Below are 57,671 nucleotides of genomic sequence, written 5' to 3'. Positions count from 1 at the left end.
GGCCGCTGGATGGAGATGTCGGACAGCTTCATCCGCCGTGGCCCTCGGCCGCGACCGGCACCGGTGCATCCGCCGGCTTGGCACCGCTGGCCGGGGCCGCATCCTTGGCCGCGACCTTCAAACCCGGGCGCAGCTTGCCGGTGCCATCGACCACGATACGCTGGCCGGCTTCCAGGCCCTGCTTGATCTCAACCACGCCGGCGCGGCGCGCACCGGTCACCACGTCCACGCGCTCGACGCTGTCGTCGCTCTTGATGCGGTACACGAACGTGTCGCGGCCCACCTGCACCACGGCGATTTCCGGCACCACCAGCGCCGGGCGCTCGGGGCGGAACAGGCGCACGTCCAGCAGCATGCCCGGGCGCAGCGCATGGTCGCTGTTGGCGAAATCGCCGCGCACGGTCACCGCACGGGTCGCCGGGTCGATGCGTGCGTCGATGGTACTGACCACGCCCTCGAAGGTGCGGCCCGGCCACGCCACGCTGGTGGCGCTGACCTTGTCACCGACGCCCAGTGCGGCCAGTTCCACTTCCGGCACCTGGAAATCGATGTGCATGTGCTCGATGTCGTCGAGCGTGGCAATGACCGTGGTCGGGGTCACCAGCGAGCCGGGGCTGACCTGGCGGATGCCGAGCACGCCGGCGAACGGTGCGCGCACACGCCGATCACCGATGTCGGCCTGCATCTGCATCACGCGCGCCTCGGCGGCATCACGGATCGACTTCTGCGTATCCAGCGTGGCGCTGGACACCAGCCGCTGGGAGGCCAGCTCGCGCTGGCGCTTGTACAACTGGTCGGCCTCGTGGAAGGTGGCCTGCGCCTGCACCAGCGCCGCTTCCTGGGCCTGCCCGCGCAGCGTCACGATCGGTGCGCCGGCGGCGATGTGCTGGCCGCTTTCGAAATGCACCTTCTCGACGATTTCGCTGACCTTGGCGGTGACGCTGATCGACTCGCGCGCCTTGGCCGTGCCCAGCGCCTGCAGGGTGTCGTTCCACTGCATGGGCTGCACCACCTGCGCCGTGACCGGCACTGCTTCGCCCTGCCGACGCGCGGCGGCCTCCTGTTTGCCTGCGCACCCGGCCAACACGGCCAGGCTGAGGCCAAGGGCCAGGGTCGAAGCGATACGAGCCAACATGAATGGTCCTGATTGATCCACGGCCGCCGAGTGTAGGCAAGGCCCCGCAAAAGCGGTATGTGCCAAGCGTTTACCATCGTGGAACCGAAGCCGTGATAGCGCCTTGAACCCGTTCCGTGCAAGGCTGCCCTTGGCGGTGTCGGCGTGTGTCGGGGTGTATCCAGCCGTGCACCACGGGCGTTGCCATCGTAGAGTCGAAGCTGCCCGACAGAGGGCGTCGGGCGGGGACGGATCCTGGCGGGGATCCGGCCCCGGTTTTTTTTCACCCGGCGGATCAGTACCGGTAGTTCACCTTCATCCACAGGCTGCGCCCGGGCTCGTTGATGCGCACCGGGTCGGCCGGGAAGCCGAAGTCGGCACTGCCGGCCAGGTTCAGGTGCTCGCTGTAGGCGCGGTCGAACAGGTTGTCGACGCCCGCGCTGAGCTGCAGCTGCGAACTGAAACGGTACGCGGCGTTGAGCGCGAACGTGGCGAAACCTGCACTCGGCCCGAGGTCCTGTGCGACCACGTTGCCCTGGCCCTCGGCCACGCGGTGCTGGTGGGTCACCGCACGCAGCAGTGCCCCGGCACTCCAGCTCTGGCCTTCCCAGTTCGCGCTCAGGCGTGCTTCCAGTGGTGGCATCTGCGGCAGCGGACGCTGCTGGTCGCGGTTCTCGCCCCAGGCATAGGCCAGCGTGCCGCCCAGCTTCCACTGCCCGGCCAGGCTCACTTCCAGGCCCGCCTCGGCACCGGCGATGCGCGCGTCGACATTGCGGGCCTGGCTCATGCCCATCATGCCGCTGCCGTGGTACGTGAACAGGATGTAGTCCTGGATCTGCCCGGCGTACGCCGAAACCCACGTCTGCACGCGCGGTCCCTTGTACTGCAGGCCGACGTCGAGCTGGGTGGTGCGTTCGGGCTGCACGCCGGTGAACGCGTTCACTGCGCCGGCCGGGCCATGGTTGGGCGAGAACAGCTCCCAGTAGTCGGGCATGCGTTCACTGTGGCCGAGCCCGGCGTACCAGGTCAGGCCGTCGGCCAGGTCCTGCTCGTAACGCAGGAAACCACTGCCGAGCCATTCCTTGCGGCGCTGGCCCGCAGTCGGATTGGGCCTGTTCCCCATCATTCCGCGGATCGATTGCCGCTCATCGCGGACGCTGGCGCGGTCGATGCGCAGGCCACTGATCCACCGCTGATCGGTGCCGGCGCCGAGGGTCAACTCGGTGAACACGCCGTAGCGGCGGAACTTGGCATCGGTCTCCCAGGCGGCCTGGCGGTAGGTGTTGCGGCCCATGCCCATGCGGCCACGATGGCGACTGTCTTCGCCGTCCACACCCGCCACCAGTTGCACGTCCTGCCAGTGCCACTCGGAACTGACCCGGCCGCCCTGGGTACGGCGGTCCACGTTCGACGCCATCGGCATCGGCATCGGCATCATGCTGTTGGGATTCGGCGTGCGCAGCGTGTAGTTGTCCATCACGTGGTCGGCTTCGTTGTAGTACACGTTGGCCTGCAACGTGTCCCACGCACCGGGCAGATTTCGTTTTTCGAAGCGCGCGGCATAGCTGGTGCGTTCGAACGCGGCACCGTCCATGCCGCGCCCGGCGTAACGCGCGATGGCATCGCCGGCACCGGCGGAAATCTCCAGCAGCGTGTCGGCATCCGGCGTCCAGCCGATGGCCACGTCACCGTTCCACTTGCGCCACTTCGACGGCACCACGTCACCGTGGCCGTCCTTGTAGTCATCGGCTTCGGAGCGGTTGCCGCTGGCACGCACGTAGCCGGTCGGGTTGCCCAGGGTCAGGTCCAGCACCTGGTCATTGCGGTTGCGCGAACCGACCAGCGCACTGGCATCGGCACGCAGGCCGGGTTCATCGAAGCGCGGCGTGTCGCGCTCGAAGCGCACGGTACCGGCCGAGGCACCTGCGCCCCAGCGCACGCTCTGCGGGCCCTTGATGATGGTCAACCGGTCGAAGCTTTCCGGCGCGATGTAGGACAGCGGATTGTCCATGCGCGACGGGCAGGCACCGATCAGGTTGCCGTCGTTGCTGAGGATGTTCAGGCGCGAACCGAACATGCCGCGCAGCACCGGGTCGCCGTTGGTGCCGCCATTGCGGATGGCAGAGAAGCCGGGAACGGTTTTCAGGTAATCGGCACCATCACTGGCCGGCACCGGCTGCCGCGGCAGGCGCGGATCGGTCACCCAGTGCAGCGGCGAGGACGGTGCGGCGGCGGTGACCACCATCGTGTCGAGGGTGCGCGCCTCTTCGGCGGGCGCAGCGTAGGCCAGTGACGTGGCCACGGCCAGGCCAAGGGCAACCGGCAGGCGCGCGCAGGCGCCCGCGGGGCGGGAAGTCATTTTCATCGGAACAGCTCCAAGGTACGCACGCGCGCACGGCGCCCGGTCAGGCGTCGTGCGGCAGATCCACGGGGATATCAGCGGACGATGGAGACGCGCGGTGGCCCACGTGCGGCGTGTGCGGGCCAGTGCGGTGCGGGCAGCACCTGTTGCGACCACGGGAACACCAGGCGCGGCCGCCACAGCAACGGCAACAGCAGTACCAGCACCGCCAGCCAGGGCAGCAGGCGCATGGCCAGTACACAGTATTCGCAGGCCTCGCCATGCATGGCGTGGGGATCGGCCGGGCGGTCAGGCGCTGCCGGCGCGGCGCCGTGCTGATCGTGCCCGGCCATGGCCATGTCGTGCATGTCATGGCCCATGGTGGCGTGGTCCATGCCCGCCATTGCAGTGTGGTCCATCGGCGGCGCCTGCAGCGCGCGGCTGACCAGCGGCGCAAGCACCATCAGCAGCGTCGCCAGGATGGCGAGCTGGAGCAGAAGACGCTGCGGGCGGGACAGGCGGGTCACCCCGCTAGTGTAGAGGCGGGTCCAGGGTTGCCCGTGCGACGAACCGTCGCAGGAGGGGGTTTATCGGCAGGGCTGCGCCCTGCACCCGCTGCGAGCTGGAGCAACAGCAAGAGCCGAAGCAACATCAAAAGCTGGCTTCCTGTGAGTTAGGCGGGGTGGGTCCGGTTGCGGGGGGCGCTGCAAGTACGTCCATGTAAGCTCGGTCGCCGCATCCATGCGGCTCACGCCCCCGCAACCGGACCCACCCCGCCATCGACAGATTCTCGCGATCTGCTGTAGATCCACGCCATGCGTGGATGAATCTCCATCGGAATCGAATATTTCGAACTGGAATCGAAAAGCATCCACGCATGGCGTGGATCTACCGTGTCGACCAAGGTCGACACCTACCAACAGCCGCCGGAATCTGTCAGAGGTGGGGCGGTGTCGGAGTGCGGGGTGTCAGCCGCATGGATGCGGCTGCCAAGCTTACAGGGACGTACTTGCAGCGTCCCCGCACTCCGACACCGCCCCGCCAACCCACGGAATGCCGCTTCTGCTGTTGCTGTTGCTGTTGCTGTTGCCTTTGTCCGCAGCAGGTGCAGGGCTGCAAGCCCTGCTCGACCAACCCCTCACACCGTGATGGTCTGGGTCAGTGACTCCCAGGTCGGTGGCACCGGCCACGCGGCGGCCTGGTTGCCATCCAGCACCCTGCGCAGATCGCGCGGATCAATCTGCGGTGCCAGCACGTGCACCAGCTCCAGCGCGTAATCGCGCAGCACCCGGTCGCGCGGCAACACCGCCCAGGCAATGCACTCGCTGATCGGGTCCGGCGCCGGCCACGAGCGCAGGTCTTCGTCGTTGGAACTGACCGCCATCTCGGCCAGCAGGCCCACGCCCAGCCCGGTACGCACATAGGTCTTGATCAGGTCCGCATCGAGCGCGGTCAGCGCCAGGTCCGGCGCCAGGCCGTTTGCAGCGAAGGCGCGCTGCAACGAGGAATTCGGGCGGGTCGAGGATTCGTAGCTGATCAGCGGCTGCCGGGCCAACGCGGCCAGGTCCGGTGCGCGGCCGGCGCGGTCCAGCGGGTGCCCCTTGGGTACCACCACCAGGCGTCGCCAGCGGAACAGCGGCACCGCGATGCCATCGGTGGGCTCACTGCCGGCGGTGCTGATGATCGCGATATCCGCGTCACCCTGGTTCAAGCGGTCCAGCGCGTCGGTTTCACCGGCCTGCTGCAGGTGCACGCTCACCTGGGGATAGGCCTGCTTGATCGCTGCCACCGCCGGCGGCAGCACGAAGCGCGCCTGGGTGTGGGTGGTGGTCAGGATCAGCTGGCCCTGGCTCTCGCGGCGCTGGTTGGCCGCGTAGGTGCGGATGTTGTTGGCCTCGGCCAGCACCGCGCGGGCACGAGCGATCACCTCGGTGCCGGCCGGGGTGACCGACTCCAGGCTGCGGCCCTTGCGCACGAACAACAGGAAGCCGAGCTCGTCTTCCAGCTGCTTGAGCTGCTTGGACAGGCCGGGCTGGGTGGCGTGCACGCGCGAGGCGGCCAGCGTGATGTTCAGCTCGGCGTCGGCGATGGCGACCAGGTAGCGCAGCTGGGTCAGCGTCATGGGAGGCGGGCGGCGTGGGGCGGAGGTCCACTCTAGGGTCAATTGCCGTCACCAGCTTATAACCAAAGGTTGTTTAAGAAAGGTATCTGGTCATTTCCGGGCGTCATATGCCGGCGCTACGGTCAGCCGGCAGCCGCTGGCCTGAACAGCCAGCCCTCCCCTTCTGCCCGCCGGCGTCCGGCGCGGCCCTGTTTCCGGAGCGCTTCCATGGCCCTGTACGACTCCATCCTCGATACCGTCGGCAACACCCCCATCGTCAAGCTGCAGCGCCTGGCGCCGCCGCAGGTCAGCGTCTACGCCAAGGTCGAGTCGTTCAACCCGGGCGGCTCGGTCAAGGACCGCCTGGCGCTGGCGATCATCCTCGACGCCGAAGCACGTGGCCTGCTCAAGCCGGGCGACACCATCGTCGAAGCCACTTCTGGCAACACCGGCGTGGCGCTGGCGATGGTCGCCGCCGCGCGCGGCTACAAGTTCGTGGCGACCATGGTCGAGACCTTCTCGGTGGAGCGCCGCAAGCTGATGCGCGCCTATGGCGCCAAGGTGATCCTGACCCCGGCCGCCGAACGCGGCAGCGGCATGGTGCGCAAGGCGCGCGAACTGGCCGAGCAGCACGGCTGGTTCCTGGCCAGCCAGTTCGCCAACCCGGCCAATCCGGCGTATCACCGCAACACCACCGCCGCCGAAATCCTGCGCGACTTCGCCGGCAAGCGGCTGGACTACTTCGTCAGCGGCTGGGGCACGGGCGGCACGCTCACCGGCGTGGGCGAAGTGCTGAAGGTCGCGCGTCCGCAGACCCGCATCATCGCCACCGAGCCAGCCGGCGCCGCACTGCTGAAGGGCGATGACTGGAAGCCGCACAAGATCCAGGGCTGGACCCCGGACTTCGTGCCCGACGTGCTCAACCGTGATGTGGTGGATGAACTGGTGACGGTGGAAGATGACCGCGCGATCGCCACCGCGCGCCGACTGGCTGCGGAAGAAGGCATCTTCGTCGGCATCTCCGCCGGCGCTACCGTGGCCAGCGCACTGGATGTGGCCGCACGTGCCGAACCGGGTTCAGTGATCCTGGCGATGCTGCCGGACACCGGTGAACGCTACTTCTCCACGCCGCTGTTTGCCGACGTGAACGAGGGTTCCGACGACGACTGGTTGGCCGGCCTGCCGTAACACCCCGGGGTCGGATCCCTTTTCCGCAGGGAAAGGGCTCCGACCCCCTTCTGCTTCAGCCTGCATGAAGGCGTCGCCCGCCATCGTGCGTGAAGGCCGTCGGATCGCAGCGCGTGAGACGGTCATGACGCAGTATCGATGCCCTGTCCCCTACCGTGGGAACAGCCGGCGCAGATGCTGCGCGGATCACCTCACAGGCAGGAGACGGACGCATGAAGATCGAAGTTTGGCAGGGCGACATCACGACCCTGGCGGTGGATGCGATCGTCAACGCGGCCAATGAAACGCTGCTCGGTGGTGGCGGTGTCGACGGCGCGATCCATCGTGCGGCCGGGCCCGCGTTGCTGGCCGAATGCGCGCAGCTGCCGGAACTGCGCCCGGGCGTACGTTGCCCGACCGGAGAAGTGCGCGCCACCAGTGCTTACGCTTTGCCTGCACGCTACGTACTGCACACGGTGGGCCCGGTCTGGCACGACGGCCAGCGCGATGAACCGGCGTTGCTCGCCAACTGCTACTGGAAGTCGCTGCAGCTGGCCGAATCGCTGGGCGTGCAGTCGATCGCATTCCCAGCCATCAGCTGCGGCGTATACGGCTATCCGCTGTACCAGGCCGCGCAGATCGCAGTGACCGAAACACTGGCCTGGCAGCGCAGCCACGCGCAACCGATGCGCATCGTGCTGGTGGCGTTCAATACCGCTACGGCCAAGGCCTACCAGCAGGCGTTGAGTGCCGCCGGGCAAAGCGCCGACAGCGAACCGCGCGGGTCGATGCTGCCGCCCCTGGGTGACGCGGGTTTTGCCGCCGCGCATTGAATCGCGATGCAGCGCGAAAAGGAAAAGGCCGGGCATTGCCCGGCCTTCTCAGTTACACCATTGATGTCATCCACGCATGGCGTGGATCACGCTCAACGACTGGCAGCTTCCACCGCAGCGGCGTCATCGGCCACGGCGGCTGCAGCGTCGGCAGCGGCACGTGCAGCCGATGCCGCAGCACCCTCGGCGCTGGCCCCTTCCACCTGCACGCGCACCTCGACCATGCCTGCGCCATTGTTCAGGCTGGACACGTCGACGGTGTAATGACCGGCCGGCAGAGTCTCCTCCAGGCGCGAGTTGGTACCGTTGCCACCGTCGTCGTCGGTCAGCTCGACATCGCCACCGACCACGCGCAGCACGGTATCGACCTGGCTGGAAATCGCGTCCAGGCGCACGTCGGCCGGCCGGTCCAGGGTCAGCAGGAAGCGGCGACGGCCTTCGTTGTCCAGCATGGTGTACACGCTGCCCGACTTCGGCAGGGCGGTGCCATCGCGCTCGACCAGATTCCCCGGCAGTTCGATGCGGGTGGCAGACAGGGTGAACATGCCATTGACACCGCTGCCGAGGCCGCGCGCGGTCAGGGTGTACTTGCCCGGCTTCAGCGACAGGGTCAGCCGCGAGTTGGTGCTGTCGTTGCCATCGTCGTTTTCGGCTTCAACGCCCTGGCCCGACAGCTTCAGCACCGGATCGAAGACATCCGACACCAGGCGGATTTCGTACAGGCCGGCCTTGTCCACCTGCAGGGTGTAGTCCTGCGAATCACTGGCCAGCATGTCCACGATTTCGCCACTGCCCGCCAACGGCTTGCCGTCGTAAGGTTTCAGCTTCTCGGCTCGCAGGCGATACGGACCAAAGGCGGTCGGGCCATCGGCATTGACCGCCACCTGGTAGGTGCCGCCGCCATTGGCACGGAACGCCAGCGAGACGTCGCCTTCGCGTTCGTAACCGGTGTTGCTGGTGGAAACAAGACTGCCGTTGTTGAACACGGCGATCGAGCCGCTGAGGGCACCAGTAAGTTTCAGGCCGACCAGATCCTTGTCTTCCAGCTTGATCTGGTAGAGCTGGTGATGGCTGCCATCATTGAAGTTGATGCCGCTGCGCGAGGTGATCTCGCCGGACACCGGCTTGTCGAAATCGAGCGACGCGGCCTTGCCTGCCTCTGCGCCGCCGCCGATGCGGTTGCACCCGCCGGCGACCAGGACCGTGGCTACGGCCAGTGTGATTGCTGCCAAACGCATGTTGTTTCTCCTTGGCCTTCCATGTGGTTCCCGCGTACCGGCCGGGCACGCGGGGGCGGAAAAGATACCCGCAAAAGCAAACGCCGGCGTGATGCCGGCGCTGCCTTGTTCATCCAGCGATGGGACGGATCAACCGTTCCACTTGCCCAGCGCAGCCAGGCCGTTGTCCTTGGCACGCTCGTACACGGTCTTCTGGGCGGCTGCGTAGTTGCCCTTCATGTCCTTGGCCCACAGCTTCAGCGCGGCCTGCTGCATGGCGCGACCGTAGGAGAAGCTCAGCGGCCACGGCAGGTTGCCCAGCTGGTTCATCGCGTTCAGGTGCTCGGTGGACTGCTCGTCGCTCTGGCCACCGGACAGGAACACCACGCCCGGCAGGATGGCCGGCACGGTGCTCTTCAGGCACATCACGGTCGACTCGGCCACTTCCTCGACGTCGGCCTGCTCATCGCAGTTCTTGCCGGAGATGACCATGGACGCCTTCAGGATGGTGCCTTCCAGCAGCACGTTCTGCTGGTACAGCGCGTCGAACAGCGAACGCAGGGTGGCTTCGGTGACTTCGTAGCAGGTCTCGATGTCGTGGTCGCCGTCCATGATCACTTCCGGCTCGACCATCGGCACCAGGCCGCATTCCTGGCACAGGGCGGCATAACGGGCCAGCGCATGGGCGTTGGACTCGATGCAGGTGCCCGACGGAATGCTCTCGCCGATGTTGATGACCGCACGCCACTTGGCGAAGCGCGCACCCAGCTTGTAGTACTCCTGCAGGCGCTCGCGCAGGCCGTCCAGGCCTTCGGTGACCAGCTCGCCCGGGCAGCCGGCCAGCGGGTGCGCACCCTTGTCCACCTTGATGCCCGGAATCATGCCGTGGTCGGCCATGTACTTGGCGAACGGCACGCCGTCCCTGGTCGACTGGCGGATGGTTTCGTCGTACAGGATGGCGCCGGAAATGTGCTCGTTGAGCTTCGGCGTGGTCAGCAGCAGCTCGCGGTAGGCACGACGGTTCTCCTCGGTGTTCTCGATACCGACGCCGGCGAAACGCTTGGCGATGGTAGCGGTGGATTCGTCGATCGCGATGATGCCCTTGCCCGGGGCGACCATGGCCTGGGCGGTTTCGGCCAGCTGTTCGATGCTCATGTATTTCCTGTGGCGGGTGCGGGAAAAACGTAAGTATAGCCCCGCCGCCCGTTGCCCCGGTGTCGAGGCCAGGATGGAAACGATTCCAATGTCCACGCAGGACAAGGGATGTCCTGCGGCATGGGGTCAGAGCCCCTTTGGGGATCTGACCCCGGGTCGGATGCGCGCAGCGGCTCCGACCCGAGGCCGACTGGGTTTACAGATCGCCCAGCCCAATGGCGCGGCCGTCTTCACCCACTTCCAGCAGGCGCAGGGTATTGGTGGCACCGTGGGTTTCCATGTGCTCGCCGCTGGTGAACACGACGCGGTCACCGGCCTGCAGCAGTTCGGCTTCCACCAGCAGGCGGATGCTGCCGCGCGCGGCTTCGCGCGGGGTCAGGCCGCGGCTGTCGAAGTTGATCGGGAACACATCGCGCATCAGCGCCATCTGCCGGCGCGCGCCGTCATGGCGGGTCACCGCGAACACCGGCGCCTTGGCGCGGAAACGCGACAGGTAACGCGCGGTGCCACCGGACTCGGTCATTGCCACGATCGCGCGCACGCCCACGTGCTGGGACAAGAACATGGTGGCCATGGCAATGGCCTGGTCGGCACGCTCGAGGTTGCGCGGCGAAGCGTTGAAGTCGGTCTCGGTCTGGAACTGGCGCTCGGCCCCCAGGCAGATGCGCGCCATTGCTTCGACCGCCTTGACCGGCCAGGCACCTGCAGCGGTCTCGGCCGACAGCATCACCGCATCGGTGCCGTCGATGACCGAGTTGGCCACGTCCAGCACTTCGGCACGGGTCGGAATCGGGCTTTCCACCATCGACTGCAGCATCTGCGTGGCGGTGATCACCACCTTGTTCTGTGCCAGCGAGGCCTTGATGATCTTCTTCTGCAGGCCCGGCAGTTCGGCATCGCCGATCTCCACGCCAAGGTCGCCACGGGCGACCATCACCACGTCGCTGGCCTCGACGATTTCTTCCAGGTTCTCGATGGCCTCGGTGCGCTCGATCTTCGACACCAGCGCAGCATCACAGCCATGCGAGCGGGCGATGTCACGCGCATCGTTCATGTCCTGTGCGTTGCGGCAGAACGACACGGCGATGAAGTCGACACCGATCTTGGCGACGATGCCGATCAGCTCCTTGTCGCGCTCGGTCAGCGCGCCCAGCGAGAGGCCGCCGCCCTGCTTGTTCAGGCCCTTGCGGTCGGACAGCACACCGTCGTTCAGTACGGTATTGATGATGCGTTCGCCCTGCACCTCCACCACCTGCAGCTGCATCAGGCCGTCGTCGAGCAGCAGGACGTCGCCCGGACCCACGTCCTGCGGCAGGCCGAGGTAGCTCACACCCACCTGGGTGGCATCACCCGGGCCGGCGCTGGTGCTGGCGATCAGGTCGAAGCGGTTGCCCGCCTTCAGCTGCACCTTGCCTTCTGCGAAGCGCTCGATGCGGATCTTCGGGCCCGGCAGGTCGGCCAGGATGCCCACTTCCACGCCGACGCGGGCGGCGACGGCACGCACTTCGGCGGCACGCTTGGCCTGGCCGGACGGGTCACCATGGCTGAAGTTGAGGCGCACCACGTTGACGCCGGCGCGGAACAGATCCTCCAGCACGCCCGGCGGATCAGTGGCCGGACCGAGGGTGGCAAGGATCTTGGTGCGACGCTGACGCTCGAACATGGTGAATGGGCCTCTCCCGATAAAGAACGGAAATTAGCACATCCTTCACGCCGCATGTATACGGTTACAGCCTTGTGCTGCCTGACTTCGCGGGTCATGGATCGGACATCACCCGGACATACGCTGGCGCAGGGCGTTCTGTAGAGCCGGGCCCATGCCCGGCTGCGCCGTTGGCCGCAATCAGCCGAGCGTGGGGCCAGCTCTCCAGGCGGGGCGGCTAGGCCAACAGCGTCGTCAGCTGTGCCGGCTCGCGAGCCAGCTGGCCCGCACCGGCTTCGGTCAGTTCGGCCTCACCGCCAAAGCCCCACAGCACCCCCACGCTGCGCAGGCCGTGGTGGCGTGCGCCCTCGATGTCCATGCGGCGGTCGCCGATCATCCAGCACTGTGCGGGCTGCAGTTGCAGGCGGCGCAGTGCCTCCCCGACCAGCTCGGGCTTGTGGCTGCGCGAGCCGTCCAGGGTCGAACCGACGATCTCCTCGAACAGCCCGCCAAACGGCAGGTGCGCAAGGATGCGGCGCGCATGCGGCTCGTTCTTGGCGGTGACCACCGCCAGGCGGTGGCCTCGGCCATGCAGCGTGCGCAGGGTGTCTTCCACCTGCGGGTACACCGTGTGTTCCCGCCAGCCTTCGGCGTCGAAACGCTCGCGGTAATAGCCCACCGCCTGCTCCACCCGCGCTGGTTCAACGAACAGTGGCGTGAAGGTGGTACGCAGCGAAGGACCGATCCAGCCCAGCAGCGTCTCCTGCGGCGGCACCGGATGGTCCATCTTCTGCAGCGCATAGGCGATGCAGGCGGTGATGCCCACCTGCGAGTCGATCAGCGTGCCGTCCAGGTCGAAGAACAGGACATCCTTGCCGTGCCCGGCACTCATGCGCCGCGCGCGTCGAGTGCGGCCACCGCCGGCAGGGTCTTGCCCTCCAGGAACTCCAGGAACGCGCCGCCGCCGGTGGAGATGTAGCTGACCTGCTGGGCGATATCGAACTTGTCGACCGCCGCCAGGGTGTCGCCGCCACCGGCGATGGAGAACGCCCTGGAGCTGGCGATGGCGCGGGCCAGTGCTTCGGTGCCCTTGCTGAAGGCCTCGAACTCGAACACACCGACCGGGCCGTTCCAGACCACGGTACCGGCCTTGTCGATCAGCTGCGCGTACTGCGCCGCGGTCTGCGGGCCGATGTCCAGGATCAGATCATCTTCGGCAACGGCGTCGACTGCCTTCACCTCGGCGACCGCGTCGGGCATGAACTGCTTGGCGGTCACCACGTCCACCGGCAGCGGGATGTCGGCGCCGCGCGCCTTGGCATCGGCCACGATCTTCTTCGCGGTGTCCAGCAGGTCCGGCTCGTACAGCGACTTGCCGACGTTGTAGCCGGCGGCAGCGATGAAGGTGTTGGCGATGCCACCACCGACGATCAGCTGGTCGACCTTGCCGACCAGGTTGGCCAGCAGTTCCAGCTTGGTGCTGACCTTGCTGCCGGCGACGATGGCCAGCAGCGGCTTGGCCGGTGCATCCAGCGCCTGCGCCAGCGCGTCCAGTTCGGCCATCAGCAGCGGGCCACCGGCAGCAACCGGGGCGAAGCGGATGACACCGTGTGTGGAGGCCTGCGCACGGTGCGCGGTGCCGAAGGCGTCCATCACGAACACATCGCACAGGGCGGCGTACTTCTTCGACAGGGCTTCATCGTCCTTGCCCTCGCCGACGTTCATGCGGCAGTTTTCCAGCAGCACCAGCTGGCCCGGCTGGACCTCTACACCGTCGACCCAGTCGCGCACCAGCGGAACCTCGCGACCGAGCAGCTCGGACAGGCGCTGGGCCACCGGCGCCAGCGAATCGGCTTCGCTCCACACACCTTCCTTCGGGCGCCCCAGGTGCGAGGTGACCATCACCGCCGCGCCCTGCTCCAGCGCGCGCTTGAGCGTCGGCAGCGAAGCGGTGATGCGCTGTTCGGAAGTGATGCGGCCATTCTCGATCGGCACGTTCAGATCCTGGCGGATCAGCACGCGCTTGCCGGAGAGGTCGAGGTCGGTCATGCGGACGATGGACATGGGCAACTCTTTGGCTCGGGGACGGGATGCCGGAATGCGGCAGGCGGCCATTGTATCGGGTGCGGGTGGTGGGAGGGTCGATGCCTGCGGCTGGCAGAGGCGCACAGCAACAGCAACAGCAGCGGCCAAAGCCAAAGCGCTGGCGCCTTGTGATGCTGTGGGTGGGCCGGGGCGGTGCGGGCTGGCAGGGGACGCCGTGAATCCGTCCGTGGAGGCTTGGCAGCCGCATCCATGCGGCTGACACCCCTGCCAACCCGCACCGCCCCGGCCTCGACAGGTTCATGTGACGGAGCGGATGGCAAAGGCAAGAGCGGTTTCTGATGTCGGATGGAGAAAGAAGGGGTCAGATCCGTTTTCCTGCGGAAAACGGATCTGACCCCGAGGGCCCCGCTGTTCTGTAGAGCCGAGCCCATGCTCGGCTGGAGATTTCGCGGAGAGCAGCCGAGCGTGGGCTCGGCTCTACAAGAAGCGCCCAGCGAAGCTGCTTTGCTCTTGCTCTTCTTCTTTCTCTTCCGTGGGTGGAAGCAACCGGAAACTGTCAGAGGCCGGGCGGGGTGGGTTCGCGGGGGTGTCAGCCGCATGGATGCGGCTGCCAAGCCTACAAGGACGTACTTGCGGCGTCCCCCGCGAACCCGCCCCGCCCGGCCAAGCGCTGCTTTTGCTTTGCACGCCCCCCCACCCACGAGGGGCTGCGCCGTTCGCCGCAACCTACGCCGAAGGCGCAGGCTTCTGCCGAAGCAGGCTGACCGCCAGGCCGCCAACAACCAACACACCCAGCCCCAGCAACGCCCACAGCAACCACGCCTTCCAATCGTGCTGCGGCTTCAGCGCCGCGTCACCGGCCAGCGGCTCCGGGCTGCCCTCCAGGCGCGCCAGCGTCGGCTGCCACGACGGATCATTGCGCTGCCGCAGTTCCTCGATCAACACACCAATCGGCGCTTCCATGCGGCGCGCGGTCGCGCTGCCCACTGCCAGTGCATACGGTGCTGCCCCCTGGCTCAGGAACACCAGTACTTCCGGCTGGTAGCCCAAGCGCAGGGTCGGTGCGGTCGCAGTTTCCGCCGGGTTCGCCATCAGCTTCCAGTAGCGGTCACGATGCACGCCCCCCAGCGGCTGGGCCGCTGATTGCTGGCGCTGGCCCTGCGCGCCCTGCTGCAGTTGGTACGCAATCCATGGCGCACTGCGGCGCTGCCATTCCGCACTCTCGTCATCGCGGCTGAACAACGTCCACTGCACCAGGCTGTTGTCGGTGCTGGTCACGTCCGCGCGCGCTACCGGGAAACGGCCGTCGAGTTCGAAGGTGTATTCACCCTTGCCCTTCGAGGTCGGTTCCAGCGACAGCCACTCCCACGGCAGCGTGGCCGGCGCCGGCGGCAGCTCGGCCAGCACGCTGCGCAGCGTCGGCAGGCGCGCATCGCCCTGCGCCAGCACGCGCAGATAGCGCGCCTCGCCGTCCACCTGCAGGCGGCGCTGCAGCAGGCGCTTGCCAGCACGCTGCAGGTCGACCAGCGGGATGTCACGCCCGATCGGACGCCAATGCTGCAGGTCGTCGCTGGCATCCAGCTGCACCTGCGCCTGCAACGGCTGTCCGCTGTCAGCCCAGTCCAGCACCAGTGCCGCCAACGGTTGCTGGCCGAGCACGCTGGCATCGATCAGCCAACCACCCTGCCCGTTCGCTGCCGCACCGCCGCTCACGCGTGCTTCGACGCGACGGACACGGCCATCGGTATCGCGCTCGGTCAGCAACTGCAGATCGTTGCGCTGTGCTTCGGCCAGCGGCGGCAGCGCGAACCACGGCAGCTCACGCTGCACCGGCGGCTGTGCCAGCGGCTGGTCCGGCGCCAGCAATGCCGATGGCAACGATTGGCCGGCGGCGTTGAACACCTGCAGGTCACCCAGGTCTGCGGCACCTGCACGGCGATAGATCGCCGGCTCCAGAACCACCCTGTACGCACCGGACTGTGCGCTGGACAGCGTCAACGGCCACTGCTCGGCGTACTGCGTGCGGTAGTCGGCGGCCTGCACCGCGACGGCGGCCAGCATGCCGAACATCGCCGGCAGCAGCGCCCTGCTCCACTTCCTCATTGTTTTTCCTCCACGGACGGCGCCGCGCTGGGCGGTGCCGGTGCCAGATAACCCACGACCGTGCACAGCAGGCCGTAGGCGATGAACGATGCGATGCCCAGCAGGTTGCCCAGGTGCTGGCGATCGACGATGACCAGCTTGGCCAGCACCACGCCCATCAGCACGGCACCGACCATCCACAACACGCGCTGGCCACGGCGCGATCCCCACACCCAGGCAATCACGCCGAGCACGCTCCACAGCACGGTCAGGCTGGTCTGCGCCAGGCTGGAACGCATCATCGACGCACTCCACGACAGGCCGCCCCACTGATGCACGCCATGCAGCACCACGCTGGTCAGCGCGACGAACGTTGCCAGTGACAGCAGCGGCATGCGGATTCCCAACAGGGTCTTCGGCGCCTGATCGCTGTACAGCCAGCGTGCAAGCAGCAACAGGCTCAGCCACTGTCCGAGCTCGGCCGGATTCAATACCGGCAGCCAGAGCAGCGGCGCAGCATCGCCCGGCAGCAGCTGTCCGAACAGCCAGCCGATCGACAACAGGCCGAACAGCACGCACTGCAGCGGCTGGCGCACGCGATCGAACGCTGCACCCAGCGGCCAGCGCAGCGCATTCCAGCGCCACAGCGACAGCGCCGCCATCAGCAGCCACGGCACCGTCACCAGCAACGTGGTCCAGCCCTGTGCCAGCCCGGCCTCGCCACCGCCCCACAGGGCCAGCAGCGAAAGCAGAGACGGCCACAACAGCCACCACAGGAACTGCGCGATGCGCGCCACGCTGTCGCCCCCCTGGCGCAGGCAGAGCAGCGTGCGCACGCCCATCACCGCGAACACCGCCCAGGCCAGCGCACCGTAGCCGGCGAACGGCTGATGGTGCGCGTCGCTCTGCATCAGCGCCAGCGGGAAGCCCAGCGCCAGCATGGCCAGCGCGGTCACGCCCAGTGCGCGTGCCGGCTGACGGCGCTGCATTTCGGCGGCCAGCCAGGCAGTGACGGCGGCCAGCACCAGCAACGCGTCCACTTCGGTGCGGTACGGGAAGAAGCGGGTGATCTCATGCGCCATGCCGCCCAGCCACCACAGCAGGCCCCACAGGTAGTAGACCAGGGCGATCTCGTGGCGTGACCTGCGCTGGTAGCTCCAGGCCGACGCGAAGCCGGCCAGGGCCAGCAGCAGCGCCCCGATGGCAGTCGGATTGATCAGGAAGCGCAGGTCCTCATGCCAGTGATCGCCACCGGCCACGAAGGCGAACGCAGCGCCCATCTGCAGCAGCGCGCCGGACACCTGCGGCAGCCAGCGCTTCTGGCGCAGGCCCAACCAGGCCAGTCCGGCGCCTTCCAGCGCGAACACCGCGCCGGTGGCCCGCGCCGACAAGGCCAGCGGCACCGCCAGCGTGGCAAAGCCCACCGCCAGCACCGCGTGCGACTGCGCCAGCACGGTGTACGACGCGCGCCTGATCAACGCCCACGCCAGCGCCGCGTAGATCGCGGCCAGGCCAAGTGCGCACAGCGCCAGCGTCATCGGCTGCTGGTACAGCATCCCCGCCTGCAACGAGAACGCGACCAACGGCGTACCGAACACCAGGCTGCCATCGACCAGGTCACGCTGCCCGGCGGGCTGCCGGCGTGCGTAGAGCAACGGGATCAGCAGGTAGAAGGCGAAGAACAGCAGCAGGAACGGCTCGGTGCTGCTGAACTTGTCAGGCGCGTACTGCAGCACGCCCCAGAACGTGCCGATACCGAAGGTGAAGGCGAAGCCCAGCAGGTTCAGCGCGCGCCACGGTCGGAACCAGGCAATGGCGAAGATGCCAGCGTTGAGCACGGCGTAGTAGCTGAACAACCCCACGTGGTTGCCGCTGCCGGTGGACAGCCACAGCGGTGCCATGAAGCCGGCGAGGATGCCCAGCACCGCCAGCGTGCGCGAGTTCTGCACCACCGCCAGCACGCACAGCGCGGCCACCAGTGCAATGGAGCTGACGAAGGCGAAGCCCGGCGGAATCAGCTCGAAACGCTTGAAGGCCGCGAAGATGGTCAACAGCAGCACGCCGATGGCACCGCCCTGCAAGGCCAGCGCAAACAGGCGCCGGCGCTCGCGCTGGTGCCAGCCGAACGCCAGCAGGCCCAGTGCACCGACGGTGACACCGGCCAGGCGCAGCTCGATCGGCAGCACCAGCCAGCCCTGGTCGCTGACGTACTTCAGCAGCGCAGCGACACCGGCCAGCAGCACCAGCATGCCGATCTTCACCGGCACGTTGCCCTCGGTGAACCAGCGCTTGACCGCGCCAATGCCGCGCTCGATGAAGTTCGGCAGCGCCGGTCCGGAAGGCAATGGTGGCTGCATCGGCGCGGGTGGCACCGGCGGTGGTGCGATCGGGCGCGGCGCCTCCGTTGCCGCAGGCACCGCTTCGCGCACCGGCGTTGGCTGAGGCGGAGGCGGTGCAGCAGCCGCCACCGGCCGCAGGAACGGTGGATCGGCACTGGCCACAGGGGGGGCCGCAGGCCGTTCAGGCGCGTGCATGGCGGCAGCCGGCGCGGCAGCCATGGCGCTTTCCAGCGCGGCGACGCGGCGGCGCAGGCCGGCAATCATCACCAGCGCCACCACCAGCAGCAGCGGGATGGCCAGCAGGACCAGTACGACCGGGGCAATCAGTGCTTCCATTGCGTGCTTCCATAGCGTTCCCGCGCCCCAGCGGCAGCGGTCGACCGGCCCATGCTACGACAGGGCCGGCCCCATAAACGACGAACCCCGGCCAGGCCGGGGTCCGTGTGCGATCTTCGCCGGTCTTACTTGGCGGCGATGACCTTGGCCATTTCCAGGCACTTGTTCGAGTAGCCCCACTCGTTGTCGTACCAGGTGACCAGCTTGACGAAGGTGCCGTCCAGGGCGATGCCAGCGTCGGCGTCGAACACCGAAGTGCAGGTTTCGCCGCGGAAATCGGTGGCCACCACCTTGTCTTCGGTGTAGCCCAGGATGCCCTTCAGCGGGCCTTCGCTCTGTGCCTTCACTTCCGCGCAGATCTCGGCGTAGGTGGCTTCCTTTTCCAGTTCGACGGTCAGGTCGACCACCGACACGTCCGAGGTCGGGACGCGGAAGCTCATGCCGGTCAGCTTCTTGTTCAGTTCCGGGATGACCACGCCGACGGCCTTGGCCGCACCGGTGGACGACGGGATGATGTTCTCCAGGATGCCACGGCCACCGCGCCAGTCCTTGTTGGACGGGCCATCGACGGTCTTCTGGGTGGCGGTTGCCGCATGCACGGTGGTCATCAGGCCGCGCTTGATGCCCCACTTGTCATTGATGACCTTGGCCAGCGGGGCCAGGCAGTTGGTGGTGCACGAGGCGTTGGAAATGATCGCCTGGCCGGCGTAGGTCTTGTCGTTCACGCCGTAGACGAACATCGGCGTGTCGTCCTTCGACGGCGCCGACATGATGACCTTCTTGGCGCCGGCATCGATGTGCTTCTGCGCGGTTTCCTTGGTCAGGAACAGGCCGGTGGCTTCCAGCACCACGTCGGCACCGACTTCATCCCACTTCAGGTTGGCCGGGTCGCGTTCCTGGGTCAGGCGGATCTTCTTGCCGTTGACCAGCAGGTCGTTGCCCTGCACTGCCACGTCGGCCTTGAAGCGGCCGTGCACGGAGTCGTACTTGAGCATGTACGCCAGGTAGTCCGGCTCCAGCAGATCGTTGATGGCCACGATTTCGATGTCGTCGCCGAAGTTCAGCACCGCCGAGCGCAGGACGTTACGCCCGATGCGACCGAAACCGTTGATACCAACCTTGATTGCCATTTCTCAAGCTCCTGCGGCCGCTACGGGTGCGGCGGGATGGATAGGGCCCACAAGTCTAGCAAACCGGGGCTGGCCACCGTGGGCCAGCGCCCGGGCCAGAGGGCCGGCGGACAGGATTTGATCCGGATCAAAGCGTTAGCACGGCGTGAGGCCGAGACTGTCGCCATCCACCCAGCAACGAGATCCCCCCCATGCGCAAGACCTCCCCCCTGATCCTGGCCGGCCTGGCCGCCGCCCTGTCCCTCGCCGCCGCCCCGGCCATGGCCCAGTCCAAGGGCGACTGGACCGTCTCGGCCGGCGTCCACCAGGTGGCGCCGAAGTCGAACAACGGCTGGCTGGCCGGCCACACGCTGAAGGTCGACGTCGACAACGACGTCAAGCCGACCATCACCGGCGAGTACTTCATTGCCGACAACCTGGGCATCGAAGTGCTGGCCGCGCTGCCGTTCAAGCACGACATCAACATCAATGGCCTCGGCCGCGTCGGCAGCACCAAGCAGTTGCCGCCGGTGGTGACCCTGCAGTACCACTTCAACAGCAAGGGCAAGGTCTCGCCGTTCGTCGGCGCGGGCGTGAACTACACGACCTTCTTCAGCGAAGACACCACCGGTGCGCTGGCCGGCAGCAAGCTGAAGCTGCAGGATTCGTGGGGTCTGGCCGCGCATGCGGGCATCGACTTCGCGATCGGCGAGAAGGGCGCCCTGCGTGTGGACATGCGCTGGATCGACATCGACAGCAAGGTGAAGTTGAACGGCGAGAAGATCGGCACGGTCAACATCGATCCGCTGGTCTACGGCGCTTCGTACGTCTTCAAGTTCTAAGCGGTGTATTGGGCGCGGGGGCTTCGCTCCCGCTCCCCCGCCATACGCAAGACCCTCGCAGCATGTTGCCCCGGTGATTGCCGGGGCTTTTTTGTGCCTGGGACTGAAGCGGTTCCGGAGCCGGGGCGAGGCGGGGAGCAGAGCCGGGACACGCCGCCCCTCCCGCTGCGCTCCCGCTTCGGAACAGGAACGCGCCGCTCTTCAATCCACCTACCCCGCTAGAATGTGCACATGAAAGCCCTGCATTCCCTGTTCCTCGCCGCCGCCCTGGCGCCGGCCCTGCTGTCCGCTTCCGCCCCCGCCCATGCCTGGGGCGCACAAGGCCACCGCCTTGTCGCCGAAGTCGCCGACGCCCGTCTCAACCCCACTGCCCGCGCAGAAGTGGACCGCCTGCTGGCCACCGAACCGGACGCCACGCTGGCCAGCATCGCGCCCTGGGCCGACCAGCTGCGTGCCAAGGATCCGGGCCTGGGCCGTCGCTCGGCCGGCTGGCACTACGTCAACATCGCCGAAGACAATTGCCATTACGAAGCACCGAAGCACTGCAGGAACGGCAACTGCATCGTCGAAGCCCTGAAGGCGCAGAGCACCATCCTCGGCGACCGCAGCCTGACCGATGGCGAGCGCCTGCAGGCGCTGAAGTTCGTCGTGCACCTGGTCGGCGACATCCATCAGCCGATGCACGCCGGTTACGCGCACGACAAGGGCGGCAACGATTTCCAGCTGCAGTTCGGCAACCGCGGTACCAACCTGCACTCGCTGTGGGACAGCGGCATGCTCAACACCCGCAAGCTGGACGACGCGGGCTACCTGCCGCTGCTGCAGAGCCAGCGCGCGCCGAAGCTGGCGCGCCAGTCCAACCCGCAGCGCGACCCGCAGACGTGGGCCGAGGCCAGCTGCCGCATTTCCATGCAAGCTGGCGTTTATCCGGCCACGCGTAAAATCGGTGACGAATACACCGAGCGCTACCGGCCGCTGGCCGAAGCGCAGCTGCGGCTGGCCGGTGAAAACCTGGCGCAGTTGCTGAACCGCGTGCTCGGCGCGCGCTGAGGAGGGTTCCAATGTCGGTCCAGGTGCAGTCGTTCTTCCACCGTGACAGCAATACCTTCAGCTACCTGGTCAGCGACCCGGCCAGTAGCGAGGCAGCGCTGATCGACCCGGTCCTGGACTACGACCCGGATACCGACGCCAGCAGTGAAGCGCCGCTGCATGCCGCGTTGCAGGCCATCGAGCAACACGGCCTGCAGCTGCGCTGGCTGCTGGAAACCCATGCCCACGCTGACCATGTGTCGGCCGGGCGCCGCCTGAAGCAGCGCTTCCCGCAGGCCACGCTGGCCATCGGCGAAGGCATCCGCGCGGTACAGGCAACGTTTGCACCACGCTATGGCCTGCAGCTTCCTGCCGCAGATGAAATCTTCGATCACCTGTTCAGCGACGGCGAAACCTTCGCTCTGGGCGAACTGCGCTGCCAGGTGATCGCCGTGCCCGGCCATACCAGCGACAGCATCGCCTACCTGATCGACGATGCGCTGTTCACCGGCGACTCGCTGTTCATGCCCGATGGCGGCACCGCCCGCTGTGACTTCCCCGGTGGTGATGCCGCGCAGCTGTACCGCTCGATCCAGCGCCTGCTGGCCCTGCCCGATGCAACGCGCGTGTTCGTCTGCCACGACTACGGCCCGGGTGGACGCAGTTTCGCCAACGAAACCACCATCGGCGAACAGCGCGCGCACAACATCCACGTGCATGACGGCGTGGCCGAGGCGGAGTTCGTCAGCGTGCGACAGGCCCGCGATGCCACGCTGGAAGAACCGAAACTGATGCAGCCCGCAGTGAAGGCCAACATCCAGGGCGGGGCCTGATCGACGCCGCTGTATTGGCCGGGCATGGCCCGGCGCCACCCGGCATCACGCGCGATCATTTTCCCTGCGTGCGGACCGTCTGCCGGCCCTTCACGACCTCGAAGGTGAAGGCGTACTGCAGGGTGACGGCCACCGGTTCGACCCGCTCGGCACTGCGGCAGTCGCCGCGATCAGCCGGCACTTTGCCTGCCGCGAAGTCGCAGACTGCGGCGGACGAGTACTTCCACATGGCAACCGCCTCCTGCGCTGCCTGCAGCAAGGGCGCATTCTCCGGTGCCTCACCCGCACTGCATTCGCTGCGGTCGGTCAGCGGGATGCTGCGCTCAACGCTACCCTGCGCATCCACCACCACCTGCAGGCAGACCGTAGTCGGCGGCAGCGAGGTGCGTGGATCACGCTCGCCCACTACCGGGTCCGGTGCCGTATGCAGTTGTGGCATGCGGTAGCCTTCGCTGGCGGCCAGCGCGTAGGGCTGGATCTGGCCGGTCCCTCCCCCCGCATCGGGTCGCAGGCGCTGGTGACCCACATTCTCGCTGCGGGTATCGGCGGTGGTCAGGCGATCCTGGGTTGCACATCCCGCCAGCAGCACCGCCATCATCAGCAGCGGCGCTCGCTTCACTTCGTGTCCTCGGTGTCATCCATGGCGTAGGTAATCGGGACGCGCACGGCACCGGCCACCGGCTTGCCGTTCTTCACTGCGGGCCGATAGGTCCAGCTGCGCGCCGCAGCAATCGAGACAGCATCGAACACCCCCGGATTGGTGGCGCTGAGCACCTGGACGTCGGTGGGATGGCCTTGGGCATCCACTTCCACGCGCAGGTTCACCACGCCCACCTGGCGCTGCTCGACCGCAGATTTCGGATAGGACGGCGGCGGCATCTTGTCGACCTGGATCTCCCGATCCATGACGGACCCTGCCGGGCCTCCCGCGCCTCCGCCCTGGCTGGCCCACGCCACCGCTCCCATTCCCAGGCACAACCCGACCACCAGTACCTGTCCCGACACCCACGGCAATGCCTTCCGCTTGGACTGCTTCAACATGGCGATGCGCTCCTTCAACACGGGTTGACTGCGCCAATGGCAGACCGCGGGCGCAACCGGTTGGACCAGCTGCGCCTTCAGCAGCGTGCTGGCGTAGAGGCCGCGCAGCGCAGGCTGCGGGCCGATGGTGCGGGCATCGCAGGCCAGTTCCTGGTCGCGCAGGAAGCGGCGTGCGGCCCAAGGCAGCAACGGGTGGAACCAGAACACCGCGCGCACCAGCAGCAGCGCGCCGTTGGCCCAGTGGTCGCCATTGCGACGGTGGCTGCGCTCGTGCTGCAGGATCAGGCCCTGTTCCTGCGCGCTGAACTGCTGATCGAATTCCGGGCCAACCACGATGCGCGGCCGCCACAGGCCAACCAGGGCTGGCAGACCTGGGTCGCCGCTCGCCTGCCAGCTACCATCGGTGCGCGGCGTCAGTGGACCCATGCGCCGTTCGAAACGGCGCTGCGCACGCAGGTCGCGCAGCAGGCAGAGGCCCATGCCCACGGCCCAGAATGCCAGCAACAACCCGGCCCATGGCAAGGACTGGCCGGCCGCGCCATCAATGGCACCGGGCAGCACTTTCAGCGGCAGCGTGGGTACCTGCTGCAACAACGCAACCTGCGGCAACGGCAGCATCAGTGCCAGCAGCAGCATCGGCAGCAGCCACCAGCTGCGGTATGCCAGACCAGCGCCCCCCAATCGCACCAGCAGCGGCCGCATCACCGCCAGCAGGACCGCGCCCACCGCCAACCACAGGCTGGCCTGCCACACTCCGTTGAGCAGCTCAGTCATGGTCCAGCTCCTGGATCAGTTTCTTCAGTTCGGCGATGTCCTGCGCACTCAACTGGCCGCGTTCGCTGAAGTGCGCGACCAACGGCGCAACGCGCCCTTCAAAGACACGGCCGATGAAGTCCTGGCTCTGCGCCTCCACCCACGCCTGGCGCTGCAGCAGCGGCCGGTACAGGTAGCGCCGGCCATCACGCTCGGCAGCAATCGCGCCCTTGGTCAGCAGACGATTGAGCAGGGTCTTGATGGTCGGTTCGGCCCAGTCGCGGTGGGCCAGTGCGGCGACCACTTCATCGGCGCTACGCGGTGCCTGCTGCCACAGCACCTCCATCACAACGGCTTCGGCTTCGCTGATCGGGGTCATGGTTTACATCCGTAATCGAGGCAACGATTACGCGCGTAATCGAATCGTCTGTCAAGCCCCTCGACTCCAGGTTCATCCCGGCTGCGCCAGCATCGATGCCTCCCGCTCCAGGCCCCGGATGAAAGCGCTGCCCAAGAAGGATTTCCCGGTCGAGCAGGCCCGCCGCTTCCTCGAACCTGGCCCGATCGTGCTGGTCAGTACCGCCTGGCGTGGCCAGCGCAACCTGATGACGCTGGGCTGGCACATGGTGATGGGTTTCTCGCCGTCATTGGTCGCCACCTACCTGTGGGACGCGAACCACAGCCACGCGCTGGCCCGTGGCAGCGGCGAGTGCGTGATCAATGTGCCGGGGGTGGAACTGCTCGACACCGTGGTGGACATCGGCAACTGCAGCGGCCGCGAGGTCGACAAGTTCGCCCGTTTCGAGCTCGATGCGCTGCCCGCGCGCGAGGTCGGCGCGCCGCTGGTCGGCCAATGTCATTCGTGCTTCGAATGCCGACTCTACGACGACAGCCAGGTGCAATCGAGCAACCTGTTCATCTGGGAGATCGTGCGCGCCCACGTCGCGCCCCGGCCGAAACTGCCGCGCACGGTGCATTACCGGGGCGATGGCCAGTTCATGGTGTCCGGCGCCGAAGTCTCGCGTCGACGGCGGTTCAAGCCCGACATGCTGTAATGCCAGCACTCCCCCACACGCAGGACCGCCGCGCATGACCGAACACCTCACCGACCTGGACGCCGCCGTCGACTGGTTGTTTGCGCGCGTGGACGGGCCGCTGCGGATCGGGGCACCGCTGGCACTGGGCAAGCCGCATCGGCTGCTCAATGCCCTTTATGCACGCGTCGAGCACGATCCATCGCGACCGCTGCAGCTGTATACCGCGCTGTCGCTGAACCCGCCGAAGGCGCGCGGCAACGGCCTGGAAGCGCGCTTCATGGCGCCGTTCGCGCAGCGCCATTTCGGCGACGATTTCCCGCGCCTGGCCTATGCCGATGCGATCGCGCGCGATGCGCTGCCGGCACATGTGCAGGTGGAAGAGTTCTACATGCAGTCCGGCGCCCTGCTCGGTTCGCGGCAGGCGCAATCCAGCTATACCAGCCTGAACTACACCCACGCCGCCGATGCGGTCGCGCAGCGCGCGCCGCAGGTGATCGTGCAGAAGGTGGCGATGCGACCGAACGATCGCCGGCTTTCGCTGTCGTGCAACAACGACATCACCCAGGACACGCTGGATGCGATGACCGCGCGCGGGCTGCCGCGCCCGTTGCTGATCGCCGAGATCGATCCGCAGCTGCCTTACATGGGCGGCTCGGCCACGGTCGATGTGTCGTTCTTCGATCTGGTGATCACCCCGCCGCCGCCGTACCCGGCGCTGTTCGGGCTGCCGCGGCAGCCGGTGGGCGATGCCGACTACGCCATCGGCCTGTACGCCAGCACGCTGGTGCGTGATGGCGGCACCCTGCAGATCGGCATCGGCACGCTGGCCGACGCGCTCAGCCATGCGCTGGTGCTGCGCCACACCGACAACGCGCGCTACCGCCGCGTGCTGCATGCGTTGGATCCACAGCTGGCCAGCCACCCGCTGGTGCAGGAGATCGGCGGACTGGATCCGTTCGAGGTGGGCCTGTACGGCTGCAGCGAGATGCTCAACGAAGGCTTCCGCCGGCTTGTGCAGACCGGGGTGATCAAGCGCAAGGTGCACGACGACCTGGCGCTGATGCAGCGCATCGAGAACGGCAGCACGCTGTCCATCGACCACGCCACCCTGGCGGCCGAGGGCGAGTACCTGCACGGCGCGTTCTACCTGGGCTCGCCGGAGTTCTACGAGTGGCTGCGCACGCTGCCGGAAGACGAATGTCGTGCGATCGGCATGCGCCGCATCAGCGAAATCAACCAGCTGTATGGCGGCAACGAGACGCTGGAGCGCCTGCAACGCCGCCATGCGCGCTTCTTCAACTCCTGCATGATGGCCACTGCACTGGGCGCGGCCGTGTCGGATGCGCTGGACGACGGACGTGTGGTGTCCGGCGTGGGTGGCCAGTACAACTTCGTGGCGATGGCACATGCCCTGCCGGAAGCGCGCAGCGTCTTGATGTTCCGCGCGGCGCGCGATGACAAGGGCCAGCGCGAATCCAACGTGCGCTGGAACTACGGGCACACCACCATCCCGCGCCACCTGCGCGACATCTACCTCAACGAATACGGCATCGCCGATCTGCGCGGCCTGACCGACGAGGACTGCGTGCATGCGATGACGGCGATCACCGAAGCCCCGTTCCAGAGCGGCCTGCTGCAGCAGGCACAGGCCTCGCACAAGCTGTTGGCGGCGTCCCAGCCCGACCCGGAGCGCCAGCAGCGCAACACGCCACAGGCGCTGGCGGCGGCGCTGGCACCGTTCCGTGCCGACGGCAGCCTGCCGGACTATCCGCTGGGCAGCGACTTCAACGAGATCGAGCAGGTGCTGGTGAAGGCGCTGGGTTGGCTGAAGGCCAACACGCAGACCCGCGGCGACAAGCTGCGCACGGTCTGGGCGGCTCTGCGGCAACCGGCCGGCGACGGCGATGCGGTGTACCTGCAGCGCATGGGTCTACAGGCCCCGAAGGACTTCGCCGAGCGCCTGGACGCGCGACTGCTGCGGCTGGCGCTGGCGCGTACCGCCTGAGAAAAGGGGACGGAGGGGATTAAGTCGCATGTGCACAAACGACTTAATCCCCTCCGTCCCCTTTTTCCTGCGGCAAAGAAAAGGCCGGCGTGCGCCGGCCTTTCCTCATTACGCCGCGAAGCTGTTTACAGCGACTTGGCCGCTTCCACCACGTGGGCAGTGGTGATGCCGAAGTGCTTGTACAGCTGGTCGGCCGGGGCCGAGGCACCGAAGGTGTCGATACCGATCACGGCACCGTCCAGGCCGACGAACTGGCGCCAGAAACCGGTGACGCCGGCTTCCACCGCCACGCGCTTGCGCACGGCGTTCGGCAGCACCGATTCACGGTAGGCCGCATCCTGGCGCAGGAACACGTCGGTGGACGGCATCGAGACCACGCGGGTCTTGAGGCCGGCCGCGTCCAGCTGGGCCTTGGCTTCGGTGGCCAGCGAGACTTCCGAACCGGTGGCGATCAGGATCACGTCCGGGGTACCAGCAGCATCGGCCAGCACGTAGCCACCGCGCTCGATCTGGGCGATCTGCTCGGCGTTGCGCGGCTGGTGCGGCAGGTTCTGGCGGCTGAACACCAGGCAGCTCGGGCCGTCCTGGCGGGTGATCGCAGCCTTCCAGCTCACCGCCGACTCGACCGCATCGCACGGACGCCACACGTCGTTGTTCGGGATGTAGCGCAGCGAGGCCAGGTGCTCCACCGGCTGGTGGGTCGGACCATCTTCGCCCAGGCCGATCGAGTCGTGGGTGTAGACGTGGATGGCGTGGGCCGGGATCAGCGCGCTCATGCGCACGCCGTTGCGGGCGTAGTCGCTGAACACCAGGAAGGTGGCGTCGAACGGAATGAAGCCACCGTGCAGGGCCAGGCCGTTGGCAATGGCGGTCATGCCGAACTCGCGCACGCCGTAGTACACGTAGTTGGCGTTGGCGTCGTCGCTGGCGACCGACTTGCTGCCCTTCCACAGGGTCAGGTTGGAGTGCGCCAGGTCGGCCGAGCCGCCGACGATTTCCGGCAGCAGCGGGGCGTAGGCTTCGATGGCCAGCTGCGACGCCTTGCGCGAGGCGATCGTCGGGCCTTCGGCGGCCACCTGGGCGATGTAGGCATCGGCCTTGGCAACGAAGTCGGCCGGCAGTTCGCCATGCGAGCGGCGGGTCAGTTCGGCCGCTTCAGCCGGGTACTGGCTGGCGTACTTGTCGAACAGCTGTTCCCATTCGGCCTGGCGCAGCGTGCCGGCGCCGTTGGCGCGCCAGCCGTCGTAGATCGCCTGCGGGATCTCGAACGGACCGTATTCCCAGCCCAGCTGCTTGCGGGTGGCTTCCAGTTCGTCCTTGCCCAGCGGTGCGCCGTGGCTGGATTCCTTGCCCGCCTTGTTCGGCGAACCAAAGCCAATGGTGGTGCGGCAGCAGATCAGGGTCGGCTTGTCGCTCTGCGACAGCGCGGCCTCGATGCCGGCCTTGATGCTCTCCGGGTCATGGCCATCGACATCGCGCACCACGTTCCAGCCATAAGCCTCGAAACGCTCCGGGGTGTTGTCGGTGAACCAGCCTTCGACGTTGCCGTCGATGGAGATGTGGTTGTTGTCCCAGAAGCAGACCAGCTTGTGCAGGCCCCAGGTACCGGCCAGCGAAGCGGCTTCATGCGACACACCTTCCATCAGGCAGCCATCGCCCATGAACACCCAGGTGCGGTGGTCGACCACTTCCAGCTCCGGGCGGTTGAAGCGCTGTGCCAGCAGCTTCTCGGCCAGGGCGAAGCCCACGGCATTGGCGAAACCCTGGCCCAGCGGGCCGGTGGTGGTTTCCACGCCCGGGGTCTCGTGGCGTTCCGGGTGACCGGCGGTGTGGCTACCCAGCTGGCGGAACAGCTTCAGCTGCTCGATCGGCAGGTCGTAACCGCTCAGGTGCAGCAGCGCGTACTGCAGCATCGAACCGTGGCCGTTGGACAGCACGAAACGGTCGCGGTTGAACCAGTGCGGGTTGCTCGGGTTATGGCGGAGGTAGTCGTTCCAGAGGACTTCGGCGATGTCGGCCATGCCCATGGGCATGCCGGGATGGCCGGACTTTGCGGTTTCAACCGCATCGGCGGCAAGGAAGCGGATGGCGTTGGCCAACTGGCGACGGGTAGGCTGCGTCATGGTTCTGTCGGAATCGGGAGGCGGCCGCGGACGTGCGGGCGGCCTATTGTCCCATAGTCGCCGGGCGGGGGGTCGGTTCAGCTTGCCCGGTCGTGCCGGCCGCTGGCCGGCAACGTCGTCATCTCCCCCGGATTCCGCATGTGAAGCGGGGTCGGAGCCCTTTCCTTGCGGAAAGGAATCCGACCCCGATCAGGTCGCCAGCAGTGGCGTTGGACTCAGTCCTGCTGCGGGCCCAGCGCCGGGCCGTCGTGCGATTCGCCCTTGGCCACCAGGGTGGTCAGGGCCAGGTCGCCGGTCACGTTCAGCGCCGTACGGCACATGTCCAGGAAGTGGTTCACGCCCAGGATCAGGCCAATGCCCAGCGGGTTCACGCCCACCATCGCACAGATCATCGCCACCACCGGCAGCGAGCCCGACGGCACGCCGGCGGTGCCGATGCCACCGAGGATGCAGACCGCCATCACCATGATCTGCTGGCCGATGCTCAGGTCCACGCCGAAGAACTGGGCCAGGAAGATCACCGTCACGCCCTCGAACAGCGCGGTGCCGTTCTGGTTGGCGGTGGCGCCCACGGTCAGCACGAAGCGCGACACGCGCTGCGGCAGGCCCATCTGGTCGGCCACGCGCAGCGCGGTCGGCAGGGTGGCGTTGCTGGAGGCGGTGGAGAACGCCATCACCGTCGCTTCCTGGGTATCGCGGAAGAACGACAGCGGCGAACGGCCGGACAGCCAAACGGCGGTACCGTAGGTCACGATCATGTGCAGGCCGAGTGCCAGCACCACCACGCCCACGTAGGCACCGAGGCGGATGATCAGCTCGAAGCCGAACAGCGCGGCCAGGTTGAACATGAAGCAGGCCACCGCATACGGGGCCAGGCGGATGACCAGGTTGATCAGGGTCATCGAGATTTCGAACACGCCCTCGATTGCGCGGCGCAGCGGGGCCACCTTCTCGTTGTCGGTCAGCACCATGCCGATGCCGAACATCAGCGCGAAGAACATCAGCGACAGGATCGCACCGTTGTCGGACGCGGCCTGCAGCACGTTGCTCGGCACGATCGACAGCAGCATGTCCATGCCCTTCGGCGTGCCATGGATGCCAGCAACGATTTCCTTGCTGCGCTCGGCGTTCTCCGAGAGCATCATCGCGGCGACCTGCGGATCGACGCCGGCACCCGGCTTGAGCAGGTTGACCAGCACCAGGCCGATGCCCACGGCAATGCCGGACAGCAGCACGGTATACGCCAGGGTCTTCCAGCCGATGCGGCCAAGGGCGCGGATGTCGCCCATCTCCGACACGCCCATGATCAGCGCCGAGAAGATCAGCGGCACGATCAGCATGAAGATCAGGTTGAGGAACAGGCCCGACGCCGGGGTGGTGATGTAGTCCATTACCCACTTGGCACCGGCCTGCAGACCATCGACGCTGCCGCCCAGGGCGTGCACGATCAGTCCCAGGATCAGGCCGATCGCAAAGCCGATGCCCATCTTCCAATGCAGGGGCAACTTCTTCTTGTCGGCAGCAGCTGCTGTCATGCGCGGGTTTCCTCGAAAAATGAATGCACTCTAACAAAGCGCGCAAGCGGCGCCGGTTCAGGTTCGCCGCGTTGGATACAGCGGCGCCAGGCCAGTGTCAGCGGCGCCGGTAGCCGCCGACCAGTGCGGTCCGTCACGGAAGACCTCGCGCAGACGCGCGCGCAGCGATGCCAGGTCGCCCTGCCCGCCCCAGCGTGCCTGCTGCAGGTCCTGCAGCACCTGGCGCTGGCCAGGGTCATCCAACCGCGCGATGACCTGCTCGATGCGCTCAACCCCGGCCATCGCGCACAGCTGCGCTTCCACCTGATCGAAGCCTTCGCCATCCAGCGTGCGGCGCAGTTCGGTCAGGCCGGCACGTCCGCGCGTCACAGTCGGCACAGAGGGCTTGCCGGCTGCAGGCGTCGCCGCACGCGGTCGGCGGCCTCGCTGCCAGCCCCACAACAGGGTCAGCAGCCACAGCAGCGCCAGTCCGATGGCCGCGCCCATCCACGGCCACGGGCGTTCGGCCAGGCCGCTGGCGCGCGGATCGGACGCGGCGATGCGGCTGTCCTGGCCATCGCCACCCGGCAGCGCAGCATCGGTGTCGATCGGCGGCAGCGGCGCAGGTGAAGCACTGCCACCGCCACTGCCGGCTGCGACAGCCAGTGTCAGGTCCGGCAGCTTCGCTTCCTGCGCCTTGCCTGCGCGCACATCCCACCACGGCAGGCGCGGCCCCGGCACCACCAGCGAGCCTGGCTGGCGCGGCACGATCGAATAGCGGCGGGTGATCTTCAGCCGCGGCGTGCTGCCATTGAACGATTCTTCGTACTGCGCAGGTTCGGCGAATACCTGCGCATGGGTGCCCAGATCCGGCACCGGCAGGTCGGTGAACTGTGCACGGGTTGCCCCTTCGGCAATCGCCTCGACCACCACAGTGGCGGCCTCACCGGTACGGGCGCTGGTCGGCGCACTGGTGTAGCGCAGCTGGAGGCTCTGCAGCGGAAGCCATGGCTGCGGCGCCTGTGCCGGTTGCGTCTGTACCTGCAGCGTGCGATCGGCGCCGGTGGCATTCATGCGGCCGTCGCCGCCGCCGAAGAAGTCGTCGAAGAAGCCACCGGCACTGCGCCCACTGAAACGCGCACCGGCCAGCCGAAGTGCACCGCTGCGCTCGGGGATCAGCAGGAAGCGGCGCTCGACCACGTTGTAGCGGCGGCCGTTGACCTGCCGCACATCGGTGCGGTCATCGCCTACCCGCTGCAGCGACGCACCTGCCGGTGTATCCAGCACCAGTTCGCCAGAGGCCAGCTGAGAGGCGAAGAACAGCCTCACCACCACGCCTACGCTCTGCTGCACATACGGCGTTTCGTCATCGACAACGGTTTCGATGAATGCCGCCGCATTGCTGTCGGGGCCGGCCACGGCAGCGGCATCCACCTGCAGGGTCAGCGGCGCGGTACGGACGCTGCCCACCTGCAGGCCCGGCACCACCAGTGCACCACTACGCCGTGGCGTCAGCGCTACGCCATACAGGTTGCGCTGCTGCATGCTGCCGTTGCTCCACTCCACCTGGCGGCTGCTGGTCTGCCCGCTGAGGTCGAAGTCGGTACGCAACGGTGTGAAGTCAGGGGCACCCTGGTCGCTCTCGACATTGAGCGTGACCGTGTCGCCCATCGCGATGCGGTCGCGGTCCAGCCACGCGCGCGGCTGCGCCCAGGCCAGCAGCGGCAGCCACAGCAGCAGCGCCGCCAGTACCTGTCGGGGCCAGTGCCCGTGCATGTTGATCGCCCGCGTCATCGCCCTTCCCTCTTCCTGCGTTCATTTTCCAGCTGGAACTTGGCCCGCAGCAATGCGCCCGGATCATCCGGCACGCGCCGCATCCACGCCTCCACCGCCTGTTGCTCCTCGCGTTGGCGCGGAGTAGTGCCGTCACTGCCTGGCACGGGTTTGCCATCCTGTCCGCCCTTGCCCTCACGTGCCTGCTGCATCGCCTGCTGCATGCGCTGGCGCTGCTGCTCATCAGCCTGGGCCTGCGCCTTGGCATCCTCCACCTGTGGTGGCGCCTGCTGTCCATCTCGGCCACGCTCGCCGGGCTGAGGCGCCGACTGCGCGTCGTCGTCACCCGCCTTGGGCTGCCCCTGCTGGCCCTGCTGAGATGGTGGCTGACCCTGTCCTGGATCCTTCTGGCCCTGCTGCGGTTGCTGGCCCTGCGGGTTCCGCTGGCCCTGTGAATTGTTCTGCTGCTTCTGCTGCCCGTTCTGCTGCGGTTTCTGCTGGTCCTGGCCCTGCCCCCCCGACTGCTTGCGCTTGCGTGCGGCATCAACCACGGCACGGTTGGCGACCGCATCGGCCATGCCGGGATGCAGCGCCAGCGCGCGGTCGTAGGCGGCGATGGCTTCGTCGTAGCTGCCCTGGCGCGCCAGCGTGTTGGCCAGGTTGTACCAGCCCGCATCACTGTCGATGCCCTCGAACTGCTTGCGCGCAGTGGCGAAGTCGCCCGCGCGATAGGCCTGCACGCCGTCGGCCAGGCGCTGGTGCTGCAACTGGTCGGCGCGCTTCCACAGCGTGCCCTGCGATGGCGGCGAAGCGGGCGCTGGAGCTGCCTGCGCCTGCACATCCCCCATCCATGGCAGCAGGCCCACCGCCAGTACTGCGGCCAGCAGCGCGCGGCGTCTGAAGGCGAGCAGCGCCAGCAGCATCACCGGTGGCAGCAGCCAGAATCCTTCATCGCGCCATTGCCTGCCCTCGCCGGGCCGCTGCGCCGCAGTACCTTCGCGTGCATCAAGCACACCCAGTGCGCGCAGGTCACTGCCATCGGCGGTGATGCGCGCATAGCGACCGCCACCTGCCGTGGCCACCGCACGCAGGCGACCTTCGTCCAGCGCAGCCTGACGGATCTGTCCGCTGTCGTCACGATACGCCGCACCCGCCGGTGTACCGAGCCCCAGCACCGACACCTGCAGGCCGAGACCACGTGCCTGCGCGGCCGCCAATGCAGCTTCACCATCGGCTTGATCGGTGACCAGCAGGATCTGTCCCTGCGGTGCAGCGATCTGCCGCATCAGCCGCGTGGCCCAGTCGATGCCACGGTCGGCACGCTGGCCATCACGCGGCATCACATCCGGCGACAAGGCATCCAGATACAGCGCGACGTTGCTGCCGTCATCGGTCAGCGGCGCGACGGTGTAGGCATCTTCGGCGTACACCACCAGCCCCACCTGCCCACCCTTGCGTGCGCGCAGGAGCTCGCCGACCTTGGCCCTTGCCTGCAGCAGGCGCGACGGTGGCAGGTCGGTGGCAGTGATGCGGCTGGACAGATCCAGCACGATCAGCAGCGGTGCGCTGGGCTGGAACATCGGCTGTGCCTGCTGCCGCCAGCTCGGCCCCGCCATCGCCAGTGCTGCCAGCGTCCAACCCAGCAGCACTGCCAATGGCAGCCGCACGCGACGGCGAGCACCGGCGGCCAGCAGATGCGGCAACAGGTGCGCATCCACCGCCTGCCGCCACGCATCGCTGCGCCGCTGCCGGTACAGCGCCACGGCGAGAATCACCGGCAAGGCCAGCAAGGCCCACAGCCATTCCGGGCGCAGGAAGTGCAGTGCATTCCAGTCGGGAAGATGGGATGCCAACGCGATCATCGACGGCGCTCCGGCCACACCCATGCCAATGCCCCCAGCAGCAAGGCCAGGCCCAATGGCCACGCATAGCGCTCCTCGCGCGGGCGCAGGCTCGGCCCCTTCGCAGCGATCGGCTCCAGACGATCCAGTTCGGCGTAGATGCCGGCCAGCTGCGCGGTATCGCGTGCACGGAAGAACTGGCCACCGGTCAGGCTGGCAATCTTCTTCAACGTGGCCTCGTCGACCGGGTCCTGGTCAGCGGAAATCGGAATACCGAGGAAGCGCATGCTGCCATCGCCACCGAACGCGACGGTGTGGATGCGCACCCCTTCAGCTTGCGCGACTTCGGCCGCACGCAGCGGTTCCAGCACGCCGGCATTGCTGACGCCGTCGGTCAGCAGGATCAGTACACGTTGCCCTTCCGGCTGGCTGCGCAGGCGCTTCACCGCCAGGCCGATGGCATCACCGATGGCCGTCTCGCGCCCGGCCAGGCCGACCACGCTGTCGCGCAGCTGGTCGCGCACGCTGGCCAGGTCCGCAGTGAGTGGCGTGAGCGTATAAGCGCGGTCCCCGAAGATCAGCAGGCCGATGCGATCGCCGGCACGACGATCCAGGAAATCGGCCAGCACGGCCTTGGCTGCGGTGAGGCGATCCACCGCCTGCCCCCCCAGCACCATGTCGCCCTCGCCCATGCTGCCGGACACGTCCATGGCCAGCATCATCTGCCTGCCCTGCTGCGGTGGCGTGATCGCTTCGCCCAGCTGTTGCGGGCGAGCCAGTGCGACGCACAGCGCGCACCAGCCCAGCCACAACAGCAGCGTACGCAGCCACGAAACATCAACGCGGCCGCCACCGGCCAGCGCTTCCAGTTCCGTCGCCGCATAGGGCACGCGCAGCGCAGCGCCGGGATCGGCACGACGCTTCCACCAGCGCATCAGCAGTGGCAGCGGCAACGCCAGCAGGGCCAGCGGCCACGCCAGCTGCAGGTCAGGCCACGGCCAGTAACTCGCCAGCAGGTTCATCGGCGGCGCTCCAGCAGCATCGCCAGGTAGCGCTCGCGCGCCCAGCTACGCACGGCCGCCACTTCGCTGGCGTCCACGCGGGGACGATAGGCACCTTCGGCCAGCAGGCTGCGACGCGCATCCGGCAACGTGCCCTTCGGATCCACGCGCTGCCACCAGGCATCGTCACGCAGGGATTCACTGCCGGGCTGTGCCTGTCGCGCGGCGCGACGCAGCAGGCCGGCGATCGCCGCCAGTTCCGCGGTGGCATCGGCGGTGGTGGCCAGCTCCTGGTCGAACGCCTGCAACCAGCGTTGGCGACGACGGCGGCGCTGCCACCACAGCAGGGCCAGCGCCAGGATCACCAGCAACACCGCGCCACCGACCATCAGATAGCCGGGGGCCGGCGGCCACCACGACGGTGCCGGCGGCAACTGCACATCGCGCAGCGGAAGGTTGGCGCTCATGCCGGCACCTCGGTTACCGGTGGTGCCAACCAGGCGTCGCTGGGCGCATCGGTGGACAACACCTGCACGTCAACGCGGCGTGCGCCGAGCTGGCGGCGCAGCGCCTGCAGTGGTTCGACGAAGTGCGCCTGCCAGTGCGCCTGCACCTCGCTGCGACGCAGGTCGAGGCCAATGCGCTGCTGCGCGGTCTGGAACTGCAGGGCCGCCGAGGGCGGTTGCAGCTCGAGGGGATCGACCAGCAGCACCAGGCTGAGGTCATGGTGCTGGGCCAGCGCGCTCCAGCGCACGACGGGAATCCGCGCGGCCTGCTGCGGATCGGCCAGCACCAGCATGCGCGCCCCGGGGCGCAGCACGCGGGCGGCATGGTCCAGCGCGCGTTCCAGGCCGAGATCGTCGGCGGGTGGCTGTGTGTACCAGCGGGTGAGTGCGTCGAGCACACGCAGTACACCACGCGGCCCACCCGCAGGTGCAATCGGCGCTTCGCGGTCACTGCCGCGCAGGGCACCCACGCGGTCACCGCGACGCTGCGCCGACCACGCGGCGACGGCGCCCGCGCGTGCCGCCTGCACCGACTTGAATCGCACGCGGGTGCCGAAATACAGCGCCGGCGACGTATCGGCCACGATCAGGCTGACCCGCTCGCGTTCGGCCTGGAAAAGCTTGGTATGGGCACGGCCGGTCCGCGCGGTCACGCGCCAGTCGATATGCCGTGCATCATCACCGGCCACGTACTCGCGTGACTCGGCGTACTCCATGCCACGCCCACGCAGCGGCGACGGCGCCTGCCCGGCGTTGCCGGCACGGCCACGGCGTGGCGGCGGCGGCCGCTGTGCCAGCCGGCGCAGGGCTACCAGTTCGGACAGGTGCGGGCGCAGTCCGTCGCCATCACTGACGGTGGATGCGGCTTCCAGGGATGGATCGGTCATGCGCGGGCTCAGGGTGCCGGCACCCGGGCCAGCAGCTCCTGCACCAGGCGTTCGCCATCCCAGCCTTCGGCGGTGGCTTCGTAGCTGGGCAGCACGCGATGGCGCAGCACGTCGGCGGCAACCGCACGCACATCGTCGGGGGTGACGAAGTCACGGCCGGCCAACCAGGCGCGTGCACGGGCGCAGCGTTCCAACGCAATGGAACCACGCGGGCTTGCGCCCCAGGCGATGCGGCGCCCGAGGCCGGCGTCATAGCGCGACGGATCACGCGAGGCCAGCACAAGTTCGACCAGGTAGCGCTCCAGCGCCGGCGCCATGTGCAGGTCCAGCACTTCGCGGCGGGCATCGAACACATCCTGCATCGGCAGCTTCTCCGGTGCGGGTGCCGCCTCGCCCAGGGCGCCACGGGCACGCTCGCGGGCGAGCCGCAGGATCTCCGATTCGGCGGCCTGGTCCGGATAGCCGATGCGTACGTGCATCAGGAAACGGTCCAGCTGCGCTTCCGGCAGCGGGAAGGTACCTTCCTGCTCGATCGGGTTCTGCGTGGCCATCACCAGGAACAGCGGCGGCAACGCATAGGTGTGGCGGCCAACCGTGACCTGGCGCTCGCCCATGGCCTCCAGCAGCGCCGACTGCACCTTGGCCGGCGCACGGTTGATCTCGTCGGCCAGCAGGATCGGGTGGAAGATCGGGCCAGGTACGAATTCGAAGCGCCCTTCCTGCGGGCGCCAGATCTCGGTGCCGGTCAGGTCGGCCGGCAGCAGGTCGGGGGTGAACTGCACGCGGGCGAAATCCGCCTCCAGGCGCGAGGCCAGTGCGCGGATGGCCGTGGTCTTGGCCAGTCCCGGGGCGCCCTCCACCAGCAGGTGCCCGTCGGCCAGCAATGCGATCAACAGGCGTTCGACCAAAGCCGCCTGGCCGACGATTTCGGCCGACAGCGCGTCGCGCAACTGGTTGAAGGCGCCATGCAGGCGGGAGGCGGCCGGCGCGGGCGGCGGCGAGACGGTTTCGGGCATCGGCGGTGGCAGGTTCATGGGGGCCTTTGACCGGCGCGGGACGGCACGGGTTCCCCACATCATCGCAGGGTGCCCTGCGATTGGCATCAAGAACGGCTGAACGGGCCTCTCCTCCACGCATGGCGTGGATCTACCGGATCATCCGCGGATTACGTCCGGCATGAACGAAGAAGGGCCGCACATGGCGGCCCTTCTTCGTGTCGCGGGTGCGCTGGCTCAGTTCTGCCTGGCTACGCGCAGCACCTTCGGGGTGACGAACACCAGCAGCTCGGCCTTGTCCTTGCTGCGGCCACGCTTCTTGAACAGGTTGCCCAGGAACGGTACATCGCCCAGGAACGGAACCTTGCTGATGCTGTTGCGGTCGGTGAACTCGTACACACCACCGATGACCACGGTCTGCCCGTCCTCGACCAGCACTGCGGTGTTCACTTCGCGGCGGTTGATCGACGGCACGGTGCCATAGCCTTCCAGCTGGATCAGCCGGTCCACTTCATCCTTCTTCACCTGCATGTTGAGGAACACGCGGTTGTCGTTGGTGATAGTCGGGGTGACCTTCAGTTCCAGCACCACTTCCTTGAACTGCACGTTCGGCGTAGCGACACCGCCCGCACCGGCGCTGATGGTCACATAGCCGATTTCCTTACCCTGCTTGATCAGGGCCTCGCGCTGGTTGGTGGTGACCACGCGCGGGTTGGAGATCACTTCACCACGCGACTCCTCCTGCATGGCCGACAGCTCGACGTCCAGCAGGTAGCCGGCATTGAGGATCGACAGCGCAAGCGAGCCTGCCGGGTTGGTGGACGCCGCCGGCATGGCCCAGTTCAGGCCACGGGTGATTGCCGAGCCGACCGGCACCGGCGCCGGGCCCGTACTGCCACCGGCCAGCCAGTCGCGGTAGGCCTTGGCGTTGGTCGCATTGGCTTCGACCTGCGACTTGCGGGTTGCCTCGTTGGCTTCCAGATTGCCGCTGAAGTAGGCGTTGTCGCGGCTGCCACTGATGCCGAACCGCGCGCCCAGCTCACGCGCGAACGTATCGGTGGCGATCACGATGCGGCTTTCGATCAGCACCTGGTCGACCGGGCGGTCGATCACGTTGATCAGCTCACGCATGCGCGCGATCTTCTTCGGAATGTCGCTGATCATCAGCGTGTTGGTGCGCTCGTCGGCAACGATGCGGCCACGGCCGGACAGGAAGCCACTCTCCTCCTGCGACGACCCACCACCACCGCCACCTGCGCCACCACCGCCACCACCGCCGATGCCCTTGGCTTCGGTCAGGGCTTTGAAGATCTGGGTGGCGCTGTGGTAGTTGATCTGGACGTAATCGGTCACCAGGTCTTCGCGGTTCTCGATGGCGATGCGCGCGTCTTCCTTCTCCTGCTCGAACTTGGCCAGCTCGGCCTGCGGGCCGACCCAGATCACGCTGCCATCGCGTCGCTTGTCCAGGCCCTTGGCACGCAGCACGATGTCCAGTGCCTGGTCCCACGGCACGTTGACCAGGCGCAGGGTCACATTGCCCTGCACCGAGTCGGAGGCCACCACGTTGAGGTTGGACTCTTCGGCGATCAACTGCAGCACGGTGCGCACTGGCACGTCCTGGAAATTGAAGGTCACCGGCTTGCCGGTGAAGCCACGCTGGCCGACGGCCTTTGCGGCCTGGGTGACGCTGCCGGCGGTCACTGCACCGACGGCGGCCGGAGCCTGCCGCGCGCTGATCTCCACCACGTATTCGTTGCCGCTCTGGTAGGCCAGTGACTCCACCGCACCGCCGGTGCTCAGCACCAGCTGGGTGCCGGCGCCGGACGGCTTGGCGTCGATGCGCTGCACCGGCGTGGCGAAGTCGACGACGTTCAACGGCTTCTGCAGGTTGGCCGGCAGGCGGGCATTGCCCACGTCGACCACCACGCTGTTGCCCTGCGTGCGCAGGTCCGGGATCGCGCCCTGGCCGTCAAACTGCACGATCAGGCGGCCCGCGCCATCATCGCCGCGCTTGAAATCGATCTTGGCCACCGACAGGCCGGCCGGTGCCGCGGCCGGTGCGACGGTGGTGCCCACCGGCTTCTCCGCCGGTGCGGCGGCCAGCGCCGGAGCGCAGGCCAGCATCAGCGCGACTCCCAACGCGCTGACACGGTTCAAGGTAGAGCGCCGGTTGGGACGCAGCCCCTTGGCTTGGTGAAAGGTCATCGTGCTATCCCCAGTAAACGATCATTGATCTTCAAGCGAGAGCGTTGCCGGCCGTTCCAGCCAGCCACCCGCGCCATCCGGCACCAGTTCGATCAGCTCCACACGGTCTTCGAAGACCGCAGTGACCCGCCCGTCGCTCTGCCCCAGGTAACCGCCCGGGCGCACCCGGTAGGTCACCTTGTCCGGTCCCATCACCAGTGCGACGGTGCCGCCGCCGGTGCCGATGGTACCGACCATGTCCAGTGCGTCCAGCGGGAAGCCCTCCAGAGGCTCCTTGCGCCGGTTCGGATCCGGCCGCAATCCGCCATTCCCCTGCGGATTGGTCCAGGCATCGGTGAACGGATCACGCAGGCCCTGCGCGGAGTATTCGAAGGTCTCGAACTGCTGCATCACAGGCAACGGTTCCAGCGGCTGCGCCGGCCGGGCACGTTCGCCTTCCACCCACTTCTCGAGATTCGGCGCATCGCCCGGCGTGCTGGTCACGCCACGGCCGCAGGCGGCCAGCAGCAACACGGCAGCGGCCATCCCGCAGCGTGCAAAGAAGGAACGGATCACTTGCTGCCCTCCTTGCCGGCTTCAGCCTTCTGCTGTTCCTGCACCTCGGTTTCGTCGAGATACCGGTAGGTCTTGACCGTGCCGGACAATTCCAGCGCACCGGCACGCGAACCACCGCCAGCCTTGTCCGCCGGCTTCAGGTTGATGTCGTGCATGGTCAGGATCACCACGCGCGGCAGCGAGGCCACGCCACTGACGAACGCACCGAACTGGTGGTAGCTGCCCACCATCTTCAGCTTGATCGGCTTCTCGGCGTAGAACTCCTTGACCTGCTCCTGTTCCGGTTCGAACAGCTGGCTGGTCAGGCCGCTGGACAGCGCGGTCTGCGAAATGTCGATGATCAGGTCCGGCATTTCGGTCTTGCTGGGCAGCTGCCGCAGCATCTGCTGCAGGACCTGCTCCATCTGCGCCAGCTGCTGCTTCAGCGGCCCCAGGTTCACCGCGCGTTCCTGCTGCTTGGAGAACTCGGTACGCAGATCGCTTTCCTTCGATTCCAGGCTGGCCAGTTCATCGCGCTTGCCGCTGATCAGCAGCATCCATGCAACGAACATGATGACCAGGGCCAGCAACGTACAGAAAACGATCTTGGCCTTCTGCGGCCAGTTGCCGATGTCGTTGAAATCCAGGTTCTTCAGATCGATTTTCTGGCTCATGCGCGACCCCCCTGCAGCGGGGCGTAAGAGGCCTGCGGCGGCTGCGCCAGGCGGCTGCCCTCAGGCCTGGCGGCCGGTGCCGGTGCGGCGGGCTGGTTCGGCTTGGCCGGTGCAGGTGCAGGCGCCGGCGCAGTAGCCGGAGCGCTGGCGGGCGCTGCTGCCGGGGCCGCCGCCGGTTGGGCCGGGGCCGGTGCTGTTGCAGCAGCCGGGGCCGCGGCATCGGGGCCGGCGGCAAGCGGCGCCACGGCAGGCGTCGCAGCCGGCGTGGTCGCCACGCTGCCATCGGCGTTCAAACCGGGGGTGCCGGTCTCTTCACTCTGCGCAGGCAGCTTCACCGTGACCTTGAACATGTACGGCAGTGCCTTGATGTCCGATACCGGGCCGGCTGCACTCTTGTCTCCGGCGCTGGCCTGGATGATCGACAGCTCCGGGTTGGTCATCCAGCCGGAGGTTTCCAGGTTGCGCATGTAAGCCGACACGCGGGCATTGGACTGGGTGCGTCCCTCGAGGGTGAGCATGTCCCCCTCCTGCTGCAGGGCGGTCAGCACCACGCCGTCGGGAATCGTGCGCACCAACGCGTCGAACAGGTGGACCATCTGCGAGCGCTTGGCCTGCAGTTCCTCGATCACCTTCTTGCGGGCCAGCAGGCGGTCCTTCTGCGCATCGAGGCGATCGATCTCCTTGTTCTGTTCCTTGACCTTCTCGATCTCGGCTTCCAGATAGGCATTGCGGTCCATCTGGCCGCTCACCTGCCGGTCGTAATAGAACCAGATCAGCAGCGACAGCAGCAGGCCACCGATTGCGGCCATGCCCAGCATTGCGTAGAACTCGCGCTGGCGTTGCTTGCGCCGCTCGGCGCGCCAGGGCAATAGATTGATGCGTGCCATCAGTCGAAGCTCCTCAGCGCCAGACCGGTGGCGATCATCAGCGCGGGGGCATCCTGGGCCAGCGCATGTGCGTTCACCTTCGGGCCCAGGGTCATCTGTGCCAGCGGGTTGGCGACCACGGTCGGCACGCCCAGCTGTTCCTCGACCATTTCCGGCAGCCCGCCCAGCACGGCGCAGCCGCCGGCCAGCACGATGTGATCAACGCGGTTGAACTCACTGCCTGCATAGAAGAACTGCAGCAGGCGGCTGATCTGCTGGACCGTGGCTTCCTTGAACGGCTCCAGCACTTCCATCTCGTAGCTTTCCGGCAGCCCGCCCTGACGCTTGGCCAGGCCGGCCTCCTCGTAGCTCAGGCCGTAACGGCGCATGATCTCGTCGGTCAGCTGCTTGCCACCGAACACCTGTTCGCGGCTGTACAGGCTGCGGCCGCCGCGCAGGACGTTGAGGGTGGTCATGGTGGCGCCGATATCGACCAGCGCGACCACGCCGTCGATGGACACCGGCAGCTCGCTGGCGACCAGTGCGTAGGCGTTCTCGACCGCGAAGGCCTCCACGTCCATCACCTTGGCCTGCAGGCCACCCAGTTCCAGGGCCGACTGGCGCAGTTCCACGTTCTCCGAACGCGACGCGGCCAGCAGCACCTGGACCATCTCCGGGTTGTTCGGGATCGCCCCGATCACCTCGAAGTCCAGGTTCACTTCCTCGATCGGGTACGGAATGTAGTTGACCGCTTCCAGCTCGATCTGGGCTTCCATGTCGTTCTCGTCGAGCTCGGCCGGCATCGGGATCACCTTGGTGATCACCGCCGACCCGGCGACGGCGGCAGCGGCCAGCTTGGCCTTGCTGCCTGAACGGTTCATCGCACGGCGGATGGCCTCACCCACGGCCTCCACTTCCACGATGTTCTTCTCTACCACCGCATTCGGCGGAAGAGGTTCCACAGCGTAATGTTCCACACGGAAACGATTGCCGCTGCGGGACAGCTGCAAAAGCTTTACCGCAGTCGAACTGATGTCGACGCCTACAAGCGGCGACTGACTTTTTGGGATGAGCCCCACGGTTTCTCCCCTGCCGACGGGCACTTGGACGCAAGACCTGCGCCCGAGCATTAATAACGTATTCTTAGCAAATGGCAACGGCCCTGCTGTGAAGTTCCTCACGGATTCACGATGCAGCCCCTGACTGTTCCCCTTGCGCTCCCCGGTGCCGACCCCAGCCGCCACCTTGCGTAATCTATACTCTGCGACCACGAAATTCGCAATCGGAATCTGAACCCGATGACTCGACTCCGCCGCTGGCTGCGCTGGATCTTCCTGATTGTCCTGGTCCTGGCGCTGATCGGCGCGGCCGCCGTGGGCGGTCTGTACTACGCTGTGTCCTCCAAGCTTCCCGACGTGCAGACCCTGCGCGACGTGGAAATGCAGGAGCCGATGTACGTCTATGCTGCCGACGGCAAGCTGATGGCGGTGTTCGGCGAGACCCGGCGCACCCCGATCACCATGAAGGACGTGCCCGAGCGCCTGAAGCAGGCCTTCCTGGCCACCGAGGACGCCCGCTTCTACGAGCATGGCGGCGTGGACTACATGGGCATCGGCCGTGCGGTGTGGCTGCTGGCCACCACCAACGACAAGCGCGTGCCGGGTGGTTCCACCATCACCCAGCAGGTGGCCCGCCAGTTCTTCCTCAGCTCCGAGTACAGCTACACCCGCAAGCTGGCCGAGATCCTGCTGGCGCGGAAGATCGAGTCCGAGCTGAGCAAGGATGAGATCTTCGAGCTGTACCTGAACAAGAGCTTCTTCGGCAACCGCGCCTACGGCGTGGCCGCCGCGGCCGAGTTCTACTACGGCAAGAAGCTGAACGAGCTGGACCTGGACGAGATGGCCTCGCTGGCCGGCATCCCCAAGTTCCCGTCCTCGGGCAACCCGATCTCCAACCCGGAGCGCGCCCGCCAGCGCCGTGACAACTATGTGCTGCAGCGCATGGCCGACCTGAAGTTCGTCAGCCAGGCCGAGGCCGACGCGGCCAAGGCCGTGCCGATGCATGCCACCGCGCATGAGCCGCCGGTGCAGGTCGATGCCCCGTACGTGGCGGAGCTGGTACGCCAGGAAATGATCGCCCGCTTCGGCGGTGATGTGGTCAACAAGGGTTACCACGTCACCACCACCATCGACTCCACCCTGCAGACCGCCGCCAACCAGTCGGTGCGCGACGGCCTGCTGCTGTACGACCACCGCCACGGCTGGCACGGCGTGGAGAAGCAGGTGCAGGTGGGTGCCGGCGAAGACGCCGCTGCCCTGGCCGAGCACCTGCGCGGCATGTACGGCCAGGCCGGCCTGCTGCCGGCCATCGTCGCCAGCACCGGCGCCGATGGCAGCGCCACCGTGGTGCTGGCCAACCGCAGCGAGATCGTGCTGCCGGCCGGTGCCGCCAAGTGGACCAACAAGACCCCGGGCAAGCTGGTGCAGCGCGGTGACATCGTGCGCGTGCGCGCTGGTGCCAAGGAAGGTGAGTGGCTGCTGGACCAGATCCCGCGCGGCCAGTCCGCGCTGGTCTCGCTGGATGCCCACAGCGGCGCGCTGAAGGCGCTGGTTGGCGGTTTCAGCTTCTCCGGCAACAAGTTCAACCGTGCCACCCAGGCCCGCCGCCAGCCGGGTTCGAGCTTCAAGCCCTTCATCTACGCCGCGGCCTTCGACAAGGGCTACAACCCGGCCTCGATCGTGCTCGACGCCCCGGTCGTGTTCCGCGACCGCCGCGGCAAGACCTGGGCCCCGCAGAACGACGGCGGCGGTTTCCGCGGCCCGATGCGCCTGCGCGAAGCGCTGGTGCAGTCGCGCAACCTGGTCTCGGTGCGCCTGCTCGATGGCATGGGCGTGGACTACGCGCGCAAGTACATCAGCGAATTTGGTTTCGCCGAATCGGAACTGCCGCCGAACCTGTCGATGTCGCTGGGTACCGCCTCGCTCACCCCGCTGTCGGTGGCCCGTGGCTACGCGGTGTTCGCCAACGGCGGCTCGCGCGTGGATACCTGGCTGATCGACCAGGTGAACGACCGCGACGGCAACCTGGTGTTCAAGGAAAACCCGGCGATGGCCTGCCGCGACTGCGCCGGCAGCAGCGACCAGCCGGTCAGCCAGGTGGTGGACGGCTTCAACTTCGGCGCCCCGGCCCCGAAGGTGGACCCGGCTGCTGCGGCCAAGGCCGAAGCCAAGGCCGAGACCCCGGCCGCGCCGGTCAACCCCGATGCCCGCACCGCTCCGCGTGCGATCGACGCCCGCACCGCCTACCAGCTGGTATCGATGATGCGCGACGTCGTCCAGCGCGGTACCGGCGTGCAGGCCAAGGTGCTCGGACGCGAGGACGTGGGCGGCAAGACCGGCTCCACCAACGACCACCGCGACGCCTGGTTCTCCGGCTTCGGTGGCCCGTACGTGACCACCGTGTGGGTGGGCCGCGACGACTTCCGCTCGCTGGGTTACCGCGAATACGGTGGCAAGGCCGCCCTGCCGATCTGGATCGACTACATGCGCACCGCGCTGAAGGACACCCCGGTCGCGCAGAACGAACCGCCCAGCGGCATGGTCCAGGCCACGCTCAACGGCGCGACCGAATGGGTGAAGGTGGAAGACATGGACCGCCTGACCGACTACGACCTGAACCTCAATACGCCACAGGCCGACGCCGCCGCGTTCGATATCTTCTGAGGAACGGTCCGGTGGGTGCCAACCGTGGGTTGGCACCGATGCGGCCCTGGTAGAGGCCAACCTTGGTTGGCGCCTCGTGCCGACCAAGGTCGGCACCTACCAAAGCGTCGGTGGGTGCCAACCGTTGGTTGGCATCTCCGCGCCATACCCACGCAGATGTCACATCCGTGCGCTAATCTGTAGCCAGGTCGCAACAGGGAGTCATCGCATGCATCGCGCCCGTCAGCATGCTGCCAGCCAGACCCGCGAGCGGCGCCACCGCCTCGCCCACGAAGCCGCCCGCCTGATGGCCGAAGGCGGCATCCGCGACTACCACCAGGCCAAGTTGAAGGCCGCCAGCCGGCTCGGCATCCACGACGATGCCTCCCTGCCCCGCAACACCGAGATCGAAGACGCCCTACGCGAGTACCAGCGGCTGTTCTCCGGACCCCAACACGGCAACGAACTGCAGCGCCGCCGCGAGGCCGCCATGCGTGCGCTGGAGTTCCTGCACGGCTTCGCTCCGCGCCTGGCCGGCCCGGTGCTGGAGGGCACCGCCGACGCCAACAGCCCCGTGCAACTGCACCTGCACAGCGACGACCCGGAAGCCGTGCACCGCTTCCTGGACGAACACGGCATTCCCGCCGAATCGCGGACGCGTCGCCTGCGCATGGATCGCGAGCGCAGCCTGGATGTGCCGGTGTGGGTGTTCAGTGCCGAGGAACTGACCTTCGACCTGGCCGTGCTGCCCTACGATGCCCTGCGCCAGGCACCGCTGTCGCCGGTGGATGAGAAGCCGATGCGACGCGCGTCGGTGACGCAGTTACGGCAGCTGCTGGCCGAAGCGGAAATCACCGCGTATATCGGCGGGTGACGGTAGCGCCGGCCCATGGCCGGCGAGCGCAGCGGTACCTGCCTTGGGTGGGTGCGGACCGTTGGTCCGCACTGTGCTTCGGGCATTGCGATGGCTGAGCGGAGAGCAGTCGAGCAAGCTCGCCTCTACAAAAGCGGTGTTACCTGCCCTGGCAGATGATGCCCATCATACTCCCGCTACCAGACAAAACGGGTATCGCGCAGCGGGTCGCTGAACAACCGCGGCAACCACGGTGCGGGGGCTCGTTGCGGATACTCCCGCATCATCTGCGCGTGCATGACCTGCAGATCCCGCAGCAACCAGGACTGGTAGTAGATGTCGTCGAATCCATCCGACCACCCGCTCTTCACACGCTCATGCTCGTCTGCCTCCAACGGCGGCATCTGGTCCAGCGGCACCTCCAGGACTGTCGACAGCGCCGCGTTGATCTGCGCGTTCTCAACCCCCGCCTGGCGCACGTAGTCCAATCGATCGAGGACCCGCCGGCAGTTGTACGGGAAGCACCCGCCCGTGGCGGTGATGTAGTCAGCAATATCCGCCAGCATGTCGGCTTTCAGCCGCCACACCACTTCGCTGTCCATCACCTGGCGTACCCGCATCGTGCGCAACGTGCTTGCCCGCACCTCTTCCGGCGTAGTGAACGGGGCCCCCGGCGTGCTGCCCGCGTGGCGCACCAGCACGATGCGATGGATCGCCTCGCTGGTGACGCCGTCGATGCGCAGCGCCGCTGCCTGAGGGTGCACGCGCGGCGGCGGCACGCCCAGCATCTGCCACAGGTACCACAGCACCAGCAGCAGACCGGCGATGCACAGCCCGCTCATCAGCGTCCACAGGTCCAGGTTCCGGGTGTAGTAGCGAAAGCGCGCCCGCCAGATATAGAACGTGCGATAGCTGATAATTCCGCGTACCCATCTGTACATTGCCATCTCCTCGGCAAGGACCCCGGCGCGGCGGGGTTCATTACGCGCACCACGCCGGGGCCGCATGGCTTACCAGCCGATGCCCACGCCGACGCCCATGCTGCGTTCGCCGCTGTTGGTGAACGCGCCATTGAGGCTGAAGGTGGCCGAGCCCTTCTCGTTGAGCACACGCTGGTAGCCCACCGCCATCGCCGACTCACCGTCGCTGTAGCCCACGCCCGCACCCAGGCGGTTGTAGGTGGCCAGGCCGGCGGTGTTCATCGCCATCGCGGTCTGCGCGCTGCTCATCGCCGCCATGCGCTTGAAGCGCTTGTCCATCTTGTCCAGGCGGCGTTCGAAATTGCTGATCGCGCCATCGGTGTACTCGTTGGCGCGGGCCAGCATCTTCTCCAGCTCAGCAGTATCGACCTGCGGCTTGGGCGTCTCATCCTTCTTCGTCTTCGGCTGAGGCGCGGGCTTCTCACCCTCGCCGACCGACGCCACCTGCTGGCCGCCATCGGCCAGCGGCACCGGCGCTTCCGGTTCGGGCACCGACGCGACGGCCATTGCCCGCGGCTGCGGCGCATCGATGCGCTCCTCCAGGCCATCGATACGACCGTTGAGCTGCTGCTGCATCGAATACAGCTGGCCACCATTGACCGCATCGCGGCTGCCGGCCGCGATCAGGCCATTGGCCACGTTGGAGATGACCATGCCGTGGGTCCCGGCGAGGGTGAGCTGGTTGAGACCGTCGGCGCGGACCGAGGGGGTGTCCTGGAACACGCTGCGCAGCTGCGACTCGACCTGGTTCACCCGCGAGCGGTTGCTGACCACCGCGCCGTCGAGCGCTTCCAATGCACCATTGAGCGTGGACTGGGACTGGCCCTGCACGGTGAAGCTGGGGCCGACGATGTTGCCGTTGGCATCGACTTCACCGCCGAGCGCGGACAGCGCACCGCGCAGCTGGCCGACGGTGGCGGCGTTGTGGTTGGCGGTGCCGTTGGCGATGTTTACGAGGCGGCGCTCAGTTCCTGCACTCCCAAAGGATGCGGTTCCTGCCTCAGTAGCTTCAGAGCCTACGCCCAGCGCCAATGATCCCTCTGCGCCCGCGTGGACTCTTGAACTTGCACCAATTGAAACTCCGTTCGTCGATGCGACATGTGCACCAGCCCCCACCGCGAAGCCATTCAAGGAGTTCGCTGACACGGAAGATCCACGGCCTATAGCGACAGAATTTACGCCCAGCGAAGAGGCAAACGAACCGACAGCCGTCCCCCCCTCGCCCTGCGTACGAGCCGAGTCACCGATTGCAACACCCAAGAATCCTGCGAAGGCATCTTCGCTCAGCTGATCCGTATCAATTTTGAGGAAGCGGCCCTGATGCTCGATCTTAGATACCCGATCACTGATGCCAAACAACTGGCGACCGGTGACCACGTCGTGACTATCCGCAGAGACTGAACCATCGGACACACCAGTCAAACGCGCACCGCCGTAGTCGATGACGCTCGCGTCCAATCCACGGATCGCCTCCTGCCCCATCTCCCGCCCCTTACGCATCGCCTCCAGATCATTCCGATTCTGCGAGATCTTCTGCTCTGCGGCGTACAACTGACTACCAGTCACCGCATCACGGCTTCCTGGAGCCACTCGTCCGTCAGCCAAGTTGGTCAGCACCATGCCGTTCGCGCCACTGAGCGCGATCTGGTTCATGCCATCGGCACGGGCCGACGGTGAATCCTGGAAGATCGAGCTGAGCTGATCTTCCACCTTGCCCGCTCGACGACCTGCAGTGATGACGGCGCCATCAAGCGCCATCAATGCGTCTTCGACCGAGTTCTGCGTTCCGGCCTGCACCGAGTAGGTTGGGGCGATGATATTTCCGCTGGCGTCCATGCCTGCTCCGCCGCCAAGGGTAGCGAGGGAGTCTTTGAGCTGGGAGACGGTAGTGGCATTGTGGTCGGCAGCACCTCGAGCAACGTTTACTAAGCGGCGATAAGCAGTTGCGCTTCCAAATGATGCAACGCCAGCCTCATTCGCTTGCGAGCCTTCACCGATCGCCAGTGATCCATCCGCCCCTTTCCCAACCTTCGCTCCAGCGCCAATCGCAACTCCCCCCCTTGCACCACCCTCCGAAATACCAACCTCAGCGCCCGCCCCAAGGGCAAAGCCATTGTCGGAACCTTCATGTACCGTTGAAGCACGTCCAACGGCCACCGAATTTCTACCCAGTGACTTCGAGTGTGTTCCCACTGCAGTCCCACCCTCGCTGCCTGTCTTAGCCGAATTACCTATAGCGACACCCACTGGTCCTGCCTCAGCAGGTTCGCTGGCAGGAGCCGCACCGATGCTCACGAACTGACTTACGTCCTCTAGAGCTGATACCCGTGAATTGGTTGAGTAGAGCTGTTTCCCAGACACTGCTTCAGCGCTGCTGGCGTTCAACAATCCATCCGCCACACCACTGATCCTCCGGTTGGCATTGGCGCTGTTGCGCACGTCCAACGTCGTACCGCCGTTCTTCTCACCCAGACGCACATTGCCAGTCGTAGACACTTGTGCCACCAGCCCGCCAAGCGCTGCGGTCTCGACCAACGCCTTGGCTGCATCCGTCTTTGCCGCCGCCGCCTCTGTGCCCGCAGTTCTGGCAACACTCTCCACCGCCGCCACCTTGTCATTGGTGGCATTGAGCTGCCTGCCGTTGACGGCCTCAAAGCTGCTGTCGCTGACCACGCCTTCGGCCACGCCGGTCAGTTTCCGGTTCGCATTGGCGCTATTGCGCACATCCAGCACCGTTCCGCTGTTCTTCTCACCCAGGCGGACATTGCCGGTTGCCGACACCTGCCCCACCAGGCCGCCCAGCGTCACCACCTGAGTCAGCGCCTTGCTCGCATCAGCTTTGGCCTCTCCCGCAGCGGTCTGTGCCTTGGCAACATTCTCATTGGTCGTGTTCAACTGCCTGCCGGTCACTGCTTCCGTGCTGGAGGTGCTCAGCGTGGCATCGGCCACACCGGTCACCTTGCGGTTGGCATTGGCACTGTTGCGGACATCCAGCGAGGTACCGCTGTTCTTCTCGCCCAAGCGGACACTGCTGGTGGACGAAGTCTGGCCGATCAGGCCGGTCACCGTGGTGACCTGGGCCAGCGCCTTGCTGGCATCAGCCTTGGCCGCATCCGCAGCGGTCTGCGCCTTGGTGACATTGCCATTGGTCGTGTTGAGCTGGCGTCCATTCACAGCGTCGGTGCTGGTCGTCGTCAGCGCGCCGTCAGACACGCCACTCACCTTGCGCGTCGCCAGCACCGCATTGCGCATGCTGACTTCCGTGCCGGTGTTGCTGTTGGCGATGCGTACGATGCCGCCTGCGGAATCCTGCTTGATCATGCCGTCAACCCGCTCGTTCATGGCATGCAGCTGCTTGCCGGTGACCGCATCGGTGCTGGAGGCCGTAATGCGGGCGTCCGCCACGTTCACGATGCGACGGCGCACCGAGGCGCTGCCTACCGACACCGTATTGGCTTCCGTGGCCACCGAGCGGACGCCCAGGGCTACGGCGCCCTGTGCGGAGGCAGACGCCGCATAGCCCAGCGCAACGCCGTCCGTAAGGGCACGGCTCTCACCGCCGATGGCGATGGCACCGGTGTAGCCCAGGCTTCCCGCACGGGCACCGCCACCGATGGCGACGCCACCCGTGCCAGCACCGGTCTCAACCTGTGCCCTGCTTCCCAGCGCCACTCCATCCACACCGTTGGACCACGCGTTGGCACCCAGCGCCACTGCATTCTCCTTCTCCGCGCTGGAGCCGCTGCCAAGGGCCACCGCATTCTGCCGGGTGGCCGCAGCATCGTTGCCCACGGCCGTAGCCCCAAGTGCTCCGGTGTATGCGTTCGCACCCATTGCCAGTGCGTGGCCGCCATTGGCACTGGCGTTGTACCCAAAGGCAACACTATCGACGCCACTGGTCCTCGCCTTGAAACCAAACGCGGCGCTGTTCTGCCCGTCTATCCGGGCACCGATGCCAAATGCGGTGGTGTTGTCGCCTTTCATGTTCACGCCTGCACCATAGCCAAGCGAGTTCAGGCCGTTGGTCAGTGCATAGCCGACAAACATGGTGTCGTCATAGCGACCTGTGATGGGGGAACAGGAGACAAACTCGCCATTTCCCAGATTGAAGGGATCGCACCCAATGTAGTAACGGGTCTTGGCGTGCACCTCTCCGCCCGCCAACATCAGCGTGACCATCAGCAGTCCACCGGCGCCGGTTATGCGGCTCGATTTCCTGCCACAGGGCCTGGTCAGCTCGCTGGCCACCTCCCAGCAGCCTTTGGCGTGATTCCAGATACGACGATAGATTCGATTCATGTGTTTCTCCTTAACAGGACAAGGAAAGTGAGCCCCGTGCCGGGCACGGGGCGGGCAAAGTGCGGGCTCAGGTCGTTGTCGGCGCGATCGTCCGCACGTGTTCGCGATAGCCATCGCGGGTGAGCCGGTAGCGCAGCTGCAGCGAGTTGCCCGGCTGAAGCTGGAACGGCAAGGTCAGTGCGGCATCTGGGTAGAGGCTGTGCGATACGGGGTGTGGCGTGCAGGCGCCTGCAGCGGTGCACTGCTCGGCACCGATGATTCCCACGCGCAGCGTGCCGGTGTTGTGCAGCGTGTTGTCCTGGAGGCGCAGGTCCACCACACCGTCGGCGGGGGTGACGTTGACCAGCGCCCCCCAGACCAGGCTGACGCCGATGTTTGCCTGTGCGCCCTCGCCGTCTTCGAGGGGAGCGTCATCCGGCCCGCGCACACCTTCGAAATAGAGACGGTAGGCCGTTTCCTTCTGGACCTGCTGCAGCGGAATCACCCGGATCAGGCGGTTGCCGCCGCCGGAAAGTGCGAACTTGCCGGGGGTGATGGCAATCGCCGCATCCGAGGCCTCCATCTCCTGTTCTTCTTCGGCAGGCGTGGCGGGATTGACGATGCGCCGCAGGCGGGTCTGCACGTACTGCGGAATGGTCGACTGCGAGTACACGCGGATCTGGGTGCCGCGCTTGGCATCCACCGCTGCGCGCATCGGGTGAATGGAAAGGTTGGCGTGTGCCGGCACGGCAAGCAGGGCGCTCACCGGCAGCAGGCAGAACAGCAGCTTCTTCATGGCAGGCTCCTCGGGATCAGGGTTTGGCAGTGGGGACATCGAGCACCACGGTCAGCTCGCCCTCGTACAGGCCGGGGCGCTGGCTGGCGATCGGGGTGGGCGGTGTTTCCAGGGTCAGCGGCGTCGGCACGCAGTACACCGGCTGGCTGATGCCCGGCAGCATCACCAGCCGCAGCTGTGCGCTGTCGATGCCGCGCAGCTGCTGCTTGACGTTGTGCTTCATCGCCAGGCGGTGGCCGCCGTAGTCCAGGTGGACCCGGTAGTCCAGGCGCTGGCTGGCATCGCTGCCGCCATCGCGGTGCCAGAGCGAAAAGTCCGATCCCGCAGGTGGGCGTGGACCGCTGTCGCGAACCGTGACGTCGAGGTACTCGCTCTGCGAACCCAGGCCGTCGTACAGGCACATGTCCAGTTGCTTCCTGCCACCCACGACCTTCTGGATGGGGTCATAGCGCAGATCAAGATTGACCAGCGGCGCGACGGTGTCGAAGGTCGGGAAGTAGATCGAGATCGCGTCGTAGTCGGTGACGGTGAAATCGAAGTTGAAGGTGGCTGTGGCGACGGGTGCTGCGGCGGGATCGGCCTTGATGTTCAGGCGCATCGTGGCCTTCCAGTGGCCTGCGACGAGTCTGGAGAGCTCGGTCGCTGGGATTTCCAGATATACGCCTGTACCAACTGGCTGTCCGGAACTGCATATGTACCAGAACGACGCATTCAACTGCCTTCTGAGCGTGTCCCAGTAGTCGATAGCGCAAACCCAATCCGACATGACTCTCTGTAAATATCCCTGCGCCCGAAGTTCGCTACGTAGGCCAGTCCTCTGCTCCACGAACAGCAGATCGACATTGCTACTGCCAAGTGACACTCCCGGTTCACCATCAAGAGGGCACCGACCGAATTCACTGTCAGAAGCAGACTCACAAACCACATGGATCTGCCCATACTTCAGCGCCAGGTCGTGACTGAATCCCAACACCGTCCGCGGCGCCCACAACTCCACATCACCGGGTACCGCCGAGCGATCCCAGCTCATCACGATGTCCCGGCTCTGGTCGGCCGGATGCGTTTCTGGCGGCCACTGCGCCCACGCCCGCGGCATCACCAGCACCAGCGCACACACCAGCATCAACACGAACATCCAACGCCGGTTCATGGCGTACCTCCTGCAGCAGCGGTCCGGGGCGTGGCGGCGATCAACGCGCGTTCCTGCAGCAGGCGGGTCACGCGGGCCTGCTGGCGGATCTCGGCCGGCAGCTGGGCCACGGCCAGCGGCTCGCAATGCACGGCACTGACCAGCAGCACCACCTGGCGGCGCTCGCGCACCTGCAGCGGGCAGTGCAGCAGGCGGTCGTCCTGCAGCAGGTACAGCGTCGTTTCGCGACGCGGGAAATCGGCGACGAAGCCGCCGTTGGCGCTGGTGCCGGGCACCGGCGCGTTGAGAATGCGGGCGCCGCCCAGCGGCGCACCAGCCAGGTCGCGGGCATGGCCGATGAAGGTGTAGGTCACTTCGATCGGCACCGGCATGCGCATCAGCTTGCCGGGCGTGAGGAACATCGGTCGTGCACCGCCCACGCCGGTCACGCGGATCGCGGCAATGCTGTCCAGCGTGCTGGCGTCCTGCACTTCGGCACGTTGCGATTGATAGGCCGGCAGCGGCAGCAGCCGGCGTTCGCCGATCTGCAGGCGTTGCCTGCGCAGCCCGCCCACCTGCAGTTCGGCGGCCACGCCGCGCAGGTCGGCGTCGTCGGTATCGGCCACCTGCACGGCGAGGCCGGCGTCGGCGCCATTGGCACCGCTCCAGTAGAAGCCGCGACGACCAAGCGCGAAGCCGGAACTGTGTGCGCCGCTGTAGCCGGTCTCGCTGCGGCCACGCTGCTGGTAGCGCGCCAGGCTGGCGCTGGTGTGGCCGATGCCATTCTGCAGCTGGCCGCCCAGTGAAGCGCTGTAGCGCTCGTTGTTGTTGGCGCGCAGCTCGCCGGACAGCTCGCGGTACTGTGTATCCAGTTCCTGGCGCAGGCTCTGGCCGACGCTGTAGTCGATCGCCGGGCGCTGATGCTGCGGCTGGCGCACATCCACGGCATAGCGGCGCTGTCCATCGCCGGCAGCACTGCGGTGCCGACGGCTCAGGCTGAGGTTGACGTAGATGCCACGGTCGCGCTCGGTGCTGCCACGCACGCTGTCGGTGCTGTTCTGCCGCCACACGCCCACGCGCGTGGAGACACTGAAATCCTGCCAACGGTGGCTGCGGCTGAAGCTGGCCTGCCAGGTGCGGCTGAGCAGCGGCTCGCGGCGCGGTTCCAACGGCCCCGGCGGCAACAGCGGCTCAAGCCCGAACAACGGATCCTGCTCGAACTCTGGCCGGTGCCAGCCGGTGCGCCAGGTCTGGCGCCGGGTGTAGCCCACGTAAACATTGCCGCCCGCCAGCGGCAGCGACATCGAACCACTCAGCGCGTTGGTGCACCCCAACTGGTCGCGCGCCTCGGCCTCGAACTGGCAGGCCTTGCCACGCATGCGCTGCTGGTAGAGATTCCACGACGCCGTGCGCCGGTACGACAGCTGGTGCTGCTGCCCGTTGCTGCCGTCGCTGCCGCGCATGCCGCTGAAGGTGGCGCGGACTTCCTGCGTGGCCATCACCCGGCGCAGGTCCAGGCGCAGCTCACCGTAGCGGTGCCCGCCGAACGTGGCGGCACCGGCGGTCATGGCCGCGTCGCGGCCCAGCGGCACGCGCACGCCGGCCATCGCGATGCGCTCGCCATCGAACGCATCGCTGCGGCGCTCATTGCGGTGGCCACCCTGCACGAACCATTGCCACTGGCTGTTGGTCCAGTCGCCGCCCTTGTCGAAGGGCGCCTCCTCGGTGCGCACCAGCACACCGTCCTCGTAGATGCGCATGCGCACCAGGTAGTTGCCGAACGGGAAATTGCGGGTGTCGATCTGGTTGATGCCGGCCTGCAGGTAGAAGGTCTGCAGCAGGCGCTCGCCATCGAACACGTCCACCCGCGCATCGCGCGCCAGCAGCACGGTCAGCGGGCTGGCCTGCACCGCCGCGTCGGTGTCCACATAGGCCTGGGTGGTACCCAGGCGTGCGCCCTGGAAGCGGTCCAGCGGCAGCATGCTGAAGCTGAAGGTGCCGCCCTGCGGACTGGACAGGTTGCGGCGGTCCATGCGCCCGGCCTGCAGGTAGTGCGCCGGCCCCAGGTCGTGGCGGTAATAGACGTTGTCGAACTGGAAATCGTCGTCGCTGTGGCTGCGATAGCGCTGCTGGTTGTGGTACCACTCGGCCGACAGGTGGCCGCGATCGAACAGGCCCAGCGTGCCGACGCCGCGCGCCGACAGCGACTGGTAGTCACGGCCACCACTGAGGTTGAGCGTCTGCTGATGCAGGAACGCGTTCTCGGCATTGGCGGTGACCGTGTGGAAACGCTCGGCGGCAGGCTTGCCGGGAATCCACTGGCGCGCCACGAACAAGCGCACCGCGCCCTCGCCTTCGTCATACAGCGCGCGCACCTCGTCGGGAGCTTCCGGCGGATCGATGTAGCCGCAGCCGGCGCTGGCACCACCGAAGCGGCAGGCCAGATGGCTGTTGCGCGGCAGCGGCTGCGACAGCGCAGGCAGCAGGGCGGCCTGCGCCTCGGCAGGCAGGTCCAGTGACTGCAGCACGCGCGCGGGATCTTCCAGCTGCACGTGCTCCAGGGTCACGCGCACCGGCGACAGCCCGGCCGAGCGGCCGAACAGCTGGATGTCGAGTTGTTCGGTCTGGCCTTCGACCAGATCTTCAAAACCGGGCGGGACGCCGCGCGCGGCCGCCAGCGGAGTGGACAACGCCAGGGCGAGCGCGACCGCCAGCCGGGTGACGGCGGGGGCGTGTAGGGTCATGGGGGCACCGCTGCAAGCGGCCGGCCCGGGATGCGGGCCGGCGCGGGGGATTACGGCGTAGCCGCCTTCTGGTTCAGCACGACGTTGACCAGGCCGCTGTACGCGCCCTTGGTGAGGATCGGCGCCGGCGTGGTCTGTGCGATGGTCAGCGGCATCGAGATCGAGGCGCCCGGGGTCGAGCCCGCACCGTTGAACAGGTCAGCGGCCTTGTACTCGATGGCGGCTGCACCCAGCGCGCGGTTGTTCAGGCTGATGGTCATCGGCACGGTCACGGTGCCGGTCTCGTTGGCCAGGAAGAAGCTGCCATCGATACGCGCTTCGATATCCGCCTTGTCATCGTTGGAATGGATACGCACGCGCTGCGTGTTCGGAATCAGGCCACGCAGCGGATCGTGGGTCAGGGTGACCATGTCCGGCAGCGGGGTGCCGTCATCGCGCAGCAGCGCCAGGGTCGGGTCGACGTCGGCGTAGACGGAGATCTTGGTTTCCACGGCGTGCGCGGACAGCGAAGCAGTGGCCAGCGCTGCAGCGAGCGCGGCCTTCTTGATAATGGCGTGCATGGGTGTCTCTCTCGGACAGGGGGAATATGAAAGCCCCCCCTCCCCTAAGGAGAAAGGGAGGGAGGCGCCGCCCGCAGAGGTGGTTGCGGGCGACGGAGAGAATGTTAGGAATCCATTGCCATGCAGGCCATTCAAGCATTCCTAAAACGTTGGAGGTTAAGGAGGATTCTTGAAGGCGCTCAATGTTTGAGGGTTATGCAAACTCCCTCACTGCTTGAATGCAATAAACCTCATTGCCTTGGGTTTGTAGAGTCGGCTGTTAGTCGACTGCTCTTCCGATACTGCGCGAAGCACACACGCTGCGCGCGTGAGTCGAGTACGGCTCGACTCTACAGCGGGTCATCCACGCATGGCGTGGATCTGCTGGATGGCATCAGGCCGCCCTTCGGCGGCCTGATGAGACATCGCGTTGGCGCACGATCAGAAGAAGATCGCGTACAGGATCAGCAGCGGAATCGGTACGCCCAACAACCAGAGCAGAATCATTTTCATTGCAGGTCTCCTTGCGTGGAAGGCGGGTTACAGATCGCGGCGGCGGCCGCCCCAGGTGGCGCTGAGGCTGGCGAAGAACGCACCGATCAGCAGGGTGATGAACAGCCACAACGCGGCATAGGCGGTCGCCTTTCGGGCATCGTCGGCGGCCTGCTTGGCGGTGTTCCTGGCCTTCTCCAGCGCCGCACGCATGCGCG

Annotated in this window: 45 protein-coding genes (2 of these 45 cut by a window edge); 9 read left to right on the top strand and 36 right to left on the bottom strand. The window is 66.9% G+C overall.

The annotated features are described in order from the left end of the window. The 5 genes from AC5P78_RS13335 to AC5P78_RS13315 all read right to left on the bottom strand — a co-directional run. A protein-coding gene (locus AC5P78_RS13335) for an efflux RND transporter permease subunit (RefSeq protein ID WP_049448776.1) crosses the window boundary here: on the bottom strand, window positions 1-32 show its beginning. Its footprint begins 3,094 nt before the window's first position; only the first 32 of its 3,126 coding nucleotides appear in the window; the start codon lies at window positions 30-32; the stop codon falls past the left edge of the window. After that, window positions 29-1,135, bottom strand: a complete 1,107-nt coding sequence (locus AC5P78_RS13330) for an efflux RND transporter periplasmic adaptor subunit (RefSeq protein WP_012481120.1) — start codon at window positions 1,133-1,135, stop codon at window positions 29-31. Before AC5P78_RS13330 ends, AC5P78_RS13335 begins: the two co-directional genes overlap by 4 nt. A 274-nt stretch (window positions 1,136-1,409) precedes the next feature. Continuing rightward, window positions 1,410-3,479: a TonB-dependent copper receptor gene (locus AC5P78_RS13325; protein WP_414489825.1), complete on the bottom strand. Its 2,070-nt coding sequence runs from the start codon at window positions 3,477-3,479 to the stop codon at window positions 1,410-1,412. Between the two features lie 71 nt (window positions 3,480-3,550). Then, window positions 3,551-3,982, bottom strand: a complete 432-nt coding sequence (locus AC5P78_RS13320) for a DUF2946 domain-containing protein (RefSeq protein ID WP_201861979.1) — start codon at window positions 3,980-3,982, stop codon at window positions 3,551-3,553. A 611-nt stretch (window positions 3,983-4,593) separates the two neighbouring features. Beyond that, window positions 4,594-5,577, bottom strand: a complete 984-nt coding sequence (locus AC5P78_RS13315; protein ID WP_024958695.1) for a LysR family transcriptional regulator — start codon at window positions 5,575-5,577, stop codon at window positions 4,594-4,596. A 207-nt stretch (window positions 5,578-5,784) separates the two neighbouring features. Here AC5P78_RS13315 and cysK point away from each other — a divergent pair, with 207 nt between their 5' ends. Continuing rightward, a complete protein-coding gene (gene cysK / locus AC5P78_RS13310) occupies window positions 5,785-6,744 on the top strand; it encodes a cysteine synthase A (RefSeq protein ID WP_012481123.1) in 960 nt (319 codons plus the stop codon). 212 nt (window positions 6,745-6,956) lie between these two features. Then, on the top strand, window positions 6,957-7,556 hold the full coding sequence (locus AC5P78_RS13305) for an O-acetyl-ADP-ribose deacetylase (protein ID WP_049406609.1): 600 nt from the start codon (window positions 6,957-6,959) through the stop codon (window positions 7,554-7,556). Between the two features lie 92 nt (window positions 7,557-7,648). On the opposite strand, the gene AC5P78_RS13300 is transcribed toward AC5P78_RS13305, so the two are convergent. From AC5P78_RS13300 to gap, 8 genes are all read right to left on the bottom strand, one after another. Continuing rightward, on the bottom strand, window positions 7,649-8,794 hold the full coding sequence (locus AC5P78_RS13300; protein ID WP_043034326.1) for a hypothetical protein: 1,146 nt from the start codon (window positions 8,792-8,794) through the stop codon (window positions 7,649-7,651). 129 nt (window positions 8,795-8,923) lie between these two features. Beyond that, a complete protein-coding gene (locus tag AC5P78_RS13295) occupies window positions 8,924-9,928 on the bottom strand; it encodes a class I fructose-bisphosphate aldolase (protein WP_005410832.1) in 1,005 nt (334 codons plus the stop codon). 196 nt (window positions 9,929-10,124) lie between these two features. After that, entirely contained in the window at window positions 10,125-11,591 is a 1,467-nt protein-coding gene (pyk, locus tag AC5P78_RS13290) for a pyruvate kinase (protein ID WP_495217220.1), read from the bottom strand. 217 nt (window positions 11,592-11,808) lie between these two features. Then, complete coding sequence (locus tag AC5P78_RS13285; protein ID WP_005410834.1) at window positions 11,809-12,462, bottom strand: HAD hydrolase-like protein; 654 nt, start codon at window positions 12,460-12,462, stop codon at window positions 11,809-11,811. Further along, window positions 12,459-13,634 (bottom strand): phosphoglycerate kinase, encoded by a 1,176-nt coding sequence (locus AC5P78_RS13280; protein WP_012481128.1) that lies wholly within the window; start codon window positions 13,632-13,634, stop codon window positions 12,459-12,461. Before AC5P78_RS13280 ends, AC5P78_RS13285 begins: the two co-directional genes overlap by 4 nt. Window positions 13,635-14,342: 708 nt before the next feature. Further along, window positions 14,343-15,719, bottom strand: coding sequence for a DUF3999 domain-containing protein (locus AC5P78_RS13275; protein WP_012481129.1), 1,377 nt, complete (start codon window positions 15,717-15,719; stop codon window positions 14,343-14,345). Further along, complete coding sequence (locus AC5P78_RS13270; RefSeq protein ID WP_414498336.1) at window positions 15,716-18,373, bottom strand: DUF2339 domain-containing protein; 2,658 nt, start codon at window positions 18,371-18,373, stop codon at window positions 15,716-15,718. Before AC5P78_RS13270 ends, AC5P78_RS13275 begins: the two co-directional genes overlap by 4 nt. A gap of 125 nt (window positions 18,374-18,498) precedes the next feature. Further along, window positions 18,499-19,503, bottom strand: a complete 1,005-nt coding sequence (gene gap, locus AC5P78_RS13265) for a type I glyceraldehyde-3-phosphate dehydrogenase (RefSeq protein ID WP_005414333.1) — start codon at window positions 19,501-19,503, stop codon at window positions 18,499-18,501. A 191-nt stretch (window positions 19,504-19,694) separates the two neighbouring features. Between gap and AC5P78_RS13260 the strand changes: the two genes are divergently transcribed. The 3 genes from AC5P78_RS13260 (at window position 19,695) to AC5P78_RS13250 (ending at window position 22,186) form a co-directional block, all read left to right on the top strand. Beyond that, on the top strand, window positions 19,695-20,324 hold the full coding sequence (locus AC5P78_RS13260) for an OmpW/AlkL family protein (RefSeq protein WP_005410839.1): 630 nt from the start codon (window positions 19,695-19,697) through the stop codon (window positions 20,322-20,324). A gap of 231 nt (window positions 20,325-20,555) precedes the next feature. Further along, window positions 20,556-21,374 (top strand): S1/P1 nuclease, encoded by an 819-nt coding sequence (locus AC5P78_RS13255; protein WP_005410840.1) that lies wholly within the window; start codon window positions 20,556-20,558, stop codon window positions 21,372-21,374. Between the two features lie 11 nt (window positions 21,375-21,385). Next, the gene (locus tag AC5P78_RS13250; RefSeq protein WP_076739759.1) at window positions 21,386-22,186 is read left to right on the top strand and encodes an MBL fold metallo-hydrolase; all 801 of its coding nucleotides are present in this window, start codon (window positions 21,386-21,388) and stop codon (window positions 22,184-22,186) included. A 55-nt stretch (window positions 22,187-22,241) separates the two neighbouring features. Here AC5P78_RS13250 and AC5P78_RS13245 read toward each other — a convergent pair whose 3' ends face one another. From AC5P78_RS13245 to AC5P78_RS13235, 3 genes are read right to left on the bottom strand one after another with little or no spacing between them, the layout of a single operon-like run. Beyond that, window positions 22,242-22,805 (bottom strand): hypothetical protein, encoded by a 564-nt coding sequence (locus tag AC5P78_RS13245; protein ID WP_076739760.1) that lies wholly within the window; start codon window positions 22,803-22,805, stop codon window positions 22,242-22,244. Further along, on the bottom strand, window positions 22,802-24,001 hold the full coding sequence (locus AC5P78_RS13240) for a M56 family metallopeptidase (RefSeq protein ID WP_414498337.1): 1,200 nt from the start codon (window positions 23,999-24,001) through the stop codon (window positions 22,802-22,804). The genes AC5P78_RS13245 and AC5P78_RS13240 overlap by 4 nt, the downstream gene beginning before the upstream one ends. Further along, window positions 23,994-24,359 carry a BlaI/MecI/CopY family transcriptional regulator gene (locus AC5P78_RS13235; RefSeq protein WP_012481135.1) on the bottom strand — a complete coding sequence of 122 codons (366 nt, stop codon included), beginning with the start codon at window positions 24,357-24,359 and terminating at the stop codon, window positions 23,994-23,996. Before AC5P78_RS13235 ends, AC5P78_RS13240 begins: the two co-directional genes overlap by 8 nt. 118 nt (window positions 24,360-24,477) lie before the next feature. Here AC5P78_RS13235 and AC5P78_RS13230 point away from each other — a divergent pair, with 118 nt between their 5' ends. Beyond that, window positions 24,478-25,035, top strand: a complete 558-nt coding sequence (locus tag AC5P78_RS13230; RefSeq protein WP_049406605.1) for a flavin reductase family protein — start codon at window positions 24,478-24,480, stop codon at window positions 25,033-25,035. 34 nt (window positions 25,036-25,069) lie between these two features. Continuing rightward, on the top strand, window positions 25,070-27,022 hold the full coding sequence (locus AC5P78_RS13225) for an acetyl-CoA hydrolase/transferase C-terminal domain-containing protein (protein ID WP_049396140.1): 1,953 nt from the start codon (window positions 25,070-25,072) through the stop codon (window positions 27,020-27,022). A 125-nt stretch (window positions 27,023-27,147) separates the two neighbouring features. Here AC5P78_RS13225 and tkt read toward each other — a convergent pair whose 3' ends face one another. From tkt to AC5P78_RS13160, 13 genes are all read right to left on the bottom strand, one after another. After that, on the bottom strand, window positions 27,148-29,145 hold the full coding sequence (gene tkt / locus AC5P78_RS13220) for a transketolase (RefSeq protein ID WP_005410847.1): 1,998 nt from the start codon (window positions 29,143-29,145) through the stop codon (window positions 27,148-27,150). Between the two features lie 215 nt (window positions 29,146-29,360). Then, a complete protein-coding gene (locus AC5P78_RS13215) occupies window positions 29,361-30,680 on the bottom strand; it encodes a dicarboxylate/amino acid:cation symporter (protein ID WP_005410848.1) in 1,320 nt (439 codons plus the stop codon). Between the two features lie 57 nt (window positions 30,681-30,737). Beyond that, window positions 30,738-32,453, bottom strand: a complete 1,716-nt coding sequence (locus tag AC5P78_RS13210) for a BatD family protein (RefSeq protein WP_012481138.1) — start codon at window positions 32,451-32,453, stop codon at window positions 30,738-30,740. Next, window positions 32,450-34,294, bottom strand: coding sequence for a VWA domain-containing protein (locus tag AC5P78_RS13205; RefSeq protein ID WP_111197664.1), 1,845 nt, complete (start codon window positions 34,292-34,294; stop codon window positions 32,450-32,452). The genes AC5P78_RS13210 and AC5P78_RS13205 overlap by 4 nt, the downstream gene beginning before the upstream one ends. After that, window positions 34,291-35,295, bottom strand: a complete 1,005-nt coding sequence (locus tag AC5P78_RS13200) for a vWA domain-containing protein (RefSeq protein ID WP_005410851.1) — start codon at window positions 35,293-35,295, stop codon at window positions 34,291-34,293. The genes AC5P78_RS13205 and AC5P78_RS13200 overlap by 4 nt, the downstream gene beginning before the upstream one ends. Further along, window positions 35,292-35,741 (bottom strand): DUF4381 family protein, encoded by a 450-nt coding sequence (locus AC5P78_RS13195; protein WP_012481140.1) that lies wholly within the window; start codon window positions 35,739-35,741, stop codon window positions 35,292-35,294. Before AC5P78_RS13195 ends, AC5P78_RS13200 begins: the two co-directional genes overlap by 4 nt. Next, window positions 35,738-36,667 carry a DUF58 domain-containing protein gene (locus AC5P78_RS13190; protein ID WP_005414346.1) on the bottom strand — a complete coding sequence of 310 codons (930 nt, stop codon included), beginning with the start codon at window positions 36,665-36,667 and terminating at the stop codon, window positions 35,738-35,740. Before AC5P78_RS13190 ends, AC5P78_RS13195 begins: the two co-directional genes overlap by 4 nt. A gap of 8 nt (window positions 36,668-36,675) precedes the next feature. Further along, window positions 36,676-37,701 carry an AAA family ATPase gene (locus AC5P78_RS13185; RefSeq protein ID WP_005410854.1) on the bottom strand — a complete coding sequence of 342 codons (1,026 nt, stop codon included), beginning with the start codon at window positions 37,699-37,701 and terminating at the stop codon, window positions 36,676-36,678. 198 nt (window positions 37,702-37,899) lie between these two features. Continuing rightward, window positions 37,900-39,867, bottom strand: a complete 1,968-nt coding sequence (locus tag AC5P78_RS13180; RefSeq protein WP_005410855.1) for a type IV pilus secretin PilQ — start codon at window positions 39,865-39,867, stop codon at window positions 37,900-37,902. 21 nt (window positions 39,868-39,888) lie between these two features. Then, on the bottom strand, window positions 39,889-40,392 hold the full coding sequence (locus tag AC5P78_RS13175) for a pilus assembly protein PilP (protein ID WP_044571441.1): 504 nt from the start codon (window positions 40,390-40,392) through the stop codon (window positions 39,889-39,891). Window positions 40,393-40,418: 26 nt separating this feature from the next. After that, window positions 40,419-41,075 carry a type IV pilus inner membrane component PilO gene (locus tag AC5P78_RS13170; protein WP_099484113.1) on the bottom strand — a complete coding sequence of 219 codons (657 nt, stop codon included), beginning with the start codon at window positions 41,073-41,075 and terminating at the stop codon, window positions 40,419-40,421. After that, entirely contained in the window at window positions 41,072-41,962 is an 891-nt protein-coding gene (locus AC5P78_RS13165; protein WP_012481141.1) for a PilN domain-containing protein, read from the bottom strand. Before AC5P78_RS13165 ends, AC5P78_RS13170 begins: the two co-directional genes overlap by 4 nt. After that, complete coding sequence (locus AC5P78_RS13160) at window positions 41,962-43,020, bottom strand: pilus assembly protein PilM (protein WP_005410860.1); 1,059 nt, start codon at window positions 43,018-43,020, stop codon at window positions 41,962-41,964. Before AC5P78_RS13160 ends, AC5P78_RS13165 begins: the two co-directional genes overlap by 1 nt. 219 nt (window positions 43,021-43,239) lie before the next feature. Here AC5P78_RS13160 and AC5P78_RS13155 point away from each other — a divergent pair, with 219 nt between their 5' ends. Both AC5P78_RS13155 and AC5P78_RS13150 read left to right on the top strand, forming a co-directional pair. Continuing rightward, window positions 43,240-45,663, top strand: coding sequence for a penicillin-binding protein 1A (locus AC5P78_RS13155; RefSeq protein ID WP_197596649.1), 2,424 nt, complete (start codon window positions 43,240-43,242; stop codon window positions 45,661-45,663). Between the two features lie 208 nt (window positions 45,664-45,871). Then, entirely contained in the window at window positions 45,872-46,516 is a 645-nt protein-coding gene (locus AC5P78_RS13150) for a hypothetical protein (RefSeq protein WP_005414350.1), read from the top strand. A gap of 176 nt (window positions 46,517-46,692) precedes the next feature. On the opposite strand, the gene AC5P78_RS13145 is transcribed toward AC5P78_RS13150, so the two are convergent. The 7 genes from AC5P78_RS13145 to AC5P78_RS13115 form a co-directional block, all read right to left on the bottom strand. After that, the gene (locus AC5P78_RS13145) at window positions 46,693-47,436 is read right to left on the bottom strand and encodes a hypothetical protein (protein WP_005410863.1); all 744 of its coding nucleotides are present in this window, start codon (window positions 47,434-47,436) and stop codon (window positions 46,693-46,695) included. A 69-nt stretch (window positions 47,437-47,505) separates the two neighbouring features. Continuing rightward, window positions 47,506-51,774, bottom strand: a complete 4,269-nt coding sequence (locus AC5P78_RS13140; protein WP_414498338.1) for an ESPR-type extended signal peptide-containing protein — start codon at window positions 51,772-51,774, stop codon at window positions 47,506-47,508. 67 nt (window positions 51,775-51,841) lie between these two features. After that, window positions 51,842-52,549, bottom strand: coding sequence for a pilus assembly protein (locus AC5P78_RS13135; protein WP_099527292.1), 708 nt, complete (start codon window positions 52,547-52,549; stop codon window positions 51,842-51,844). A 16-nt stretch (window positions 52,550-52,565) separates the two neighbouring features. Beyond that, complete coding sequence (locus AC5P78_RS13130; protein WP_197575709.1) at window positions 52,566-53,699, bottom strand: CblD like pilus biogenesis initiator family protein; 1,134 nt, start codon at window positions 53,697-53,699, stop codon at window positions 52,566-52,568. Beyond that, window positions 53,696-56,422: a TcfC E-set like domain-containing protein gene (locus AC5P78_RS13125; RefSeq protein ID WP_495217219.1), complete on the bottom strand. Its 2,727-nt coding sequence runs from the start codon at window positions 56,420-56,422 to the stop codon at window positions 53,696-53,698. Before AC5P78_RS13125 ends, AC5P78_RS13130 begins: the two co-directional genes overlap by 4 nt. A 50-nt stretch (window positions 56,423-56,472) precedes the next feature. Continuing rightward, window positions 56,473-56,982, bottom strand: coding sequence for a CS1 type fimbrial major subunit (locus AC5P78_RS13120; RefSeq protein WP_012481149.1), 510 nt, complete (start codon window positions 56,980-56,982; stop codon window positions 56,473-56,475). Between the two features lie 519 nt (window positions 56,983-57,501). After that, window positions 57,502-57,671: the 3' portion of a membrane protein gene (locus AC5P78_RS13115; protein WP_012481150.1), read on the bottom strand. 919 nt of this gene lie beyond the right edge of the window; the window shows 170 of its 1,089 coding nt (coding positions 920-1,089); its start codon lies beyond the right edge, outside the window — the gene reads right to left on this strand; it ends in the stop codon at window positions 57,502-57,504.

This window comes from Stenotrophomonas sp. YJH_SMC_133, from assembly GCF_059370655.1.
This window is presented reverse-complemented; position numbering and strand designations above follow the sequence as displayed.

Excerpts from the sequence above, each read along its gene's own strand:
- AC5P78_RS13330 (WP_012481120.1), bottom strand. The coding sequence starts at position 1,135 with ATGTTGGCTCGTATCGCTTCGACCCTGGCCCTTGGCCTCAGCCTGGCC.
- AC5P78_RS13325 (WP_414489825.1), bottom strand. The coding sequence starts at position 3,479 with ATGAAAATGACTTCCCGCCCCGCGGGCGCCTGCGCGCGCCTGCCGGTT.
- AC5P78_RS13315 (WP_024958695.1), bottom strand. The coding sequence starts at position 5,577 with ATGACGCTGACCCAGCTGCGCTACCTGGTCGCCATCGCCGACGCCGAG.
- cysK (WP_012481123.1), top strand. The coding sequence starts at position 5,785 with ATGGCCCTGTACGACTCCATCCTCGATACCGTCGGCAACACCCCCATC.
- AC5P78_RS13305 (WP_049406609.1), top strand. The coding sequence starts at position 6,957 with ATGAAGATCGAAGTTTGGCAGGGCGACATCACGACCCTGGCGGTGGAT.
- AC5P78_RS13300 (WP_043034326.1), bottom strand. The coding sequence starts at position 8,794 with ATGCGTTTGGCAGCAATCACACTGGCCGTAGCCACGGTCCTGGTCGCC.
- AC5P78_RS13295 (WP_005410832.1), bottom strand. The coding sequence starts at position 9,928 with ATGAGCATCGAACAGCTGGCCGAAACCGCCCAGGCCATGGTCGCCCCG.
- pyk (WP_495217220.1), bottom strand. The coding sequence starts at position 11,591 with ATGTTCGAGCGTCAGCGTCGCACCAAGATCCTTGCCACCCTCGGTCCG.
- AC5P78_RS13285 (WP_005410834.1), bottom strand. The coding sequence starts at position 12,462 with ATGAGTGCCGGGCACGGCAAGGATGTCCTGTTCTTCGACCTGGACGGC.
- AC5P78_RS13280 (WP_012481128.1), bottom strand. The coding sequence starts at position 13,634 with ATGTCCATCGTCCGCATGACCGACCTCGACCTCTCCGGCAAGCGCGTG.
- AC5P78_RS13275 (WP_012481129.1), bottom strand. The coding sequence starts at position 15,719 with ATGAGGAAGTGGAGCAGGGCGCTGCTGCCGGCGATGTTCGGCATGCTG.
- AC5P78_RS13270 (WP_414498336.1), bottom strand. The coding sequence starts at position 18,373 with ATGGAAGCACTGATTGCCCCGGTCGTACTGGTCCTGCTGGCCATCCCG.
- gap (WP_005414333.1), bottom strand. The coding sequence starts at position 19,503 with ATGGCAATCAAGGTTGGTATCAACGGTTTCGGTCGCATCGGGCGTAAC.
- AC5P78_RS13260 (WP_005410839.1), top strand. The coding sequence starts at position 19,695 with ATGCGCAAGACCTCCCCCCTGATCCTGGCCGGCCTGGCCGCCGCCCTG.
- AC5P78_RS13255 (WP_005410840.1), top strand. The coding sequence starts at position 20,556 with ATGAAAGCCCTGCATTCCCTGTTCCTCGCCGCCGCCCTGGCGCCGGCC.
- AC5P78_RS13250 (WP_076739759.1), top strand. The coding sequence starts at position 21,386 with ATGTCGGTCCAGGTGCAGTCGTTCTTCCACCGTGACAGCAATACCTTC.
- AC5P78_RS13240 (WP_414498337.1), bottom strand. The coding sequence starts at position 24,001 with ATGACTGAGCTGCTCAACGGAGTGTGGCAGGCCAGCCTGTGGTTGGCG.
- AC5P78_RS13235 (WP_012481135.1), bottom strand. The coding sequence starts at position 24,359 with ATGACCCCGATCAGCGAAGCCGAAGCCGTTGTGATGGAGGTGCTGTGG.
- AC5P78_RS13230 (WP_049406605.1), top strand. The coding sequence starts at position 24,478 with ATGAAAGCGCTGCCCAAGAAGGATTTCCCGGTCGAGCAGGCCCGCCGC.
- AC5P78_RS13225 (WP_049396140.1), top strand. The coding sequence starts at position 25,070 with ATGACCGAACACCTCACCGACCTGGACGCCGCCGTCGACTGGTTGTTT.
- tkt (WP_005410847.1), bottom strand. The coding sequence starts at position 29,145 with ATGACGCAGCCTACCCGTCGCCAGTTGGCCAACGCCATCCGCTTCCTT.
- AC5P78_RS13215 (WP_005410848.1), bottom strand. The coding sequence starts at position 30,680 with ATGACAGCAGCTGCTGCCGACAAGAAGAAGTTGCCCCTGCATTGGAAG.
- AC5P78_RS13210 (WP_012481138.1), bottom strand. The coding sequence starts at position 32,453 with ATGACGCGGGCGATCAACATGCACGGGCACTGGCCCCGACAGGTACTG.
- AC5P78_RS13205 (WP_111197664.1), bottom strand. The coding sequence starts at position 34,294 with ATGATCGCGTTGGCATCCCATCTTCCCGACTGGAATGCACTGCACTTC.
- AC5P78_RS13200 (WP_005410851.1), bottom strand. The coding sequence starts at position 35,295 with ATGAACCTGCTGGCGAGTTACTGGCCGTGGCCTGACCTGCAGCTGGCG.
- AC5P78_RS13195 (WP_012481140.1), bottom strand. The coding sequence starts at position 35,741 with ATGAGCGCCAACCTTCCGCTGCGCGATGTGCAGTTGCCGCCGGCACCG.
- AC5P78_RS13190 (WP_005414346.1), bottom strand. The coding sequence starts at position 36,667 with ATGACCGATCCATCCCTGGAAGCCGCATCCACCGTCAGTGATGGCGAC.
- AC5P78_RS13185 (WP_005410854.1), bottom strand. The coding sequence starts at position 37,701 with ATGAACCTGCCACCGCCGATGCCCGAAACCGTCTCGCCGCCGCCCGCG.
- AC5P78_RS13180 (WP_005410855.1), bottom strand. The coding sequence starts at position 39,867 with ATGACCTTTCACCAAGCCAAGGGGCTGCGTCCCAACCGGCGCTCTACC.
- AC5P78_RS13175 (WP_044571441.1), bottom strand. The coding sequence starts at position 40,392 with ATGGCCGCTGCCGTGTTGCTGCTGGCCGCCTGCGGCCGTGGCGTGACC.
- AC5P78_RS13170 (WP_099484113.1), bottom strand. The coding sequence starts at position 41,075 with ATGAGCCAGAAAATCGATCTGAAGAACCTGGATTTCAACGACATCGGC.
- AC5P78_RS13165 (WP_012481141.1), bottom strand. The coding sequence starts at position 41,962 with ATGGCACGCATCAATCTATTGCCCTGGCGCGCCGAGCGGCGCAAGCAA.
- AC5P78_RS13155 (WP_197596649.1), top strand. The coding sequence starts at position 43,240 with ATGACTCGACTCCGCCGCTGGCTGCGCTGGATCTTCCTGATTGTCCTG.
- AC5P78_RS13150 (WP_005414350.1), top strand. The coding sequence starts at position 45,872 with ATGCATCGCGCCCGTCAGCATGCTGCCAGCCAGACCCGCGAGCGGCGC.
- AC5P78_RS13145 (WP_005410863.1), bottom strand. The coding sequence starts at position 47,436 with ATGTACAGATGGGTACGCGGAATTATCAGCTATCGCACGTTCTATATC.
- AC5P78_RS13140 (WP_414498338.1), bottom strand. The coding sequence starts at position 51,774 with ATGAATCGAATCTATCGTCGTATCTGGAATCACGCCAAAGGCTGCTGG.
- AC5P78_RS13135 (WP_099527292.1), bottom strand. The coding sequence starts at position 52,549 with ATGAAGAAGCTGCTGTTCTGCCTGCTGCCGGTGAGCGCCCTGCTTGCC.
- AC5P78_RS13130 (WP_197575709.1), bottom strand. The coding sequence starts at position 53,699 with ATGAACCGGCGTTGGATGTTCGTGTTGATGCTGGTGTGTGCGCTGGTG.
- AC5P78_RS13125 (WP_495217219.1), bottom strand. The coding sequence starts at position 56,422 with ATGACCCTACACGCCCCCGCCGTCACCCGGCTGGCGGTCGCGCTCGCC.
- AC5P78_RS13120 (WP_012481149.1), bottom strand. The coding sequence starts at position 56,982 with ATGCACGCCATTATCAAGAAGGCCGCGCTCGCTGCAGCGCTGGCCACT.